A 55,905-nucleotide genomic window follows, 5' to 3' on the forward strand; every position below is an offset into this window, starting at 1 on the left:
GCGATCAACGCGCTGAACCCGCTCTCTGCGCTGGCTTAATGCGCCCGGCCGAAGTCGGGCTTGGCGTCGTCCTGACCCTGTTCGATGATCGACCGGCGGATGGCGCGGGTATGGGTGAACAGGTTGAACAGCGTGTCGCCGTCATTCCAGCGGATCGCCCGTTGCAGTGCTGACAGATCCTCCGAAAAGCGCTGGAGCATTTCCAGCACCGCGTCCTTGTTGGCCAGGAACACGTCGCGCCACATGGTCGGGTCCGACGCGGCGATCCGGGTGAAATCGCGAAAGCCGCCAGCGGAATATTTGATGACTTCCGACTGGGTGACATTTTCCAGATCGCTGGCCGTGCCGACGATGGTGTAGGCGATCAGATGCGGCAAATGGCTGGTCACCGCCAGCACCAGATCATGATGCGCCGGGTCCATCGTCTCGACGTCCGCGCCGACCCGCCGCCACAGTTCGGCGACGCGCTCGACCGCCACGGGGTCAGCGTCAGCGGGCGGGGTGACGATGCACCAGCGCCCCTTGAACAGGGTGGCGAAACCCGCTTCCGGTCCGCTATTTTCGGTGCCTGCGACGGGATGCGCCGGAATGATCGTCCGCCCCGGCAGGGCGGCGACCAGCTGCGCCAGCACGTCCGCCTTGCACGATCCCACATCGCTTATGATCGCGTCGGCGGGCAGATCGTCGGCCAGCTCCGCCGCCGCCGCGCCCATGGCGCGGACCGGCACGCACAGCACCACCAGATCCGCGTCGGTGACCGAAGCCCCCGCCGTGTCGGTGATGTCGTCGCACAGGTCTATCCGCCGTGCGGTTTCGCGCACTGCCGGATCGGCATCATGGCCAGTGACGCGCGCCGTGGGCATCTCCGCCCGGATGGCGCGGGCAAGCGATGAGCCGATCAGGCCAAGGCCGATGATGGTGATCCGGGCGAAAGGCAGCATCGCGTCAGGCCGATTCCGCCATGGCGCGCAATGTGTCGGCCACGACGCGGACCTGCGCTTCGGTGCCGATGGTGATGCGCAGGCCGTTGGGCAGATCCTGGCCCGGCAGCCAGCGGGTGGCGTAACCGGCCTCCCACAATCCCTTCATCGCGGCCTCGGCGGTCAGCTTGCCATCGAACAGGATCAGCAGGAAATTGGTCTTGCTGGGTACGACGCGCAGGCCGTGATTGGACAGCGCGCCGATTTCGTTGCTCAGCCATTCGCGCCAGCGCGCATTATGGGCGCGGCTCGATTCGATCCAGGCACTGTCGTTGATCGCGGCGATGGCCGCGGCCTGGCCCGCGGTCGTGACATTGAACGGCGCGCGGATGCGGTGGAGAATCTCGATCACCTCCGCACTGGCATAGCCCCAGCCGATCCGTTCGGCCGCCAGCCCGTGAATCTTGGAGAAGGTGCGGGTGACGAAAATATTGCCGGCGGTCCTGGCCAGTTCCAGGCCGCCATCATCCTCGCCTTCGTCCAGATATTCGGCATAGGCCTGATCCAGCACGAACAAGATGTCGGGGCGCAGGCCCGCATGCAGCCGGGCAATCTCTTCGCGGCTGGTCATCGTGCCCGTCGGGTTGTTGGGGTTGGCCAGGAACACGACCTTCGTCTTCTCGGTCACGGCTGCCAGCAGCGCGTCGACGTCGGTGGCATAATCCTTGTCCGGCGCGATCACCGGGGTCGCGCCGACGCGGCGGGCGGCGATGTCATAGACCGCAAAGCCATAGCGCACATACAGCACTTCATCGCCCGGCCCGGCATAGGCGCTGGCGGCGATGTGGAGCAGTTCGTCCGACCCGGTGCCATAGATGATCCGCGCCGGGTCCAGCCCATGCACCGCGCCGATCGCTTCACGCAGCTTCGTCGCGCTCGGATCGGGATAGGTGGCAAGATCGGCGGTGGCGGCCACCAGCGCGGCGCGCGCGGCGTCGCCCGTCCCCAGCGGGTTTTCATTGGCCGACAGCTTGATCAGCGGGCGGCCATCATCGGCCGCTGCCTTGCCCGGCACATAGGGCGAAATGCCAAGAATCCAGTCCTTGGGCGATGGCTTTGTCAGGGTGTTTGCAAGTGTCTCTGTCATGGCGACGGGCTTTAGCGGCTTCCGCGCCAAAGGCAAAGCGCCCGTCCAGATTGACAGCGCTCCGCCGTGGTCCTAGCCCGGCGCGACCATGGCCAGCCTTTCAATGACAGATGATAGTCGTTTCGGCCTGCGCCGACAGGTTCGGCTTGCCGGGCCATTGTCGCTGGACAGCGGCGCGGCGCTGGGGCCGGTCGACATCGCCTATGAAACCTACGGCACGCTGAACCCGGACCGATCCAATGCGATCCTGATCTGCCATGCCCTGACCGGCGACCAATATGTCGCGTCCGATCATCCCGTGACGGGCAAGCCCGGCTGGTGGTGGCGGCTGGTGGGAGAGGGGAAGCCGGTCGATCCGGCACGCCATTTCATCATCTGCGCCAATGTCGTCGGCAGTTGCATGGGGTCGAGCGGCCCGGCCAGCCTGGATGTGGCTACCGGCCTGCCCTTCGCCATGCGCTTTCCCGTTCTGACCATTGCCGACATGGTGCGGGCGCAGGCGATGCTGCTCGACCATCTGGGCGTCGACCGGCTCTATGCCGTGATCGGCGGGTCGATGGGCGGCATGCAGGCGCTGACCTGGCCGACCTTGTTCGCCGACCGGGTGGAACGCTGCATCGTCATCGCCTCGACCGCGCGGCACAGCGCGCAGAATATCGCCTTTCATGAAGTCGGGCGGCAGGCGATCATGGCCGATCCCAACTGGCGCGGGGGCGATTATTATGCCGACGGGCAGGTGCCGAGCGCGGGTCTGGCCGTTGCGCGGATGGCGGCGCATATCACCTATCTGTCCGAAGCGGGGCTGACCGAGAAGTTCGGACGGCGCCTTCAGGGCCGCGATGCCAAGACCTTCGGCTTCGATGCGGATTTTCAGGTGGAAAGCTATTTGCGCCATCAGGGGCTGAGCTTTGTCGAGCGGTTCGACGCCAACTCCTATCTCTACATCACCCGCGCCATGGACTATTATGACATTGCAGAGGATCATGGCGGGTCGCTGGCCATGGCCTTCACGGCCAGCAAGGCGCGTTTCTGCCTTGTCAGTTTCGATACCGACTGGCTCTATCCTACGGCGGAATCGCGGATCATTGTCCATGCGCTGAACGCAGGCGGGGCGCAGGCCAGTTTCGTCGAACTGTCCAGCCCGTTCGGGCATGACGCCTTTCTTCTGGAATGTCCCGAACTCAACCGGGTGGTAGATGGCTTCCTGAAGGGCGGCCGGGCGTGAGCGATCAGTTGCGCCCCGATCTGGCGCTGATCGCGCGCACCGTGCGGCAGGGCGCGCGGGTGCTCGACGTCGGCTGTGGCGACGGCGCGCTGATGGCGGCGCTGCGCGACAATGCCGGGGTCGACGCGCGCGGGCTGGAGCTTGACGGGTCGAACGTCGCCGATGCGGTCGGGCGCGGCCTGTCGGTGGTGCAGGGGGATGCCGACACGGACTTGCGCTATTATCCCGACGCCAGTTTCGACTATGCGATATTGAGCCAGACGCTCCAGACGACCCGGCGGCCCGATCTGGTGGTGGAGGAATTGCTGCGGATCGCTGCCCAGGCTTTCGTATCCTTCCCCAATTTCGCCCATTGGCGCGGGCGGATTTCGCTGCTGTGGGGCGGGCGGATGCCGGTGACGCGGCTATTGCCCGACACATGGTATGACACGCTCAACATCCATCATGTGACCGTGGACGATTTCCGCGCGCTGGTGAAGGATCGCGGCTGGACCATCGACGGGCAATGGTTTCTGAAGGGCGACAGGGAAACCACCCATGCCAACGCCAATCTGTTTGCCGAACATGCGGTGTTTCTGCTGCGGAAATAGGCCGGGTTAGATATTGCCCTGTTCCTCGATCGGCACATCGTCCTGGGGCCGGTAATAGAGGCTGGCGCAAAGCTGCGCCTCGCATCCCCCTTCCAGCACAAGATCGTCGCGCCACGCGTCGCGTACGAAATCCATCGTGTCGAGATGGCGGTCCTCGAAATACATGCGATGCACATCGTCCCGGCCCGCGCCGTAAACGATCCGGCCAACCTTCGCCCAGATCGACGCCATGGTGCACATGCCGCATGGCTGGAGCGTGGAATAAAGCGTGGCGCCGCGCAGGTCCATGTCGCCATGAACTGGCCCTGCGGCGCGGATCGCCATGATCTCCGCATGCGCGGTGGCGTCCTTATGCTCCTCCGTCTGGTTGACCTGTTCCGCCAGGACGCGGCCGTCGATCACGATGATCGCGGCGATCGGCGTGTCGGCAGGGGTACTGCCCTTGCTGCGTGCCAAGGCAATGGCGCGCTGCATCCACTGGCGGTCGGTCGGTGTGATCATGGCGGCAATGCTCCGGTGGGTGAACCGCCACAAAGCGCCAGCGCCGGTTTTGCTCCGCTTATTGCGGGCGGCCAATGCCCTTTTCGATCAGCGCATTGGCGATGGCGGCAATCTCCTCCGCTGGGCGGCTGTCGTCCCAGACGCCGTAGCGCAGCCCCAGAAAGACATTCATGCCCATGATCGCCCAGGCATGCACCTCCTCCACGTCCGGGCGCACGTCGCCGCGCTCTGCTGCCCTGGCCAGTCGTGTCGCCATGCGGGCCGCGGTATTTTCATAATGGGCGCGATAGGCGGCGGCATCGACAAATTCCGATTCGTCGATGATGCGATAGAGTTCCTTGTGCGACCGGGCGAACTCCAGAAAGCTGAGCAGCCCGATTCGTTCGGCGTCGATGCCGTCGCGCGCCTGCGCGATCCGGGGTGACACATAGTCACGCACCTGCCCCGACATATCGGCCACCAGCGCGCGGAAAATATCGTCCTTGCTGTCGAAATAGGTGTAGAAACTGCCCAGCGCACAGCCCGCGCGGCGGGTGATTCCGCTGATTGATCCTTCGTGAAATCCCTTTTCGCCAAATTCCTGCGCGGCGGCCGCCAGCAGGCCGCGGCGGGTGCGTTCCCCGCGCGCCGTGCGGGGCGTCTTGTCGTCCCTGCCTGGCCCCTGGTCGGTCATAGTCTCTCCCCCGTCGCTGTGTTCTTTTTAGCGCAATCTGGTCGCATCGATAGCCTGCTCCATATTTGAAGTTGAAAGCTGGTTCAACTTTCATTATCGAATCGGTCAAGACACATGGCGACCCGCCAAACGGGCGCATCATTCAGGAGAGGTTCCGCTCATGAAGGCTCATCACAGCATCCGCGCTCTCGCCCTTGCCTCCGCCGCCTGGACCGGGGCGCTGGCCCTGCCCGCGCTCGCGCAGGACGCGCCGCAGGCCGCCGTGGACGACAGCGAAGGCGCGATCGTCGTCACCGCCCGCCGCCGCGAGGAAACGCTGGTCAGCGTGCCGATCGCGGTCAGCGCCTTTTCCGGGGAGAAGCTGGAAAGCCAGGGCGCGATCGACATTACCGATCTCGCCAACTTCACGCCCAACACCACGCTGGAAGCATCGCGCGGCACCAATTCGACGCTGACCGCCTTCATCCGCGGCGTGGGTCAGCAGGACCCCGTGTCCGGCTTTGAACAGGGCGTCGGCATCTATCTGGACGATGTCTACCTGAACCGGCCGCAGGGCGCGATCCTCGACATTTATGATGTCGATCGGATCGAGGTGCTGCGCGGGCCGCAGGGGACGCTCTATGGCCGCAACACGATCGGCGGCGCGGTCAAATATGTGACCAAGATGCTGCCGCAGGACTTCGCGCTCAAGATCAAGGGCAGCTACGGCACCTATGATCAGGCCGATGGCATCATCAGCGTGTCGGCCCCGGTCGGCGACATGATCCGGGTCGGCGGTGCACTCGCCCGCCTGTCGCGCGGCGGCTTTGGCAAGAATCTGACCACCGGCGAAGATAATTACAACAAGGATGTCTGGGCCGCGCGCGGCACGTTCGAAATGGGCGGCTATGGCCAGCCCGTGCTGATGCGGATCACCGGCGACTATACCAAGGATAACAGCAATGCGCGCGGCGGCCACCGCCTGATTCCCGGCCAGCTGTCGGGCGCGCCGGTACTGGACGACGTGTTCGACACGCGCGGCGGCCTTGCCGACCCCAAGCAATATGTGAAGTCCTACGGGCTATCGATGAACATCACGGCTGAACTGTCCGACGCGGTGACGCTGCGGTCGATCAGCGCGTGGCGCAAGGATGACAGCGCATCGCCGATCGATTTCGACGCGCTGCCCGCCGTCGATGTCGACGTACCGGCCTTCTACTTCAACGAGCAGCTGAGCCAGGAATTCCAGCTTCTTTATGACAGCGGCCCGCTGCATGGCATGCTTGGCTTCTACTATCTGGATGCCAAGGCCGATACCGCGTTCGACGTGCGGCTGTTCACGACCGTTGCTGGCCTGACCGCCTTTACCCAGGCCGATGTCGACACGGAAACCTATGCCGTGTTCGGCGACTTCACCTTCGACATTTCGCAGCAGCTGAGCATTTCGGCGGGCGGTCGCTATACCTGGGACAAGCGCCGCGCCGACATTTTGCGGCAAAACTATCTGGGTGGCGGATCGCCCGTCTTTGGCGGCGCAGGCGTGGCGTTCGGCGCGCCCAGCACCGATTTCAACGGCCAGCGCGAATATAAGAAGTTCACGCCCCGTGTCTCGATCAGCTACAAGCCGACGCCCGATCACAATATCTATGCCAGCTATGCGCAGGGCTTCAAGGGCGGCGGCTTCGATCCGCGCGGGGTGGGCACCAATGCGCCCGACCTCAACGGCAACGGCATTCGCGAAGATAGCGAGATCGCGTCCTTCCTGAGCTTCCGTCCCGAAAGCGTCAAAAGCTATGAAGTGGGCTATAAGGGCAACTTCATGAACGGCGCGCTCTATGTCGCGGTCGCGGGCTTCTATGCCGACTATAACGACGTGCAGATCCCCGGCTCGGTCGCCTGCACCGTCAGCGTCGGCGGCGTACCGACGCCGTCCTTCTGCGGTGTCGTGTCCAACGCGGGCAAGGCGCGGTTCAAGGGTCTGGAATTTGAAAGCAACGCGCGGCTGGCGCAGGATTTCCTGACGGGTGGTGACCGTTTGAGCCTGTCCACGGCGGTCGGCTATATCGACGCCGAATATCGCGAATATGTGACCAATATCGGCGGGGTACCGACCGATGTGGCCGCGTTCCGCAAGGTGCAGAATACCCCCAAATGGACGGCCAGCGGCACGCTCGGCTACACCACGCCGGTCGGCGACGGCAGCCTCTATGCGGGCAGCACCCTTTCATGGCGCAGCAAGACCTATCAGTTTGAAATCCCCAACCCCTATATCGACCAGAAGGGCTATGCCCTGTGGGATGCCAGCATCGTCTACACCGCGCCGGACGACCGCTGGACGCTGGGGCTGCATGGCAAGAACCTGCTGGACAAGGAATATAAGACGTCGGGCTATACCTTCGTCGCGGCCAATGCGACGACCGGCGCGATCATCAACAATGCCGCTGGCTTCCCGACCCCTTCACTGGGCCGCGAAGGCACGCTGACCGCGTTCTACGGCAATCCGCGGCAGGTGTTCGTGACCGGAACGGTGAAGTTCTAGGTTCGGTATTCCCGCGCAGACGGGAATCCGGTTCCAGGGACGGGACCGGGTTCCCGCCTGCGCGGGAACACGCTTTTGCTGTGCGGCAAGGGGCGTAAGGAGCATATATGACAGACCGAACGGTTCCCTCCGCCTCTCCCCCCGTTTCCCCCGCCTATCGCGGTGTCGTGCTGGCGATGCTGCTGCTCGTCTACACTTTCAACTTCCTCGACCGGCAGATTCTGGGCATCCTCGCCGGGCCGATCAAGGCGGAACTGGGCCTCACCGACGGGCAATTGGGCGCGCTGGGCGGGATCGCCTTTGCGCTGCTCTATTCGACGCTGGCGATTCCGCTGGCATTGCTGGCCGACCGGACCAGCCGGACCTGGGTGATCACCGTCAGCCTTGCGGTATGGAGCGGCTTTACCGCGCTGTGCGGCATGGCGGGCAGCTTCTGGCAGATGTTCGCTTTTCGCGTCGGCGTGGGTGTGGGGGAGGCAGGCGGCGTCGCGCCATCCTATGCCGTGATCTCCGACTATTTCCCGACGCACCAGCGCGCGCGGGCGCTGTCCATCTATTCGCTGGGCATCCCCCTGGGATCGGCGGGTGGCGTGCTGCTGGGCGGTTATATCGCGCAGGCGGTCGAGTGGCGCACCGCTTTCATCGCGGTCGGCGTGGCTGGCCTGCTGATCGCGCCCCTGTTCCGGCTGGTGGTGCGCGAACCAGCACGGCCGGTACTGGCGAACGATGCGGTGCCGGTCAGCGCCGTGTTCGGCATATTGGCGGCCAAGCGCAGCTTCTGGCTGCTGGCGCTGGGCGCGGCGTGCAGTTCGATGTGCGGCTATGGTGTCGCCTTCTGGCTGCCCAGCCTGCTGATGCGCAGCTTTGGCCTGGACCTGTTGGGCGCGGGGCAGTTTCTGGGGGCGCTGCTGCTGATCGGCGGCGTGGCGGGCGTGCTGCTGGGCGGCTGGCTGGGCGATGCCATGGGTAACAGGGACAAGGCCTATTATGCCTGGGTACCCGCGATCAGCTATGTCGTGGGAATGCCCCTGTTCGTGGTCGGCGTGCTGTCCGACAATGTGGGCTTTGCCTTTGCGCTGTTCCTGATCCCGCAGGCCTTGGTCTATGTCTGGCTCGGCCCGGTGCTGACCGCCGTGCAGCATCTCGTTCCCGCCCATATGCGCGCCAGCGCGGCGGCGAGTTTCCTGCTGATCAACAATCTGGTCGGGCTGGGACTGGGCAGCTGGAGCGTGGGGGCATTGTCGGATGCGCTGACGCCTGCTTATGGCGTGGAGGCGCTGCGCTATGCCATCGTCGCGGCGCTGGGCTTCTATCTATTGGCCGGTCTGTTCATGGCATTGGCGGGCCGGGCGCTGCGCAAGGATTGGGTTGCAGCGTAGCATGCACCCCGTTCGCTTCGAGCGAAGTCGAGAAGCAGCAAGCGCTGTGCCAGCGTTTCTCGACTTCGCTCGAAACGAACGGAGGAGGGGGTTACCGCTCCTTGGTCGCGCTGAACTTCAGTTTGGGGTGGCGTTCCTGCTGATAGCCGATGTCCCATGCGCTGCGCGCCATGAATACCAGCGCGCCGTCGCGGTCCTTGGCCATGTTGGCCGCGTTGAAGCCGACGAAATCCTTGATCGCACCCTCATCGCCACTGATCCAGCGGGCTGTATCGAAGGGTGAAGGCTCCAGCGCGGCGGCGACCTTATATTCCGCGTCCAGCCGGGAAATCAGCACTTCCAGCTGCAATTGCCCCACCACGCCGACGACCCAATTGCTGCCGATTTCCGGGTAGAATACCTGGATCACGCCCTCTTCGGACAGATCATCGAGCGCCTTGCGCAGCTGCTTGGTCTTGGTCGGGTCTTTCAACTGGACCCGGCGCAATATTTCCGGCGCGAAATTGGGCAGGCCGGTAAAGCGCAGCCCCGGTTTTTCGCTCAGCGTATCGCCCACGCGCAGCGCGCCATGGTTGGGAATGCCGATAATGTCGCCGGGATAGGCCTCATCCGCCAGTTCGCGGTCCTGCGCGAAGAACAGGATCGGCGAATGGACCGCCAGCGCCTTGCCCGACCCGCTGGGCGTCAGCTTCATGCCGCGCCGGAACTTGCCCGACACCAGCCGCATGAAGGCGATGCGGTCGCGGTGCATCGGGTCCATATTGGCCTGCACCTTGAAGATGAAGCCGGTGACTTCGCTGCCCTCCGGTTCGACGGCGGCGGGTTCTGCGGGCTGCGCGCGCGGCGGCGGGGCGTGGGCCGCCAGCGCGTCGATCAACTCGGTAACGCCGAACAATTTGAGCGCGGAGCCGAAATAAACCGGCGTCAGGTCTCCCTGACGATAGCGGGCAAGGTCGAATTCGGCATAGCCGCCCTGCGACAATTCGGCCTCCTCGCGCAATTTCTCCAGCCCGTCGGGCGACAGGAAATCGGCGAGTTTCGGATCGTCCAGCCCGGTAAACTGGTGCCGGGTGCCGTCAAATTCGCGGCTTGGCCCGCTGGGCTGCATCAGCCGGTTGGTGGCGAAGTCATATATGCCCTCAAACTCGCCGCCCATGCCGACCGGCCAGCTCATCGGGCAGACGTCCAGCTGCAACTGGTCCGCCACCTCGTCGAGCAGGCCGAACGTCTCGCGGCCTTCGCGGTCCACCTTGTTGACGAAGGTGATGATGGGCAGGTTGCGCAGGCGGCACACCTCGAACAGCTTGCGCGTCTGCGGCTCGATACCCTTGGCCGCGTCGATCACCATCACGGCGGAATCGACGGCAGTCAGGGTGCGGTAGGTGTCCTCGCTGAAATCTTCGTGACCCGGCGTATCGAGCAGGTTGAACGTGATCGTCTCGCCATCGCGCGTCCGCTCGAACGTCATGACCGATGATGTTACGGAAATGCCGCGCTGCTGCTCGATCTTCATCCAGTCCGACCGCGCACGCCGGTTCGCGCCACGTGCCTTGACCTCACCGGCGAGGTGGATCGCGCCACCCTCCAGCAGCAGCTTCTCGGTCAGCGTGGTCTTGCCCGCGTCAGGATGGGAAATAATCGCGAAGGTGCGGCGGGATGGAATGGTCATGATGATTTTCTGGGTCGGGAGTAATAAAGCCGTTCGCTCAGCCCGAACGGAATCTAGGTTGCGCCGTTACACGTCCACAAGGCTGACGTCCATGCGGAAGGCGCGGCTCTCGCCCGGTGGCAGCGCGATGATGCCCTGCTTTGCCCACACATCCCCTTCGAACCCGACCAGATCGGCCATCCCCGCCCAGGGTTCGACGCACAGATAATGGGCGCCCGGCTTCTGCCAGAGGCCCAGCCATGGCGTATCGGGAAAGTCGATCTTCAGGCGCGGCTGGCCCGGCACGCCCCAGAGCAAGGAGCGGCTGGCGAGATCGTCCCAGATGAGCGCATCCCCTTCGAACATGGCATGGCTGGGGACCAGCGTGTCGCCATCGACCGGGGACGCCACCGCTTCCCGCGCGATCAGGCCGGGTTCCGCGCCCACCTTGCGGATCGGCGCGGGTTCGGGCTGTTCAAAGACGACGCGGTGATCCTCCAGCGCGCCGCCATAGGGCAGGGGCCAGGCGAAGGCGGGGTGATAGCCAAAGGAAAAGGGCATGACAGCCTCCCCCCGGTTGGTCACGGTCGCGGTCATGCACAGGCGCGCGCCCTCGATCGCGAAACCCATGTCGAGCCGGAAGGCGAAGGGATAGACAAGCAGGCTCGCCGCATCCGCTTCCAGCCGGAAGGTCGCGGCGCTGTCGCTGCGCTCGACCAGCGCAAAAGTGCTGCGGCGGGCAAAGCCGTGCTGGGGCATGGCATAATCGCGCCCGTTCAGCCGATAGGCGTCGCCACGCGACCGCCCGACAAAGGGGAAGAGCAAGGGGGCATGGCCCGTCCACCAGCGCGGGTCGGCGTCGGTCATCAACTCGCGCCCCTGCGCATCGCGCAGCGACCAGAGTTCCGCGCCCTGGGCGGATATGGTGGCGCCAAGCTGGTCCGAAGCGATGCCGATCGGTGCGTCTGTCACGTCCTGCTGTCCTCCTGTTGAAGCGGGCCTGCCTTAACGCCGATGCCGTCGCCTGTCTCGCCCCGACACGCGCTCGTTTCGCAAGGGAACCGAAAGATTGCGTCGCTGGTTTTGTCGGGCGGGAGACATGATCATGAAACTATACGCAATGGCCGCGCTACTATTCTGGTCGACATCGGCGCTGGCGCAGGAAGCGGAAAAGCCAAAGGATGAGACGTTCAAGAAGGCGGGCAATATCGCCAGCCAGCCGGTGCGCGACATTGGCCTGGACAAGGACGAAATACCGCCGGTGCTGGCGAAGGCAGTGGAAAATCCCTATGCGCCGCCTCCATCGCGCAGCTGCAAGGGGCTGAAAGCATCGCTGGGTGAACTGAACGCGGTGCTGGGGGAGGATTTCACCGTCGGTGCCAAGGCGAACGAGAATCGCGCAGGCAAGATTGCCGAGGCGGTCGGCAAGACGATCGTCAATTCGCTCATCCCGTTCCGCGGGCTGGTGCGGGAAATCAGCGGCGCCGCGCCGCAGGAACGGCGTTTGCAGGCGGCGATCACGGCGGGGATCGCCAGGCGCGGCTATCTGCGCGGCATGGCGACGAGCAAGGGCTGCAAGATCACAAGCTGAGCATATTCCTCGCCATAACCCCGTGGGGGTATGCGGGCATCCCACCGGCTGCATAGAGACGATGGAAGGTGGTCTGACTGCCTGCCGATGGCTGGATCATTTGCGACCCATGGTCTGGTCATCGGCCCTTGGTTCGCAAGGGTCAGGCCGGTGCGGCAACCGGAATGGCTCTTTCGCGCATTTCAAGACAGACGCTCGTCAGTCACGTCCCGCCTTCGCTTCACCATGCTTTCATGCTAGGTCGCCGTCCATATAGTGGCGAGACCCATGATGAACGACCTGACCCAGACTCCTGAAATGCTGATCGCGACGATGGGCGCGCGCGCGCGTCGCGCGGCGCACATCCTCGCGCAGGCAAGCGACGAGCAAAAGGCCGATGCGCTGCGCCGCGCGGCACAGGCGTTGCGGGACCAGGCACCGGCGATCATCGCCGCCAATGCGCGCGACATGGACAATGCCGCCGCCAATGGCCTGTCGCCCGCCATGCTCGACCGGCTCAAGCTGGATGCGGGCCGGGTCGCCGCCACCGCCGACGGCGTGGAACAGGTCGCGGGCCTGCCCAATCCGCTGGGCAGCGTGATCGACAGGAGCGTGCGCCCCAACGGGCTGGAACTCAGCCGCGTGCGCGTGCCGCTGGGCGTGATCGGCATCATCTATGAAAGCCGCCCCAATGTGACGGCGGATGCCGCGGCGCTCTGCCTGCGCGCGGGCAATGCCGTCATCCTGCGCGGCGGCAGCGAAGCCAAGGAAAGCAACCGCGCGATCCTGAGCGCGATGGCAGAGGGGATCGTGGCCGCTGGCCTGCCCGCCGATGTCGTGCAACTCATTCCCACGACCGACCGCGCCGTCGTGGGCGCGCTGCTGCGGGCCAGCGAATTTATCGATCTGATCGTGCCGCGCGGGGGCAAGAGCCTGGTCGCACGGGTGCAGGAAGAAGCGCGGGTGCCGGTGCTGGCCCATCTGGACGGCATCAACCACAGCTATGTCGACGGCGCGGCCAACCCGGCGATGGCACGGCAGCTGGTCGTGAATGCCAAGATGCGCCGGACGGGCGTGTGCGGCGCGACCGAAACGGTGCTGATCGACCGCGCCTATGGCGACGCGCCCGCGCTGGTGAAGGCGCTGCTAGACGCCAGATGCGAAGTGCGCGGCGACGAAGCGGTCCAGGCGATGGACGCGCGCGTCATCGCGGCGAGCGAGCAGGATTGGGACACCGAATATCTCGAAGCGATCGTGTCGATCCGGCTGGTCGATGGCGTCGACGGCGCGATCGACCATATCGCCGCCCACGCCAGCCATCATACCGATGCGATCATCACCGAAGATGCCGAAACCGCGGCGCGCTTCCTGAACGCGGTCGACAGCGCGATCGTGATGTGGAACGCCTCCACCCAATTTGCCGATGGCGGCGAATTCGGGCTGGGTGCGGAAATCGGCATCTCCACCGGCCGCCTCCACGCCCGCGGCCCGGTCGCGCTGGAGGGACTGACGACCTACAAATGGATCGTGCGCGGGACGGGACAGGTTCGACCGTAAAGGGTGGGTAGGGGAATGTCGGCTTTACGGGAGCAAGCATCGTAAAGGAGACATGAATCTCACCGTCACCCCAGCGAAGGCTGGGGTCTCAGGCGTAGATGCGCTACAGTCCGCTCTGGCGCGGGGCGGCTACACCTATGTGATGACCAATAAGTCAAGGGCGTTCTCTATATCGGCCGCACAGCCGACATCGCTGCGGGCACTGAAAAAAATCGAAACGACACTGGCTCCAGCATGTGGAAGAAGCCAATCCAGATTGGTGGGATATGTCAGACGTTATCTTCTGACGCCTGAGACCCCAGCCTTCGCTGGGGTGACGATGAAGAAAATGGCCGATTCCAAGTCAGGGTGCAGCATATTCCAGTGGCAATTTCTTGATCGTTCATTGCCCCTCCCTTTTCGTCATGCCGGGCTTGACCCGGCATCCCGCTTTTCTTCGCGCAGATAGCGGGGCCACATAAGCCTTTCCTGCCCCCGCCCAACGGTCCGGGCCGACGGTCAGGCTTACCCCTTCACCACTGCATCGATCGCCTTTAGCTTCGCCAGCATCGGCGCGACCCAGTCGAGCGGGAGCATGACCGGCCCGTCGGACGGGGCATTGTCCGGGTCCTGATGCGCTTCGGCGAAGATCGCGGCGACGCCCGCCGCCACCGCGCTGCGCGCCAGCACCGGCGCGAACTCGCGCTGGCCGCCCGATGCTGAACCCAGGCCGCCGGGCTGCTGGACCGAATGGGTGGCGTCGAATATCACCGGATAGCCGGTCTCACCCATCACCGGCAGCGCACGCATGTCGCTGACCAGCGTGTTGTAGCCGAAACTCGCGCCGCGTTCGGTCAGCAGGATGCGGTCATTGCCGGTCGAGGCGACCTTTTGCGCCACCGCCGCCATGTCCCATGGGGCCATGAACTGCCCCTTCTTGACGTTGATCACCGCGCCGGTGTGGCCGGCGGCGAGCAGCAGGTCGGTCTGGCGGCACAGGAATGCGGGGATCTGGAGGATGTCGACCGCCTGCGCAGCGGCCTCGACCTGTCCCGCATCATGCACGTCGGTCAGCACCGGGCAGCCCAGCGTCGCCTTCACCTCCGTCAATATCGCCAGCCCCGCGTCGATGCCGACGCCGCGCTGGCCCGACACCGATGTCCGGTTCGCCTTGTCGAACGAGGATTTGAAGATGAACGGTACGCCCGCCTGCCCCGCGATCCGCGCCAGCGCATCGGCCATGAACAGCGCATGGTCGCGGCTTTCGATCTGGCAGGGGCCGGAAATGAGGACGAAGGGCAGGTCGTTGCCGATGGTGATCGGGCCGACCTTCACATGGTGGGGAACAGTCATGCCGGTCACTTGGGCGCTTTGGCAAAGCGCCGCAAGAGCTGGCCGCGCCACAGCCCCTTGCCCGGATGATAATTCCAGCAGAACCAGCCGAAGCACAGGCAGGCGATCAGCGAAGGCAGCGCCATCGGATCGCCATTGGCCTTCATATGGCGGTAAAAGGCCATGTCCGCGCGCCACCGGTCCCGCTCGCTGCCGCCCCCGTTGATGCCATAGACATTGTCATGCTTCCTACAGCCGATGTTTCGGTTGTATTTACGGTGGTCTATGAAATAGCAGTAGTCGCGTTCGGGTGTGCTCATGACCCGATTAGGGCCGGGGCAGTGCAAAAATTCAAGCGTAAAGTCTTTTATCTTGGCGGTTTTGATCCGCGCGGCGTGCGTTTTTACCACCAGCTCTATCGCGACCAGGCCGGTCGGTATGACCGGCTGACGGGCGAGGGCGTGACCGTGGGCGGACGCCGCGCCGGGCCTGCGGGATCAGTCGTCTCGACAATCTGGTCGGTCGACAATGAACAGGCCGGGGTCGAGACCGACTATGAATTTCTCCGCTGGGAGGATCTGGTCGGCAAGGTGTGGATTCGCAACCCGCTCACGCTCGCCTTCCGCTCCATCGCCACCTATGTCGGCCATGGCCGTTTCATGCAGTTCAAGCGGATGAAGGCGCTGCGCCCCGGTCCGGTGCTGACCATCTGTTATCCACCCTTTCTGGCAGTGATGATCCCGCTGCTGTTCGCGCTGCTCCCCGCTTTGTTGCTGTGGAGCGTGCTGCCATTCTGGGCGGCGGCGCTGGCGGGGATCGGCATCAGCGCCATGGCGTCGGGCAAATGGCTCAACAAGCTGGTCGTGCCATGGCTGCTGCGCTTTACCTATTATCACCACACGCTCGCCGCTGGCGGACCGGGCGACGCGCTGGACGCGCGGCTCGATGCCTTTGCCCGGCGCATGGCCGAGGAACTGGATGAACCGTGGGACGAGGTGCTGTTCCTCACCCATAGCGCGGGTACGATCCTGGGCATGTCGGTGATGCGGCGCCTGTTCGACCTGCGCGGCATAGCGCTGCCGGATCATTTCGCGATGGTGGGCATGGGGCAGGTGGTGCCGGTCGTGGCGTTGCGGACGGACGCCCGCTGGTATCACGCTGATTTGCGCGCGCTGGCGGACAAGCATTTCCGCTATGTGGATCTCAGCTTCCCGCCCGACGGCGCGGCCTATTTCAACGTCAATCCGCTGCTGCTGGAAAGCGACACGCATGCCGCGCGGGTCGACATGCTCTCGCCGCGCTTCCACCTGTTCTACGATCCTGAAAATTATCATGGCGGCTGGTCGAACAAATATGAGGCGCATTTCGACTATCTGCGGGTAGGCGATCGCCTGTCGCCGGTCGATTTTCTCAGCCTCACCGCGGGCCGCCGCACCCTGGACGATGCCATCGCCGCTTTCCGGACGATTCCATGACAGAACCGCTCTTCACCCCGCCTTTTCCGCAGCCCACGCGCAACAAGCGCACGATGCTGCGGCGCTTCTTCATCGGCTGGCACAGCTGGATTCATGTGCTGTTCGAAAAAAGCTATACGATGAAGATGGGCGAGGTGCGCGGGCGCGGGCAGCTCATGTATATCGCCAACGAATTGCCGCTGGTGAACCGTATCCTGAAGGGCGGGACCGAATTTCCCAAACATGCCGAACTGGTCAAGGGGCTGTCGCCGCTGATCGGCAACAGCGTCTTTTCCGCCAATGGCGTGGACTGGGAAAATCAGCGGGCGATGATCAATCCCGCCTTCGCCCATACCGCGATGAACAAGACGATGCCGCTGATGGTGGAGGCGGTCGCAGCGTTCCTGGCGCGGATCGACGGGATGGACCGCCGCAAGGCGATCAACATCGACGCGATGATGACCCATGTGGCCGCCGACATCATCTTTCGCACGCTCTTTTCCCAGACGCTGGATACCAGGCGCTCCTTCATCATCCATCAGGCGTTCGGGCGGTTCCAGCGCTATTCCCATTCCGCGTCCATGCTGGGCCTATACGGCTTCCCAAACCGCTGGTTCGAACGCTGGTCGGAACGGCCCGCCAACGCCATTCGCGGCGTGTTCGCGCCGATCGTGGCGGAACGGTTCAACGCCTTCCATGCCGGACAGCCCGCGCCGCACAAGGACATACTCCAGTCGCTGATCGAGGCGCGGCATCCGCAGACGGGCGCGCATTTCACCTTGAAGGAGGTGATGGATCAGGTTGCGACCATCTTCCTGGCGGGCCATGAAACCTCCGCCAGCACCATGACCTGGGCGCTCTACCTCCTGTCGGAATGCGCCCATGTTCAGGAACGCGCACGGGCCGAAGTGATGGCGGTGGCGGGCGACGCGCCACTGACCCCGGCAATGCTCAAGGACATGGGCGTGGTGCGCAACGTGTTCAGGGAAACGCTGCGCCTCTATCCCCCGCTCGCCTTCTTTCCGCGCGAAGTGCCCTGCCCGATGCAGATGCGCGACAAGAATCTCGTCCCCGGCGCGATGCTGGTCGTCGCCCCCTGGCTGACCCAGCGCAACAAGGATAACTGGGCCTGCCCGCACAGTTTCAATCCCGATCGGTTCGACGATCCGGCCAATGCCGACATGATCAAGCAGGCCTGGCTACCTTTCAGCCGCGGCCCGCGCGTGTGCGTGGGGGCCGGCTTTGCCCAGCAGGAGGTGATGACCGTGATCGCCGACGTGCTGCGCCATTATCGCCTGTCGGTGCGGCCCGGCTACAAGCCCGAACCGATTAGCCGCCTGACCGTGCGCCCGCGCAAGGGGATGATGCTGATGTTCGAGAAGATTGGCGTTTGACCCCACCCCCGTTGGTCGTCACGCCATCTCTTCCTCCGGCACGACATCGACCATCGCCTGGATGCTCTGCCCCCCGCCGCCCACGAACAGGCCGTCCATCGGCGCAACATCGGCATAGTCGCGGCCCATCGCGACGAAAATATGGCCGTTGCCGGTGATGCAGCCATTGGTGGGATCAAAGCCAATCCAGCCGCGCGTCGGCCCGCACCACAGCATGACCCAGGCATGCATCGCGTCCGCGCCGATCAGCCGCGGGCGGCCGGGCGGCGGATCGGTGCGCAGATAGCCGCTGACATAGGCGGCGGGCAGCCCCGCCAGCCGCAGCGCGACCACCATGACATGGGCGAAATCCTGGCACACGCCATGGCGCGCGGCAAAGGCGTCGGCGACCGGCGTGCTGGCGTCGGTCGCGCCGGGATCATAGGCGAACTCCGCCCGGATGCGCAGCGCCAGCGCCAGCGCGGCGGCGACCACTGGCCGGTCCGGGTCCAGCCCGTCGCCGACCCAGTCGCCAATGTCCGCCAGCAACGGCGCGCGGGTGGAGGCGTAGAGATAGAGGGCCGGGGCCGACGCGCTCATGTCGCGATCGGCCAGCGCGGCGTTCGCTACCGCGCCGATGGCGGGGTCATCGGGCTGGGGTTCGGGCGGGGCGCTGTCAGCCACGCCGACGCGAAAACGGCTCTCGATCGTCAACTGGCGGATCGGGCTTTCGATCACCAGCCGGGCGACATGAACCGGCCAGGCGCCGGGCCGCGATTCGATGGTGGAGGGGGCGGGATCGACCGTCAGCGCATAGTCGGACGTCCATTGCCCGGCCCAGGGCGCGGGGCGCAGGCGCAGGTTGAACCGGGCCAGCCGCATCGGCGCGGCATAGCGCAATATGGTCTGGTGGCGGACATGGTAGATCATGACAGCAGGTCCGCTCCATCGGCCTTTTCCGCCTTGCGCACTTGCAGGAAATAGCGCTGGCCGATGGCGTCGGACAGGGCCAGCAGGCGGTTTTCGACGTCGTTGATGTCGGCGATGGTCAGCATGTCGCCGGTCAGCGGGCTGAGCCGGGCGACCAGTGCATCGGCCAGGCGTCTGGGTTCCTCCGGCATCCCGTCCGCGCGCAGCGTCGGCAGGGCGGCGACATGATCGGCCAGACGCTGCGCCTGATAGACGACGGCGCGCGGATTATAAGGCTCCAGCGCGACAAGATCGCGCACCGGCGGCAGCGCCGGGCCGGTCAGATAGCGGGTGCGATAGCTGATCTGGCTATCATTAAGGTCCAGCAGGACGGTCAGGTCGTCCGCGCTCGCGCCTTCGCCGCCGAACAGGCCAAGCAGGCGGCAGCCATTGATCGCCCGCTCCATCCGTCGGCCCATATCGTGAAAGCGCCAGCCATCGCTCCGGCCCATATTCTCCGCCGCCAGCCCCGACAGCGCCGAAATCCGCTCGATCATGCGCGACGATGCGTCGAGCAGGGTTTCGGTCACCGCGCCGTCAAATGTCGGCAGCGGCAGGCGCACCAGCCGCCAGAAGTCGCTTGCCAGCCGGTCGCGCAGCCCTTCGCCGATATTGCCGACGCTGGCCATCAGCGCCCGGACGCTACCCGATTGGCGCGCATCGCCCAGCGCGGTCGCACAGATCGGGCCGATGGGGCCGCCGCCATCGCGGGCGATCGCGCCCCACAGCACCAGTTGCCCGACCAGCCGGTTCATCGTCGGCGATGCGACCGACGGGCCAAGGTCGGCCTCTATCGATCCGCCGACGATGGCGCGGATCAGCCGCAGCGTCATTTCCGTCCGCTCGATATAGCGGCCCAGCCAATAGAGATTGTCCGCCGCCTTGGCCGGCAACATCCCGCCGATCCGCCGGATCGCGGGCGCGCCGGCGCCCAACAGGGTGTCGGGCGGCACGGCCACGCTATCGACCACGCACATGTCGGCGGACATGTCGCCCTTGCCCATCAGCGCGGCGCGGATGTCGCCATGGCCCGCCAGCCGCGCAAAGGCGCCGGGCATCACCCGCCACTGGCCCTGCGCGTCGCGCGCCACGAACACGCGCAGGGTGAAGGGCAGGGGGGTGAGGCGCCCGTCGACCACCGCCGGGGTGGTCGACAGCTTCACCAGTTCCTGTCCCACATAATCCATCGGCCGTCGCGCCATCGCTTCGGCCAGCATGGCGCGTTGCTTCGCGTCTAGCGCCGATCCGGGGGTAAAGCGCGCATCGGGCAGGCCCGCCACATCCTGATCGAAGGCCGATCCGACGACCAGTTGATCCAGCCGGTCGCGCACATAGGTGCGCTCCCCGCTCTGCCCGCACCACCAGGTTGCGATATTGGGCAGGATCAGGTCCGCGCCCAGCAGCGCCTTGCTCAGTTGCGGCAGGAAGGCGGCGAAGGCGCGCGATTCGATCACGCCCGCGCCCGGCCAGTTGCTCAGCACCAATCCGCCGCGCGCGCAGGCGTCGAACAGGTCTGGCAAGCCGATGCGCGACTTGCTGTCGAAGGCCAGCGGGTCCATGAAGCGGCTGTCCATCCAGCGCCACAAACCGTCGATGCGCTTCAACCCCTGAATGGTGCGGACGAACAACTGCCCGTCCGTGACGATCAGATCGTCGCCTTCGACCAATAACAGGCCCAGATACCGGGCCAGATGCGCCTGTTCGGCATAGCTCTGGTTGAAACGACCCGGCGTCAGCAGGCCGATGCGCGGGTCCGATCGTTCGCAATCGGCGGCCAGTCCTCGGCGCAGATCGTCGAAAAAGGGGGCCAGCCGCCGCGTGTTCATCGCGCCCAGCAGGTCGCCGGTCGCGCGCGACCAGGCCAGGCGGTTTTCCAGCGCATAGCCAACGCCCACCGGCGTCCGTACCCGGTCGGCCAGCACGCGCCATTCGCCCGCCGGGCCGCGCCCGATGTCAGCGGCATAGAAATGCAGATGATGGCCGCGCGGGGGCGGGGTGCTGTTCATCACCCGCCAATAATGCGGGCTGCCGGTGATCACGCTGGCGGGCAGCTTGCCATCGCGCACCAGCGACTGGCTCCCATAAATATCGCCGATCACCTGTTCCAGCAATTCGGCGCGCTGGGCCAGGCCCCGCTCGATATGCGCCCACTCCGCCGCATCGATCAGCATCGGGATCGGCCCCAAGGGCCAGGATCGTTCCTGTTCGTCCCCGGTCAGGCGGAACGCCATGCCCAGGTCGATCGCCTGCCGCGCGACATTGTCCGCCAGCATGGCCGGGTCGCCCTGCGCCTGCGCCGACAGCCGGTCCAGCATCGTGCGCCAGCGTGTCTGCATGGCGGGCGATGCACCGGCGAACAGGTCGCCCGCCGGTGCATTGGCCAGATAGGCGTCGGCCCAGTTCGCATATATGGCGGTTTCCACCCGGTCGCCCTTACGCGCCCGGATGCCTGAAGCGCAGGTCCAGCGTCATCGGAAATTCACCGGCCGGTTCGGCGGCGGGCATATCGACCGGGCCGGGGGTGTGGCCATGGTCCTGAAAACGCGCCTTGCGCCGCGCTTCGGCTTCATAGCCGTTGATCGGCAGCGTGTCGTAATTGCGTCCGCCCGGATGCGCGACATGATAGACGCAGCCGCCCAGCGACCGGCCGCTCCAACTGTCCAGCACGTCAAAGGTCAGCGGCGCGTTGACGGGCAGGTTGGGGTGCATGCAATTGGCGGGTGCCCATGCCTTGTAGCGGACACCGCCAACCCCTTCGCCCGGCACCGACGTCGCCGTCATCGGCACCTGCCGCCCGTTGCACGCGACGATATGCCGCCCCGCGACCAGGCCGGTGGCGCGGACCTGCAACCGTTCGGTCGAACTGTCGACATAGCGCACGGTGCCGCCGATCGCCCCGGTTTCGCCCAGCACGTTCCACGGTTCGAGCGCATGGCTGATTTCCAGCCCCACGCCGCCCGCGTCGACACTGCCGTGGATGGGGAAGCGGAACTGCCGCTGCGCCTCGAACCAGTTGGGATCGAAATCATAACCCGCCGCCCGCAGGTCGGACAGGATTTCCAGAAAATCGGCCCAGACGAAATGGGGCAGCATGAAACGGTCGTGCAGCGTCGTGCCCCAGCGCACCAGATTGCCCTGCTGCGGCTGCCGCCAGAACCACGCCGCCAGCGCCCGGATCAGCAATTGCTGCGCCAGGCTCATCCGCGCTTCGGGCGGCATCTCAAAACCGCGAAACTCCAGCAGTCCCAATCGCCCGGTCGGCCCATCGGGCGAGAACATCTTGTCAATGCAGATTTCGGTGCGGTGGGTGTTGCCCGTCACATCGACCAGCAGGTTGCGGAACAGCCGATCGACCAGCCATGGAGGGGGAGATGCGCCCTCGCCCGCGAACGGGTTGGGCACCTGCGCCAGCGCGATCTCCAGTTCATACAGGCCATCATGCCGCGCCTCGTCGATGCGCGGCGCCTGGCTCGTCGGCCCGATGCACAGGCCCGAAAACAGGTAGGAAAGCGAAGGGTGCCGCTGCCAGTAGAGGACGAAGCTCTTGAGCAGGTCGGGCCGCCGGATGAATGGCGAATCGTTGAGCGTCGGCCCGCCCAGCACGATATGATTGCCCCCGCCGGTGCCGACCGACCGGCCATCCACCATGAACTTGTCGGCGGTCAGGTCGCATTCGCGGGCATAGGCATATAGCTGTTCGGTGATCGCGACCGTTTCGTCCCAACTGGATGCGGGATGGACATTCACCTCGATCACGCCGGGGTCGGGCGTGGCTTTCAGCACCGCGATGCGCGGATCGGGCGGGGGCGAATAGCCCTCGATCCGCACCGGAATCCGCAGCGCTTCGGCTGCCGCCTCGACCTCCGCGATCAGTTCCAGATAATCTTCCAGCGCCTGCACCGGCGGCAGGAATACCGACAGATAATGGCCGCGCGGCTCCACCGTCACGGCGGTACGGACCGCCCCTTCGATAATGACCTGTTCCACCCGGTCCTGCGCAGCGGCGCCGCCCTCCGGCCCGGCGACCCGCTGCGATTGCTGCGCGCGCACGTCCTCGACATCGGCCTGCTGCATCACCTGCGCCCGGAAATCGGGCAGCGGCTCGCGCGGCTCGCTGGTGTCGCGGGGGTGGATATAGGGATAGTCCGACGGCGGCACATAAGGCAGGGAGCCGAGCGGCAGGCGATACCCCAGCGCCGAATCCCCCGGCACCGCGAACAGCTTGCCGCGCCGCAATTGCCAGATTTCGCTCTGCCAGCGCGGCGTGCTTGCCTGCGACTGCCAGCGTTGCACCGGCAGGACATAGCCGACCGGCTGGTCCAGGCCACGCTCGAACGTCTTGACCATCCGCGCGCGCGCTTCGGGATCGCTGATCTTGGGATCGTCGGTGGTGGCGTTGATCGGCAGTTCCGATTCCTTGATCGACCAGACCGCCGGATCTTCAAAGACCGCATGGGTATAGTCGTCGGAAAAGCCCATATGGGCCGCCATATGGCTCAGGAAAGCGCGGGCGTCGTCGGGCGTCACGCTGCGCGCGCCGTCGGGCGCATCATCGGGCGCGATCAGGCTTTCATCGTGCCAGATCGGCGTGCCGTCCGTCCGCCAATAGACGGCATAGGCCCAACGCGGCAGGCTTTCGCCCGGATACCATTTGCCCTGTCCATGATGCAGCAGGCCGCCCGGCGCGAACTGGCCGCGCAGCTTGCGGATCAGTCGGTCGGCATAGGCCGCCTTGGTCGGGCCGACCGCATCGCCATTCCATTCGCCCGCATCGCCGCCATCCACCGCCACGAAGGTCGGCTCGCCACCGATCGTCAGCCGCATGTCCTGCGCCTGCAAATCCGCGTCGACCTTCGCCCCCAGCGCCATCACCGCGTCCCATCGCTTGTCGGTGAAAGGCTTGGTGATCCGCACCGCTTCGGCAATGCGGCTGACGGTCATCGCGAAATCGAAATTGACCTCCGCCGGTTCGGCCATGCCGCTGATCGGCGCGGCGGACTTGTAGTGCGGCGTCGCGCAGAGCGGGATATGCCCTTCGCCCGCAAACATGCCGCTGGTCGCGTCCAGCGCCACCCAGCCAGCGCCCGGCACATAGGCTTCCGCCCAGGCGTGCAGGTCGACGACATCCTGGCTGACCCCCTTTGGCCCCTCGATCGGCTCGACGTCCGCGACCAGCTGGATCGAGTATCCCGACACGAACCGCGCGGCAAAGCCCAGTCGGCGCAGCAATTGCACCAGCAGCCAGGCGGAATCGCGGCATGACCCGGTGCCGATTTCCAGCGTCTCCTCCGGCGTCTGGACGCCCGCTTCCATGCGGATGACATAGCCGACCTGCTGTTGCAGGCGGCGGTTCACCTCGACCAGGAAATCGACGGTGCGGCTTTCATGCCCGGCATATTGGTCCACCATCTTTTCGAACAGCGGCCCTTGCGGCTCGACATCGAAATAGGCGGCCAGATCGGTTTTCAGCTGCTCGTCATAGGCGAACGGATAATTTTCCGCGTACGGCTCCACGAAGAAATCGAACGGGTTGATGATGTCCAGATCGGCCAGCAGGTCGACCTCTATCGTGAAATGATCGACTGGCTCTGGAAAGACGATGCGCGCCAGCCAGTTGCCGTGCGGGTCCTGCTGCCAGTTCAGGAAATGCCCCGCCGGTTCGATTTTCAGCGCATAATTGGGCACTTTGGTCCGGCTGTGCGGCGCGGGGCGCAGGCGGATGACCTGAGGACCAAGCCGGATCGGGCGGCTGTAGCGATAGGCAGTGCGGTGGTGGAGCGCGGCTTTGAGCATGGCGGGATCAAACGCTACCCCCTGTTGCAATGCAATATGCAAATGGTTCGGGGGGCAAAGAATCTGCGCGGCTCCGGCCCGCCCCGGCGATGCAGCGACAAGTCACTGGACCCCGCCCGCCAAACCCATTACCCTTGCCGCCATCCCCGGGGGACCGTCCGCAGACGGTTGAGAGGCGGCTTTGTGGCCGCGACCCGCTGAACCTGATCCGGCTAACACCGGCGTAGGGAGGGTCAAGCGCGCACTCACACCGCCCGCATTCTCTCTCTTTCGCTGCAAGGAGAGTGACTTATGGCAGACGTCCCCGCCCGTACAGAGATGCCCGAACCCGAAGGCTTCATCCGCCGGCAGGCGGCAATGAACGTTACCACTGGCGCTATCCGTGGATCGAAGAAAATCCATGTCGGCCCGCTCAAGGTCGCGATGCGCGAAATCACGCTGGAACCGGGCAGCGGCGAGCCGCCGGTGCGGGTCTATGACACGTCCGGCCCCTATACCGATCCCAATGCGCAGATCGACATCATGGCAGGCCTGCCGCAATTGCGCCGCGACTGGATCATGGCGCGCGGCGATGTGGAGGATTATGACCCGCGCGCGGTAAAGCCCGAAGATAACGGCCTCAAAGGCCCGGATCGGTCGGGCGGCGTCGCCCAATTCCCCGGCCAGGATCGTCGCCCCCTGCGCGCGCGGCCCGGCATGAATGTCAGCCAGATGCATTATGCCCGTCGCGGCATCATCACCCCGGAAATGGAATATGTCGCGGAACGCGAAAATCTGGGCCGCGCGCGCCTCGCCGAATATATCCGCGACGGGCAGGATTGGGGCGCGGCCATCCCCGATTATGTGACGCCCGAATTCGTCCGTGACGAAGTGGCGCGCGGCCGGGCGATTATCCCCAGCAACATCAACCACCCCGAATCCGAACCGATGGCGATCGGCCGCAATTTCCTGGTCAAGATCAACGCCAATATCGGCAACTCGGCCGTCGCCAGCGACGTCGCGTCCGAAGTCGACAAGCTGGTCTGGTCGATCCGCTGGGGCGCTGACACGGTGATGGACCTGTCCACGGGTCGCAACATCCATGACACGCGCGAATGGATCATCCGCAACTCGCCCGTGCCGATCGGCACCGTCCCCATCTATCAGGCGCTCGAAAAGGTTGGCGGCGTGGCCGAGGAACTGACCTGGGACATTTTCCGCGACACGCTGATCGAGCAGGCCGAACAGGGGGTCGATTATTTCACCATCCATGCGGGCGTCCGCCTCGCCTATATCCCGATGACGGCGAAGCGCGTCACCGGCATCGTCTCGCGCGGCGGCTCGATCATGGCGAAATGGTGCCTCAGCCATCACAAGGAAAGCTTCCTCTACGAACATTTCGACGAGATCACCGAAATCTGCAAAGCCTATGACATTGCCTACAGCCTGGGCGACGGCCTGCGCCCCGGCTCGATCGCCGACGCCAATGACGAAGCGCAGTTTTCCGAACTCTACACGCTGGGCGAACTCACCAAACGCGCCTGGGCGCAGGATGTGCAGGTGATGATCGAGGGGCCGGGCCATGTCCCCATGCACAAGATCAAGCAGAATATGGACAAGCAGCTCGAAGCCTGCGGCGAAGCCCCCTTCTACACGCTGGGGCCGCTCACCACCGACATCGCGCCGGGATACGATCATATCACCAGCGGCATCGGCGCGGCCATGATTGGCTGGTACGGCACGGCGATGCTCTGTTATGTCACGCCCAAGGAGCATCTGGGCCTGCCAGACCGCGACGATGTGAAGGTCGGCGTCGTCACCTACAAACTGGCCGCCCACGCTGCCGACCTCGCCAAGGGCCACCCGGCGGCCAAGGTCCGCGACGACGCACTGAGCCGCGCCCGCTTCGAATTCCGCTGGCGCGACCAGTTCAACTTGAGCCTCGATCCCGACACGGCGGAACAATATCACGACCAGACGCTCCCCGCCGAAGGCGCGAAGTCAGCCCATTTCTGCTCGATGTGCGGCCCCAAATTCTGCTCGATGAAAATCACGCAGGAGGTCCGCGATTTCGCCGCCAAGCAAAATCAGAACGCCGACACCTTCATCGCCGCCAATCCTCCCCGGCACGGGGAGGGGGACCGTTCGGCGCAGCCGAACGGTGGAGGGCGCGCACCGCTGGACGCCGCCACTGCCGAACAGGGCATGGCGGAAATGAGCCGGGTGTTCAGGGAAACCGGCAGCGAGCTATATATGGGCGCTGGGGATAGGGAGCGGGATTGAGGGGTAGGATGATCCGGTATTGGCTGAACGATTTTTGGGACGATCGGCCCGGCAACCGTTGGCTGTAGCTAATCACTCTCCGTTGCCGCCGCATCCAGCCAATGTGCCGGGCACATTCTATGTTGAGGATGGTTGCTGCATATCCTGTGGCGTTTGGGAAGATGTGGCCCCCGATCTGCTGGCTTGGGTACCCGATGGAGAAACGCCACATTGCTATGTTTCCCATCAACCAGAAACCGAGGATGAGTTTGGTCGGATGATGGACGCAATGCACGTTGGTGAAGTGGATTGTATCAGAGCGCGGAATTGCCGCCCCGATTGGGCGGAGCGTTTAAGAAGGGCAGGACTGGGCGATCAGATCGATTCCGACTAAATTGGCAATCGCGACATATTGCGTTATAACTCCCGTATGAACGCGCCCCTCAAAATCACGAAGATCGGTAACAGCGCCGGGGTCATCCTGCCCAAGGAGTTGCTGGCCCATCTGCACGCCAGTGCCGGAGACAGCCTCTCGGTCGTACTTACCCCGCGCGGGATCGAACTGTCTGCCGCCGAACCGGATTTCGATGCGCAGATGGCGGCGGCGCGCGATGTCATGGCGCGGCGCAAGCGGGCGCTGCGTGAACTCGCCAAATAATGGCGGGCCGGGACTGGGTGTGGGTCACGCCTGCCGTGGCGGAGGCGGCCCATGCCGAACAGATTGCCGAACATGGCGGCGGGGGCGACGGGCTGCGGGATCGCGGCCTGTTTGAAAGCGCCATGGCGCGCCCGCACAATCAGGTGCTCTATGGCGATCCTGACGCGGCGGCGCTGGCGGCGGCCTATGCCTATGGTCTCGCGCGCAATCATGCCTTTATCGACGGCAACAAGCGGATCGCGGCGGTGGTCAGCGAAACCTTCCTGCTGCTCAACGACTATCGACTGACCGCGACCGACGCCGAACTGGTCGTTGCCTTCCTTGAACTCGCCGCCGGTAATCTCACCGAAACCGATCTGGCCGACTGGTTCCGCCAGCATATCGCCGCCGCCTGAAGCCCGCGCCTGAAGCCTGCTTCTGTCCTACGGCGCTGGTTGCTGCTAATCTGCGCCCCGGCTCCTTCCCACCGTCTGCCTTCCCTGCCCCGACAGCGCACCCTCGCGTTGTTCGCCTGCTGACTTTGGGCAAAATTTCCATGCGCGACATGGGCGAAGTTTGCGAACTTCCGCGCCGATTACATCTTGCGACAATTCCCGCTGGCCATTGCCAATATTTTGCGACAACTGCCCGCTAGAGGAGAGGCAAGAGATATTGTCCGGGGGTAAATGCGTGCGCCGATCCACTTCGTTCGTCCTGTTGTCGCTGATGCTGGGGGTCGCGCCCGGCGCGCTGAGGGCGCAAGGCGCGCCGCAGGCCGATCCGCAAATGGACGATGGCGAGGAAATTGTCGTCACCGGCCAGCCGCAGCGCGGCGCGGTACCGGGCAAGATCGAGCCGGAGCAACAGCTTAGCGGCGCGGATGTGCGGGCGCTGGGCGTGACCTCCATTTCCGAACTGCTCACCGAATTGTCGCCCCAGACCAATGGATCGCCCGTCATTCTGCTTAACGGCAAGCGGATTTCCAGCTTTTCGGAAATTTCCGACCTGCCCTCCGAAGCGGTCGCGCGGGTCGACATATTGCCCGAACAGGTCGCGCTCTCATACGGCTATGCCGCGACGCAAAAGGTCGTCAATATCGTCCTGCGTCAGCGTTTTCGCGCCGAAACCGTCGATCTGCGCGGCGGCACCACCACCGATGGCGGGCGCGACAATGGCCAGGCGGAGGGCGGCTTCCTGCGCATCCGGGGCGATAATCGCTTCACCCTGAACGTCAAATATCGCCGCGCCGCGCAATTGCTGGAAAGCGAGCGCGACATTCTCAACACCGGCGCGTCCCGCCTCACCGCGATCACGCGCGGCGCGGAAATCGACCCGGCGCTCTCTGCGCTGGCAGGCGCGATCGTCACCCAGACCGGCGTCCCCGCCAGCGCCGCTACGGACCTGCCGACGCTGGCCAGTTTCGTGCCGGGCGCAACGACAAGCGACGCGGTCGACCTCACCCCCTATCGCACGCTCAGCCCCGCGACCGAAAATTTCAGCGCCAATGCGACCCTGGCCCGCGCCTGGGCGGCGTGTCGGCGACGATCAACGGGCGGCTGGAACTGTTCGACAGCGATTCGCTGCAAGGCCTGTCGCGGGCCGCGCTGACCCTGCCTGCGGCCAGTCCCTTCTCCCCCTTTGCCAATGACGTCGCGCTCTCCCGCTATCTGGTTCGACCCGGCGCGCTGGGGCAGCAGGTGCGCGGCACGACGGCGCATGTCGGCGTCACGCTGAACGGGCGGCTGGCGGGCAGCTGGCAATGGTCCTTCACCGGCAATGGCGACCTGTCGATCACCCGCACCCGCACCGACAGGGGCGTGGCGACCGGCGCGATCCAGGCGGCGCTCGATGCAGGGGATGCCAGCGTCAATCCCTATGCCAGCTTCGCGCCGGACCTGCTCGCCACCCGCCTGACCGACCGCGCACGGGCGAAGTCGCAGGCGGTGCAGGGCGATCTGCTGCTTAGCGGAACATTGTTCGATCTGCCCGCCGGGCAGGCGATGACGTCCGTACGTATCGGTGCATCGGCCAACGGCTTTGAAAGCCGCTCCACCCGCGCCGGAATAGAAAGCCGGTCCGACTATAACCGTGAAATCGGCAGCGGGCAGGTCAGCATCGACCTGCCGCTCACCAGCCGGTCTAGGCATGTGCTGGGCGGCATCGGCGATATTGGCGTGAACCTCAACCTCGCCGCGCAGCAGGTTTCCGACTTCGGCACCCTTTCGACGCTCGGCTATGGTCTGCGCTGGCAGCCGGTCAAGGCGGTGCAGCTTTTGATGTCCGCCAATCAGGATCGCGCCGCACCGACCGGCACGCAGATCACCGACCCGCTGGTCGCGACCCCCAATGTCACGGTGTTCGACTATGCGACCGGGCAAAGCGTGTTCGTCACCCAATTGTCGGGCGGCAATGCGAACCTGCGCGAAAGCGTGCGAGACCAGTTCCGCCTCAGCGCCAATATCAAGCCGTTCGACAAGCCCAATCTGACGCTGACCGCCACCTATCTCAACAGCCGGACCAGCAATCCGATCGCAGCCTTCCCTTCGCCCACCCCGGCGATCGAGGCGGCCTTCCCCCAGCGCTTCCTGCGTGACGCGGACGGCAATCTGCTTCAGATCGACACCCGCCCGACCAACTTCCTGGCGGCGCAAAGCGAGCAATTGCGTTGGGGTTTCGATCTGTCGATCCCGATCAAGTCGCATATCCAGAAGGTCGTCGAAGCCTGGCGCGCGGCAGGCGCCAAGCCGGAAGACCGTCCGCCCGAATTGCAGGGCCTGTTTGGCAATCGCCAACCCCGGCCCGAAGGCGCCCGCCCGCCGGGCGAAGGCGGCGACCGGCCACGCGGCGAGGGTGGCACGGGTGCAGGCGCTGGACGTTCCGGCGGCCGCGGTTCTGGTGGCTTTGGCGGTTCGCGTGGCCCCGGCGGCGGCAGCGGGCGGCTGAGCTTCAGCCTCTATCACACCTGGCATCTGACCGAGAGCATCACCATTGCGCCCGGCGTGCCGCAACTCAACCTGCTGGATGGCGACGCGACCGGATCGTCAGGCGGCCAGCCGCGTCATGAGTTGGAAGGGCGGATCGGTTATATGAATAACGGCATCGGCGCGCGGCTGGGCCTGGACTGGGAAAGCGGCACCCATGTCGATGGCGCGCTTGGCGGCAGCTCGCGGCTCGATTTTGGCAGTCTGGCGACGGTCAATCTGCGTCTGTTCGCCAATCTGGGCCAGATGCCGCAACTGGTGAAATCCGTGCCGTTCCTGCGCGGCGCGCGATTGTCGATCGGTATCGACAATATCTTCAACCAGCGTCGCGAGGTCACCGACGCGAGCGGAATGACGCCGCTGCGCTACCAGCAGGATTATCTGGATCCGCTGGGCCGCGCGGTCACCATCAGCTTCCGCAAGCTCTTCTTCCCCAATTTTGCCGCCAATAATGGACCACGTAGTTAAATGGGTGTTAGCCACGTCTAAAGCATGGTCCGCCCCGGTCGTTATGATGCTCATAAACGGTTCGGGGAGACGGCAGATGAAGCCTATTAGAATTGTGGTGGTCGACGATTCGCTCACCATCCGCGCGATGATCGAAACGCTGCTCGAACGCGACCGCCGGGTTGAGGTGGTCGGCATCGCGCGCGACGGGGTGGAAGCGATAGAGATGATCCGGGCCGAAAAGCCCGATGTGGTGACGCTGGACATCGCCATGCCAGGCAAGGACGGCATGACGATATTGGACGAGATCATGGACATGGAACCATGCCCGGTGATCATGCTGTCCAGCCTGATGCGCGACGGCGCGCCGATCGTCGCCGAAGCGATGGACCGGGGCGCTGCGGCCTGCTTCAACAAGGCGATGATCGTGCGGGAAGCCACCCGCTTCGTGACCCTGATCAAGAGCGTGGCGCGCGGCCTGATCGAGGCGGAAGCGGAACCGGTCGCGATCGCCGCCTGACCAGATATGGACAAGAAAAAGGGGGGCAGAAGCATATCGCTTCCGCCCCCCTTTTCCTGTGCCCATCAGTCTGGGCTGGATGAATTGGAACTGGCCAACGCCATTGCCTGCGCCGTCCCGCTGGCGGGTTTTATAGTCGTGTGATTGTTGGACAGGATATAGGCGCTCAGCGTCGCAATGCCTAAAAACAGTGCCGCGCCAATAACCGCCAGGCCGTTATGCCCGCTGCTGCTGGTCCGCTTCTGTCCATCACGATCATCCCTATAACGCATCGGCAGTCTCCATTGAGTTGGTGTGCCGATGATAATCTCCGCTCAGATGTGCAGTTCCAGCCTGATTTCGTGATATTTTATTGCTGAAACCGACAGTTGCGACGCCGTCAGGATGCCAATGCCTTGGGCGCGTTGCGCAGCGCTCCAAGGTCCACCGCTCCGGCAAACTCTACGCCCATGCGGTCGTCCTTCGACCAGCGGGCTGTGGCGTTGACGAACTGGCCTTCGCTCAGTTCGATCGCGAACAATGTGCCCAGCGGCACGTTCCACAACCCTTCGATCAGGGCGCCGGTTGACGATATGTTGCGGACCCGTCCGGTATAGACATGGCCGTCATGATGCACGGCTATCGTGCGCAACATGGTCTTGCGCGCGGGACGACTGGACTGGAAGCCGTCCGCCGCCGCCGCCGAACCATTGACGCGCTGACTTGCCAGAACGTCGGCGGCGGGCATCGGGCGGCCATAGATATAGCCCTGAATATGGCTGCACCCCAATTGCCGGATCAACGCCAGTTCATCCTGCGTCTCCGCGCCTTCGGCCGTCGTATCCATGCCCAGCGCTTCGGCCAGGCTGACGATAGCCTTGATGATCGCGCTGTTGCGGCTGCCCTTGGTCGCGGCTCCGCGCACGAAGCTCTGGTCGATCTTGATCTTGTCGAAGGGCGCCTTTTTGAGATAGCCGAGCGAGGAGTAGCCGGTGCCAAAATCATCGAGTGCCAGCCGCACGCCCAACGCCTTGAGCCGCGCAAACATGGCGTCAGTGCCGTCATCGTCGTTCAGGAATACGCTTTCGGTGATCTCCAGCTCCAGCCGTTCCGGCGCCAATTGCGCGCTGGCCAGGGCATTCATGACGGTGGACGGAAAACCGGGATTGGCAAATTGTGTCGGCGACACATTCACCGCAACGCGGATGTCATCGAGCCACTGGACGGCGTCTCGGCAGGCGGTGCGCAGCACCCATTCGCCGATTTGCGCGATCAGGCCGGTATCCTCCGCGATCGGGATGAACAGGGCGGGGGAAATCGGCCCCCGCACCGGATGTTCCCAGCGCAGCAACGCTTCATAGCCGGCAATCTGCTCCGTCTTGGACGACACCACCGGCTGGTAGACCAGATGTAGCCCGTCGGCGGCCAGCGCGTGGCGCAGATCCTCCTCCAGCTGGCGGCGATCTTCGGCATCGGCATGCATGTCCGACGAATAGAAACGGTGGACGCCGCGGCCATTGCCCTTGGCCGCATAGAGCGCCAGGTCGGCGTTGCGGATCAGCGCATCGGCTGTCACCCCGTCCTGCGGACAAGATGAAATGCCGATCGACACGCCGATGACGACCGCCGTTCCCTCGATCGAATAGGGTTGCGACACGGTGGCGATGATGTTCTGCGCCAGTTGCGCCAGTTGCGCCTGATCCTGGCGACCCGGCAGCAGTATCTTGAATTCATCACCGCCCTGACGCCCGACCAGTCCCCGGTCGCCGACGACCCGCTGCAATCGCTGGCTCACCTGCCGCAGCAGCGCGTCACCTGCCGGATGGCCCAGCGTATCGTTGACGCTCTTGAACCGGTCCAGGTCCAGCATCATCAGCGTGCAATCGCCCGCCTTGCCATGCCGGTCGGCCACAGCCTGCTCCAACGAACGCAGCATCTGGATGCGGTTGGCGAGGCCGGTCAGCGAATCGAACTGGGCCAGCCGCGTGACTTCCGCCTGGCTGCGACGCATTTCGGTCAGGTCGGTGCCTGATCCGCGAAAACCGTGGAACTGGCCATATTCATTGAATACCGGCTGGCCGGAAATCGACCACCAGCGCTCCTCCTTCGCCATGGCGGCGCGGACGGAAATGTCGGAAAAGCCAGTGCGCGCCGACAGGTGAAAACCCAGCGTGCGCTCCCCATCGCCCTGCTGCTTGTCGCCGGGACGGATCATTTCAGTGATCGGCCGGCCGATCAGCCCGCCCTTGGGCGCGTCCAATGTGCGCACGAGCGTATCGGAAATATAAGTTAGGCAACCCTGCCGGTCGGTTTCCCAGAACCAGCCGCGCCCGGTGCGCTCATGCTCCTGCAAAAGCCGGTCAGATCGCTGCGCACGCAAGTCCTGCCGCTGGCGTTCGATGGCCCGCTCGCGGTCCGCCGTCGCCTGTCGCAGCGTGGCGACAGCCATGACGATGATACAACTCACCAGCAGGCCGATCTGCGCCGGGCCCGCCTTTGCCGCCACCGACACAAGCAGCGCACCCAGAAAATAGCTGATCCCCAACAAACGGCGGTCGCCCACGATGCATACCGCCAGCAGCGCGACCGCCAGTTCGGGCACAGCGGCCAGGAACAGCGAGTCCGACACCGTTTTCGGATCATGCTTTAACCACAGGCTGAAGCTGAGGCCGGACAGGAACAGCATTGGCAGCATCAGCCAATTCTGGACGTGGGGCATCCGCTCCTGAAACACGGGCCAGCGCGGCACCAGCATCAACGCGCCGTCCACCAGCAGCATCACGAGCAGGACGCCGAATTGCTGCGCATCATCGGGACGGAAGAGTGGAATGCCCAGCAGGCTTATCACGCACAGCTTGGACAGCAGGATCAGCGGCCATAGCCGGGCGATCTGGACGAAAGCGCCTGAAATCCAGGACGCGGCCACCTCGGTCCCGCTCTCTGCCAGCCCCAGCGCGACCATGAGGGACATGGAGCGGGAGGGAGTATCGGACAGGGACGCGCGCAATCGAGACATGCGCGTTGTTTAACGCCCGTTCCTTTACATAGAATTACTTCAAATAAGGGGACTTTTGCATGTTTAACGACACTAAACGCGCTCGTTAGACATGGCTTTGGTCACACCCGCATCGGCATCAATACATAGAGCGCCGGGCTGCGGTCATTCTCGCGGATCAGCGTAGGTGCGGCGGCATCGGCCAGATGCAGTTCCACTGTTTCGCTGTCGATCTGCCCCAATATGTCGAGCAGGTAGCGCGCGTTGAAGCCGATGTCGAAACCCTCGCCCTGAAACACACCGGACACTTCTTCGGCGGCGGTGCCATTTTCGGGGCTGGTGACCGACAGGGTGATCTTGTCGCGGTCCAGGCTCATCTTGACCGCGCGGGTCTTTTCGGTCGCGATGGTCGCAACGCGATCAACCCCTTCCTCGAAGCTGCGCGGGTCGATCTTGAGCAGCTTGTCGTTGGCGGTCGGGATGACGCGGCTATAGTCGGGGAAGGTGCCGTCGATCAGCTTGCTGGTCAGGATCGCGCTGCCCAGGCCAAAGCGGATCTTGCTGGCGGACAGCGAAATCTGCACCGACCCTTCGACCTCGTCGAGCAATTTGCGCAGTTCGCCGATACATTTGCGCGGGACGATGATACCGGGCATCCCGTCCGCGCCATCGGGACGAGGCACGGTGACGCGTGCCAGGCGATGTCCGTCGGTCGCCGCGGCTTTCAGCACTGGCTGGCCATCATCGGACACATGGAAATAAATCCCGTTCAGATAATAGCGCGTTTCTTCGGTCGAAATGGCAAAGCGCGTCTTGTCGATGATCTGCTTCAATGTTTCGGCGGGCAGTTCGAAGCTGGTCGGCAGGTCGCCCTCGGCGATCACCGGGAAATCGTCGCGGGGCAGGGTGGACAGGTTGAAGCGCGCGCGCCCCGCCTGAATCAGCATCTTGCCATCGGCCGCCGCCAGCGACACCTGGCTACCTTCGGGCAGCTTGCGCGCAATGTCGAACAAAGTGTGGGCGGATATGGTGGTCGCGCCAGCCTGCTCCACCTGCGCCGAAATACTTTCGACCACCTGCAGGTCCAGATCGGTCGCCATCAGCTTGATAGCGCCATCCGCCGACGCTTCGATCAGCACGTTGGACAGGATCGGAATCGTGTTGCGCCGCTCGACCACCGACTGGACGTGGCTCAGGCTCTTCAACAGCGTCGCGCGTTCGATGGTGGCCTTCATGTCCCTGTTCTGTCCGTTTCTTTTTCTGCAAGTGCCCGGATGCAGTCGAATCCGGGTGACTATGATGGATGGTTCTTCATAACCGCTGTTGCGGCATGGGCAAGCACTCGCTCGCGCTTTCGCGCAGCAGCACCCTTGCAAAACGGGACAGGGTGCGCTCTGCCTTGGCAGATGAGCCGCATCGCCGCCTGTCTGATGATCTTGCTGCTGGTCGCATCGCCTGCGTTCGCGCGCGATTCGCTGGGCATGTTCGAAACCTGGGGGGCGTTCCGGGATCCCGCCACGCCGCGCTGCTATGCCATTGCCCGCCCCGTCAAGCGCGCCGGGCGGGTCAGTCCGGGCTTCGCAGCGGTCGGCACCTGGCCACGGCAGAGGGTGCGCGGCCAGGTCCATTTCCGCCTGAGCCGCAACCGTGCGGACAAGGCGCCAGTGACGCTGACCGTCGGCGAACGCCGCTTCACCCTGGTCGCGGGGCGCAGCGACGCCTGGGCCGCCGACGCCCGCGGCGACGCCACGATCATCGCCGCCATGCGATCCGCCAGCAGCATGAGCATACAGACCAAAGACGCGCAGGGCCGCGCCTTTGCCGACGCCTACGCCTTGCGCGGCGCTGCGACCGCGATCGACGCGGCCGCGCTGGGGTGCGCGCGGCTGCGGTAAAGCGGCAACGCTTTAATCGTCGGCGAAAATCGACTATGGGCGCGATCATGCAATCAGCCGCCAACCCCATCATGCCGATTCCCGGCCTTGTAGACCCTGTGCCCGTGCCGCGCGCCGTGACGCCGCGCGCCGATGGCCGCACCGACCTGCTCGGCCTGTCGCGCCCGCAGATCAAGTCCGTGCTGGAGGAAGCGGGGCTGGACGCAAAAGCCGCCAAGCTGCGCTCCAAACAGCTGTTCCACTGGCTCTATCATCGCGGCGAGACGGACTTTGAAGCGATGACCGACCTTGCCAAGCCGATGCGCGGCTGGATGGCCGAGCGCTTTGTCGTCGGTCGCCCGCAGGTGGTGGAGGCGCAGGTTTCGAACGATGGCACGCGCAAATGGCTGCTCCGGTCGGACGACGGGCAGGATTATGAAATGGTGTTCATCCCCGATGCCGATCGCGGCACGCTGTGCGTGTCGAGCCAGGTGGGCTGCACCCTCAACTGCCGCTTCTGCCACACCGGCACGATGCGACTGGTCCGCAACCTGACGCCCGGCGAAATCGTGGGTCAGGTCATGCTGGCGCGCGATGCGCTGGGCGAATGGCCCAAGGGGAATATGGGCAGCGCCGCCGCGGTGCCGGACGATGAGGATGAGGACGCCCCCCAATATTCGCCCGACGGGCGGATGCTGACCAATATCGTCATGATGGGCATGGGCGAACCGCTTTATAATTTCGAGCATGTCCGCGATGCGTTGAAAGTCGTCATGGACGGCGATGGCCTTGCCCTCTCGCGCCGCCGCATCACCCTGTCGACCAGCGGCGTCATTCCGATGATGGCGCGCGCCAGCGAGGAAATCGGCGTCAATCTGGCCGTCTCGCTGCATGCCGTGACCAAGGAAGTGCGCGACGAACTGGTCCCGATCAACAGGAAATATGGGATAGAGGAACTGCTCCAGGCCTGCGCTGACTATCCCAAGGCCAGCAATGCGCGCCGCATCACCTTTGAATATGTGATGATCAAGGACAAGAATGACAGCGATGAGGATGCGCGGGAACTGGTCCGCCTGATCCGTAAGTATAAGTTGCCGGCCAAGGTCAACCTGATCCCGTTCAACCCCTGGCCCGGCACGGACTATGAATGTTCGACGCCCGACCGGATTCGCGCGTTCAGCAGCATCGTGTTCGAAGGCGGCATTTCGGCCCCGGTCCGCACCCCCCGCGGGCGCGACATCATGGCGGCCTGCGGACAACTCAAATCGGCCAGCGAAAAGAAAAGTCGCGCCGAACTCGACCGGCTGGCCGAGGAAAAGCAGGCGGCGCTCGGCTGACCGTCGCCCCACGGCGACAGGATGCAGCAAGCCCCGCCCGCAACGGCGGGGCTTTTCATTGTGGGGGACTGATGATGACCGATGAAGAGATTGAGTGGCTGGTGACAGGCTTTTGCGCCTGCACCCTGCCCAAGGCGGCCTGGACCCACGGCGCGCATTTTGCGACCGCCCTTTGGCTGATCCTCCAACGTCCCGACATTGTCCCGGAACGCGATATGCCCGACATGATCCGCCGCTATAATGAGAGTGTGGGCGGGGTGAACAGCGACATGGGCGGCTATCATGAAACCATCACCCAGGCATCGTTGCACATGACCCGCATGACACTCGCCGCCCTGCCGCCGGACTCAACGCCCGCCAGCGCCTTCGCTGCGCTGATGGCGTCGCCGCTGGGGAACAAGGACTGGCTGTTCGCTTACTGGTCGCGCGCGACGCTGATGTCGGTTGCGGCGCGCAGGGGCTGGGTCGCACCGGACCTTCGGCCCTTGCCTGCATAGAAAAAGGGCGGCCCAACGGACCGCCCTTTCCCTTATTCCAAACTGATCGACAAGGATCAGAAACGGAAGCCGACGCCAACCATCGCGGCGTCACGACCGCCGATATTCTGCTCATATTCGGTGCGCTGATATTCAGCCGAGATATAAGTGTTGGGGGTCGCGGCAAATTCCAGACCGCCGCCGAAACGGACGCCCTCGAACGCCGCGCCAACGCCCAGCGTTTCGATGCGGGTGGTGGCATAGCCGACCTTGCCGAACGCCAGGACGCGCGGGGTGGCCGCGAAGCCGAGGCGCAGCGACGCGGCGAGATCACGGCTGATTTCCACGCCGGAATCGCCGACAGTGGTGTCGCCCAGGCTGACTTCGACGCCGCCGGTGATGCGCGGTGCGAGCGCCAGGTCATAGCCGGCGGTCACGCCATAGGCAAAGCCGTCCTCGTCACCCGCATTGTCATAGCCCAGCGTCACGCCCGCGCGCGGCCCGGTGAAGGGCGCAGCATCCTGAGCGAAAGCAGGGGCCGAAACACAGGCAGCAGCGATCGCTGCGAAAATCACAGTTTTCATAAAGTCCTCAATATATATTCATGGCCGAATGGCTAATTCATCCGGCGTTCAGGTTCGATGCAAAGAAATAGCGATAAAAATAACATGGTTCCTCTTGCCCATATATCCACCTTGTCAGTGGCTTATATGGTGGCGATCGGCATCGGCGTCGCGCAGTCGCCATCTAGGTTGGCTCTTTTCGTTTGCAAAGGGGCAAGGTCTTTATTTCAAATGATTTCAACTGTCTGTTGCAAAAGTGTAACAACATGATGGAATGGCAGGCGGCGCGCCATTGCGAACAGCCGTGGACTGGGCCGCGCGATCGGTTAGGATAGGGACCATGGACAGCCAGACCCCCAAGAAGGCAACCGGCACAGTCAAGCGGCACCGCCTGTCGACGCGGCTGTGGCACTGGCTGAACGCAGCCCTGCTCTACACGCTGTTCACCAGCGGGCTGGGCATCTTCAACGCCCATCCTCGTCTCTATTGGGGGCAATATGGTGCGAATTTCGATGCCGCCTGGCTCGAACTGGATCGCTTCCCCGGATGGCTTACGCTGCCTGCGCTTTATAATCTGGCCATGTCGCGCCACTGGCACCTGACCGCCGCGCCGATCTTTGCTTTTGCGCTGCTCTTCTACATGCTCTGGAGCCTCGCCAACCGGCACATCGTGCGCGATCTCGCCTTCCGTCGCGATGATCTCGCCCCGCGTCACATCTGGCAGGACATCAAGGACCACGCGCGGCTGCGCTTTCCCACCGGCGACGCGGCATTGCGCTACAATGTGCTGCAAAAGGCCAGCTATATCGGCGTCATCTTCATTCTGTTGCCGCTGATCATCCTGACCGGGCTGACCATGGCGCCGGGCATGAATGCGGCGTGGCCATGGCTGGTCGATCTGTTCGGCGGACGGCAATCGGCGCGCTCGCTCCACTTTATCGCCGCCTTCGCGCTGGTCGCCTTTTTCCTCGTCCATATCCTGATGGTGCTTCTTGCCGGGCCGGTGAACGAGGTGCGATCGATGATCACGGGCCGCTATCTCGTGCCGGAGGAACGCCCATGATTCTCACCCGCCGCCATTTGCTGTTGGGCGCCACAGCGACGCTGGCGGGATGCGACCGGCTTGGCCGTAACGAGGCCGTGCGGGAGGCCCTTTTCTCGGCCGAAAATTTCCATCGCTGGGCGCAGCGCAGCCTGATGGCGCGCGACGCGCTGGCGCAGGAATTCCGGCCCGATCAGATCTCGCCTATCTTCCGCGCCAACGGTACGGCCAATCCCAATACGCCCGCCTATAAGGCATTATGGCGCAGCGGCTTTGCCGATTGGCGGCTGCCTGTGACCGGACTGGTGGCGCGCCCGCTGTCGCTGTCTTTGGCCCAGTTGCAGGCGATGCCTCACCGCACCCAGATCACCCGCCATGATTGCGTCGAAGGCTGGAGCGCGATCGGCAAATGGCGCGGCGTTCCGCTCAAATCGATATTGGAGGCTGCGGGACTGAGTGACCGCGCGCGTTATCTCGTCTTTCGCTGTGCCGACGATATGGGCGGGGGGCGGTCTTATTATGAAAGTATCGATCGGCTCGATGCCTTTCATCCCCAGACGATCCTTGCCTATGCGCTTAACGATCGCCCGCTGACGGTCGCCAACGGCGCCCCGCTCCGGCTGCGCGTCGAGCGGCAATTGGGGTATAAGCAGGCCAAATATCTGATGGGGATCGAGGCCGTCGCGACCCTGGACGGCATCGGCAAGGGCAAGGGCGGCTTTTGGGAGGATTATGCCGGTTATGATTGGTATGCGGGGATTTGATCTGCGTTCCTGTGAGTGACAAGGTATCGTCATGACACTGTTCGAGCGAATATTGCGACGGTTGGTCACCCGTGGCCAATTGACCATTTTTACCCCAGATGGCGCGCATTTCACCGTCGGAAAAGCCGATCCGGCCTTTCCCGATCTGGCGTTGCGGTTGCAGGATAAAAGGGTCGTCTTCGACATTGTGCGCGATCCGCGACTGGGCATGGCCGAAGCCTATATCGACGGGCGGGTGACGATCGAGGGTGGCGGCATCATGGAGTTCCTCTCCATGGTCCGCGCCAATAATCCATGGGAAAGCGGCCGTTCCATCGACGCAAAGAATGTGCTGGCGCGCGGCCTTGGCACCGTCCGGCAAAAATTGTGGCGCGCCAATCACAAGGCGCGGGCAAAGGCCAATGTCGCCCATCATTATGACCTGTCCGCCGCGCTCTACGCCCTCTTCCTCGACCGCGACCGTCAATATAGCTGCGCCTATTGGCCCGACGCGGACAATGAAGCGGGCATCAGCCTGGATCAGGCACAGGAGGACAAGAAGGCCCATATCGCCGCCAAGCTGCTGCTCAAACCGGGGATGCGGGTGCTGGATATCGGCTGTGGCTGGGGCGGTATGGCGCTCTACCTGCACCGCACCTGCGGCGTCGATGTGACGGGCATCACCCTGTCGGAAGAACAGCTCAAGATCGCACGGCAGCGGGCGGCCGACGCGGGGGTTTCAGACCATGTCCGCTTCGAACTGATCGACTATCGCGACATGACCGGCCCGTTCGACCGAATCGTGTCGGTCGGCATGTTCGAACATGTCGGCACGGCCCATTACCGCACCTTCTTCAACACATGCCATGATCTGCTGACACCGGACGGGGTGATGCTGGTCCACACGATCGGCCGCATGGGCGGGCCGGGCACCACCGACGCCTTCACCCAGAAATATATCTTCCCCGGCGGCTACATCCCGGCCCTGTCGGAAATGGTGGCCGGCAGCGAGGGTACGCGGCTGATGGTTACGGATGTGGAGGTGCTGCGCATCCATTATGGCCTGACCATCCGCCAATGGTACAAGCGAGCGATGGCCCGCCGGGCGGATATCATCGCGCTGTACGACGAACGGTTTTTTCGCCTCTGGACCTTCTATCTGGCGGGCGCGGCGACGGTGTTCGAACATGGCGGCATGGTCAATTACCAGGTTCAATATGCCCGCAACCGGCGCACTCTGCCGATCACCCGCGATTATATGCAGGAAACGGAAGCCGCGCTTCAGGGCCGCTGACTGGCTGAACCGCCGCTAAATGGCGCGTTCGCGGACGGTTCAGTCGGCTTGAGCCATTGTCCCCTCATGGTCCTGCCTCTGGAGCGGCGGGGCAGTGAGGAGAGCAGGATATGAACATCATCTGGAAAGGTGCCGCGGCGCTTGGCCTGACCGTGGCGGGGCTGAGCATGGCAGTCCCGGCGCAGGCACAATATCATGGCGGCTATCGTGACGGCTGGCGCGGCGACCGTGGGCACCACTGGAACAATGGCCGGTGGGACAATCGCCGCCACTGGCGCGGCCATCGGCGCGACTGGCGCGACAATCGCCGCTATTATCGTGGCTATCGCCAGCGCTGCTGGACCGAATGGCGCTACGACTATTATCGCCGCCGCGACGTGCGCGTGCGCATCTGCCGCTAATGGCATGACCAGCCAGCAACCCGTCGCCAACCGGAGGCGGGTTGCAGCATCGCGGGCAAACGGCTAGGCGCGGGCGCAACATTGCAGGAAGCATATGACCATGAGCGATACGCCCCCCGATCATCTTTCCACCAACCCGCGCAGCCCGCATTTTGACATGGACGTCCTTCAGCGCGGGATCGGCATTCGCTTCAAGGGACGCGAACGCAATGATGTCGAGGAATATTCGATTTCCGAAGGCTGGATTCGCGTCGCCGCCGGCAAGACTCGCGACCGCCACGGCAATCCGCTGACGATCAAGCTGAGCGGCCCGGTCGAAGCCTGGTTCCAGAACCCAGCGGAACCGTCCGAAGAGAAATCCGCCGACGCCGAGTGACCGGCATCGGCGCATTAGCGTCGGTCAGTTCAGCCTCGTTTCCCGCTTCACATCGGCGATGATCGCGCTCAGCGTCCGTTGCGATGGGGTGCTGTCGGCATATTCGACGATGAAGGGGTCGGTCTCCAATTTCGGCGCGGCCTTGCGCGCCGTCGCCTTGGCCTGTGCCATTTTCGGCGCCGCTGGCTGACCGCGCGTATAAGTTGGCGTACTGCGCGACGGCGTCACTCCGGCAGGCAGGCGTACATCGTCCCACTGGTCGCGATCGACACGGGCAAAGCGGATGCTGCTGCCCAACGCCGGGTCGGGCGTAAATTCGTGCAGCTTCGCCTTGGCCGGGTAGATGAAGCCGAATGTCGGATTGGTGCGCGCACCCATCTGCGCGGTCGGGCTATGCCACACCCGCACCTGGCTCCAGTCGCCCGCATCCGACACGTCGATCGCCAGCACATCCTCCTCAATCGCGCCCGGCGCTGACCAGTTGGCATGGCGGATCAGCACGCGCCGGTCGTCCAGCACGCGGCTGACCACGGCGACATGCCCCAATGTCATCGGCCCGACTGGCCGAAAGGCCAGCACAGCACCCTTTTTCGGCTCATGCCCGCGCTGATACTGCGCCGCTGCCTGGTCCCACCAGGTCAGCGCGTCGCCGCGAATTTCCACCCCTGACACAATGCGCGCGTAAGGCACGCATTGCAATGCGCTCGCACCCAACAGGGGCGCCGCGCTCAGACCAGACAGCAGGCACATTGCCGCCCAGCGTAACTGTCGAACCATATGCGATTCCGAAACCTAAAGAATCGCCCCACCGGGATCGATCCTAGATCGGACCCTTTATGAAGAGGTTAAGCCGTTCAGAAAGCCGAACGGGCAGCGCCGGTGACACTCGTATCGGTGACGGCGTCAGCCATGGCGACCTGCACCGGCTGTTCGATGTCCTTGGGCTGGTCGGCATAGATGAAGCCGTTTGCCGGATTGGAGCGCAGCCCCAGATTGCCGATCGGGCCATACCATACGCGGACATCCGACCAGTCATTGTTGGCGGACACGTCCACGGCGCGGACATCGCGTTCGATACCGCCGCGATAGGACCAGTTGGCATGGGTCAGCAGCACTTCGCGCGGGCTGACCACCTTGCTCACCATCGCGACATGACCGACCGGCATGGCGCGGCTGGAGGCGAAGGACAGGACAGCGCCGACACGCGGTTCATGACCGCGATCATAACGGCCCCGCGCCTGGTCCCACCAGGTATTTGCATTGCCGTGGAGCTGGATGCCCGACACCTGACGAGCAAACGGAACGCATTGCAGAACACCAGCGGTCGCAGGCGTAACGATCAGGAAAGAGAGCGCAAGCATAGCAGCGGCGATAAGCCGTTGAAAACTAACGATCATGCGAATGCGACCCCGACTTTTGATTCAGGCTTTTGCCCCGTTGAGATGCTTTAGGGCAGAGCCAGGGCGCGTTGAAAAGTGCCGGGCGACGAGTCGTTGCGGTGGCGGGTTATATTGCGGAACGAAAAACATGACCCGCCGTTACTGTCAGCCGGGTTGCAGATGATAATTCGTTGAAAAGGCTAGATTCCGTGCCTGTCATCCATACCTGCCCGCCCGTATGTTCCAATCGGTCGAACAAGGCGGCCCGTCGCGACGGGTCGAGATGCGCGGCCACTTCATCGAGCAACAGCACGGGCGGTTGGCCGCGATGCGCGGCGACCAGCGTGGCATGAGCCAGCAGGATCGACAGCAGCAAAGCCTTTTGCTCACCGGTCGAACACAGGGCGGCTGGCTGGCCCTTGGCGATGTGGAGCACTGACAGGTCGTGCCGGTGTGGCCCGGACAAGGTGCGACCCGCCGCCGCATCGCGCCGCCTTTCCCGCGCCAGCCGTTCGGCCAGGGGCAGGTCGCTGCCATCCTCCTCGCTTTCTATCGCGATCATCGGACGGGCAAAGGGTGCGTCGGGCTGCCCCGCCAGGGCCAGGTTCAGCCGCGCGACCAGATCGCTGCGCGCTGCCGCCAGCGCCGCGCCATGCTCGCCCATCTGTGCCTCCAGTGCGCTCAGCCAGGCCGGATCGGCCCGGCGCTGGTCGGCGAGCAGTCGGTTGCGCGCCCGCATCGCTGCATCATAACGCGCGCTGTGGGTGGCATGGGCTGGATGCAGCGCCAGCGTCAATCGGTCCAGAAAACGCCGCCGCCCGCCGGGACTGTCCAGAAACAGCCGGTCCATCGCCGGGGTCAGCCATACGATCGACAGATGGTCGGCCAGTGCATTGGCCGATGATGCTACCCCGCCAATCCGCACCTGCCGCCGGTCGGGCGTCGCAGCGACCACGCCGGTGCCCAGCACGACCCCATCCACCTCTGCCGCGATGCCAAATCCGCCCGGCCCGTCCTGCCGCGCCATGGCCCGCAACGCCGCGCCGCGCAGCCCGCGTCCGGGCGCCAGCATCGACACCGCCTCCAATATATTGGTCTTGCCCGCGCCATTGTCGCCGGTCAGCAGGATGAAGCCATGATCGGGCACGATCAGCGCGTCCGCATGATTGCGGAAATCGCTCAGGGTCAGGCGGCCGATCATCGTCCGGCTGTAGCCCGGTCCATCGCCATGGGAAAGCGTTTAGCAGCGCTTGCGCGTCACCGCCGCTCCGTCATTGACGATCGTCAGCGTCGCACCGTCCGCCGCCGGTTGCAGCGTCAACGTGCGGGTCCAGCTTTGACCTTCGCCAGTGAATGCCGCCTTGACCGCGACTTCGCCTTTCGCGCCGGGCGTTACCGCTTCGACCGTGCCGACGCTTTCATGAAAAACCAGCTGGTCGGGCAGGATGTTCAGTTCCAGATCGGCCGCCCTGTCCCCGCACTGATTGCTCACCCCGGTCCAGCGACCCTGTAGATCGATCGGAATCTTCCCCGATGTCGCCTGGTCGGGCGATGGTGTTGGCGCCGTGACGTTGGCTGGCGGCGGCGCTTCCGGCGCAGGCTCGATCGGAGCATTGATATTGGCCACGACGCCGGGTTGCGATGTCTGCTTGTCGGCAGGCTTGTCGCAGGCAGCAAGGGCGATCACCGGCAGCAGGGCAAGGGCAGGGCGCATCATGCAAGAACCGGCGAAACGCCCGGCGGTTCCTGTCTCCTGCCGTGACGGACCTTTGCGGCCATGCTATCCTCCGGCCCGATCATGAAGGAAGGAAAGCATGGCATGCCGGTGCTGGGAATGGGCGGACTATTTTTTCGCGCGCATGATCCGGATGCGCTCAACGCCTGGTATCGCACGCATCTGGGCGTGGGTGCGGGCTGCGTGTCCGATCCCGACGCCCAGCCTGACGAATGGACCTGGCGAACATTGGGCGGACCGATGGTGTTTGCCGCGTTCAAGGCCGACAGCGATTATTTTGCCGCGGACAAGGCGTTCATGATCAATCTGCGCGTGTCCGATCTCGATTCCCTTCTGACCGGCTTGCGGGATGCGGGTATTGCCGTCATCACCAATGCGGAATGGGATCATCCCGATGTCGGGCGTTTTGCCCGCATTCATGATCCCGAAGGCAATGCCATCGAATTGTGGGAGCCGCCCGCGCCCGCCGCCTGACCGTCCGTTTAAGGAGCCTGATGATGAAGCGTCTAACCTTGTTGCTTGCCGCCGCCGCGACCCTGCTGGGATCGAGCGGGGCCATGGCTGCCCTTGCCGTCGGGGCCAAGGCACCCGATTTCACCACGCGCGGTGCGCAGGCGGGCAAGACTTTTACCCTGACCCTGTCGCATCAGTTGAAGCGCGGCCCTGTCGTCCTCTATTTCTTCCCAAAGGCGTTCACGCCGGGCTGTTCGGCCGAAGCGCGCGAATTTGCCGAGAATATCGACAAGTTCAAGGCAGCCGGCGCGACCGTCATCGGCATGTCGGCAGACCCCGTTGATGATCTGGTGGCGTTTTCGACCAAGGAATGCGCGGGCAAGTTCGCCGTTGCTTCGGCCGGGCCGGGGATCGTGTCGGGCTATGACGTCGCGCTCAAGATGCGGCCGGGCATGACCGACCGTACCTCCTATGTCATCGCCCCGTCTGGCCGGATCGCTTTCGTCCATTCGGAAATGAACTATGCCGAACATGTCAAATCCACGCTGGCGGCGGTGCAGGCGATGAAGCAGAAATAGGCGGACCCTGCTGACACCCGTTCGCGCGCGCCTGCCAAAAGACAGTCCTTTCCTTCGCGAAGGGGATAAGGCGTCGACCAGCGCAGGGCGAACGGGTGCCGGACTATCCGGCCAGAAAATCCCCACTCGCAATCCGCTCCAGCCCGGTCACGTCGCGCGTGTAAATATAGGTCCAGGCCTCGATAGGGCCATCGGGGGTCTGCACCGTCACCTTCTCCCGCCGATATTCATGCGGTTCGGGGAAATGCACGGTACATTGCTCATATTCGTCCAGTCGGGCGAGTAGCGCTGCCGTGTCGGGCAGGGCGAACAGATGACCTATCACCTCGCCTGCATCATCGGGGACGAATCCGGGATAGGTTTCCACCCGATATAGCGAGCCGCGCGCCGTGGCCAAACCGACGGCGGGGGCCATGCTGCGCAGCCAACGCGCCATCGGCCCGTCGAAGCCGGGGCGCAACGTGCCATAGACGAAAAGCAAGGGGCTGCTCATGCCGCTCCTGTGAAAATTATACCGATAAACGGGAAATTTCCCCAACTGATGGAAATGAACGCGGACGAACCTGCCGGCATGGCGCCTGAAAATCGCGAATTTCCGGGGAAAAGTGAAACTGGCACGGCTCCTGCAATCCTGTTTGGCATCAAGGCCGGATCATCCGACCAGCCAAAAATCAGGGAGTTTCTACCATGTCCATCGCCAAGGTCCACAACGCCGCCGTCGCTCTTGTCGGCGCTTTCCTCGTCGCCAGCCTGTTCGTCAGCGCTGCCGTGCCGGTCCTGCCGATCGCCTAATCGACCCGTATTTTCAACTGCATTACCAGAAGGCCAGATTCATGAACAACAGCTTCACCCTCGACCGTCGCCACGGCAAGATCATGGGCGTGTGCGCGGGCTTGTGCAACCGCACGGGAATTGACGTCACGCTGATCCGCGTCGCCACTGTGTTGCTGACGCTCTGCGCACTCGGCCCGGTCGGTGTTGTGGCTTATCTGCTGGCTGGCTGGCTTGCTGAAGGCTGAGCCAACGCCAAGTTGGATCACAGTCGTTCCATAATAAAAGAGCCGCCCCGGCATTGGCCCTGGGCGGCTTTTTAATATCCCGACGAGTCGGGGTAGAGATGAGCGCGGATAGCGCTCAGGCGTAAAGCACCGAATAGAAGGTCAGCATCTGCACGCCAACCGCAACCACCAGCGCAGCGCCCTGAAAAGCCTGTCGCATATTTAACTCCAATATGATCGTTCATTGCCGCCCCATATGGGCGGACCGGGCCTATGCGCCCGTCATGATTTTGTAACAATCGCAAAGCACGGCATTTCGATTGCAACAAATGCAACAGACTGTGACTATATGGCCGCACTCAGCGCCAGCGCCGCCGCGGGATTGCGCACCTTCGCGCCACTGATGAAGAAGGCAAAGGCATCGCCTGCCGCGGCCTGCGTCCGCAACCGTTCCGCCCAGTCCGTCAGCGCCGCCGCGCTATAGCCCGTGCTTTCGTCCTCCAATGTCTGCATCAGCCGCGTGTAGGAAAAGCCGACATCGGCACCCCGGATCGCCGGATAGGTCTCATGATCCGCCAGCACGATCGCCGCTCCCGCGTCCCGCGCCATTGCCAGAAAGGCCGGATCGTCAAAACTGGCGTGCCGCACTTCCAGCGCGTGGCGCAGCGGCACGCCATCGACGCTGGCGGGAAGTAGCTTCAGGAACGCGCCGAAATCGTCGGGATCGAACGCCTTGGTCGGCATGAACTGCCACAAGATCGGACCCAGCCGGTCGCCCAGTTCGGCGATGCCTTGCCCGACAAACTTGCCGACCGATTCGCCCGCTTCCGCCAGCACCCGCCTGTTGGTGCAGTAGCGCGAAGCCTTGACCGCGAACTGGAAGCCGTCCGGGACCGCCTTCGCCCAACCCGCGAACGTCGCCGGTTTCTGCGTGCTGTAATAGGTCGCGTTAATCTCGGTCGCCGTCAGATGTTGCCCGACATAGGCCAGTTCATCCTTCTGCCGCAGCCCGGCGGGATAGAAAGTCCCGCGCCACGGCTCGAACACCCAGCCGCCAATGCCGATCCTGATCCGTCCCGCCATCCCGGCCTCCCGCGCAACATTGCGCTACCTATGTCTATCTCACTGTCGGCCTTTTCAACCCGATCAGCCACGGCTTAACCCCGCGCGTCGGTTTCGGCTTCCCGTCGATCCGCCGCGCTCGCAGGATTTTTACGGGCTTTATGATCATCTGCCCCCGCATCGGTCCGGTTCCGCAACAGGTCGGCACCGCCAATATCTTTTTGACCACGTCCATCCCGCCGACGACATGGCCGAACGCGGCATAGCCGATAGATCCTTCGCGCGCATCCATCGTTGGGGTCGCGCCGATGGTGATGAAGAAATTGCCCATCGCCGAATTGGTCCGATTGGGCCGCGCCATGGACAAGGTGGCGTCCAGGTGGCGAATCCCGGTCTGGCTGGTCGGCTCATGCACCACCGGCGGCAGCGATCGCCGCACGTCCATATCGATCCCGCCCTGGATCAGTCCTTGTTTCGGATCGCTCTTGCGCCGCGCCGCACGATAGAAGGTCACGCCATCGAACCGTCCGTCATCCACATAGGTCAGGAAGTTGGCCGACGTCCGCGGCGCGCGCTTCGTATCGAGTGCCACGGTGATCGTCCCCACCGACGTCTCGATCGCCACCCGGATATAGCCGGGCGTCGCTCGGGTTGCGGGCGCCGCACTGGCAAAGCTGGACGAAAGCAGGACCGACAAAATAGCAAGACAACGGGCAAACAGACGCATCGACGGACAAGCACTCGCGGCAGGAGGGGGGCAAGCCCAAGGCTAAAGCCGCCGCATGGTCAGCGCAATCGCCCACTGCCATATCGGCCGCGGTTGGCGTGATGAAGATGAGGAAAAAATGGTGCCCGGAGACGGATTCGAACCGCCGACACAGCGATTTTCAATCGCTTGCTCTACCAACTGAGCTATCCAGGCACGGCCAACTGCGGATGGCTCCGCCCGATGGAAGCGTGCCTATAGTCGTCAATCTGCGTCGCTGTCTAGCCCATAATCGCTGCTTTTTTGCATCCCTTCGTCTGCCGCTGGCCCGGGCACGCGATAGCCTTCGCCCAGCCATTGCAGCAGGTCGCGGTCGCGGCAGGCGGGGCTGCAAAAAGGGCGGGTTTCGGGCTTTACGGGCTGGCGGCAGACCGGGCAGGCGGCGGCTTTAGGCGACATGACCCGCCCCCAACGCCAGCGTCGCGTCCGCCGTCAGGGTGATCGCACCGCCGCGCCGCTTGGCCAATTGCTCGATCCAGTCACTCTTGCGATGGAGCAGGTCGATGATCGCAGGAGCAGCGGTCAGTGTCACCGCGCCGCCATTGCCGTGCCGCTCCGCCCGGCGCAGCAGCGCCAGTGCCGCCGTCTCGACCGGATCGGCGCGCAGCAGTTCGATAAGATTGGCCCGCTCGCGCTTGCGGATGATCTGGAGGAAGCCAAATCCGTTAACCGCCGTGCGCTCGAACGGTAGCGGCAGATATTTGTCGATCTGCGCCGCGGCGATCATCCGCTCATCCTTGTTGTTCATGGTTGGCAGGTCGATGCCGATCGACCCGGAAAGTCCCATGCGGCGAATCGTCTGCGCCGCGATCTTGGCGCCCTTGGGACCAAGCTGGGCAGGTGGCAGCGACCCGTCAACGTCGATCAGCAGCATGGCTGGCGTAACGTAAAGACGCAGCGCGGCGGCTTCCGTGCCGACATCTCCACTGATCGCCTCTTCCATCAATTCGGTCCAGCCAACCGCTTCCAGCCGGTCCTCCTCATGCGCGGGGCAGGGGACGACGGGGACGCCGGTGGCGCGCAGCCGTTGCAGCAGGCTTGGCCCGGCATGCGGCTTGCTGCCTGGTTGCGCGATCCGGCCCTTGGCGCGCTTGGGACGGCCTTCTTCAGGGATAGCCTCGCGCAATATTTCGACCAGCACGGTCGACCCTTCCGACGTGCGCGGCGGCATTGGTTCGATCAGCACCTCTTCCTGGCTTGTCAGCCGGACAATGCCGCGCTTCTTGGGGATGAGCGTCTGGGTCAGGCGCCCTTGCGCTACCGCGCCTGCGCGCACGCCACCAGTTTCCCGCTCGATCAGCGCCTCGACCAGGCGACCATTTTCCACGAGCGCGGCACGGGATTCGCCAATGCCTTCTTCATAAAGCCATTCGGCCATGTCTATTCCTAATCGAGAGCATAGCCCGCCGCCTTCAACAGCGTACGGGTTTCGTAAAGCGGCAGGCCCATGATCGCGCTGTGGCTGCCCTGAATTGCGCGGATCAGGCCAGCAGCGCGACCCTGTATGGCATAGCCGCCCGCCTTGCCCCGCCATTCTTCGCTGGCAATATAGCGGTCGATCTCGCTGCGTTCCAGCGGCTTGAAGGTAACGATATTGGTCGACAGGCGATGCCGTGCGTGCCCCGTTGCGTCGATCAGCGTGATCGCGCTCAGCACGCGATGTCGCCGCCCGGACAGCAAGGTGAGGCAGGCGCGCGCCTCCTCTGCCGTTTCCGCCTTGGGCAATATGCGCCGACCGGCGGCAACGACCGTGTCGCCTGACAGGATCAACGCGCCCGGATGCCGCGCCGCGACAATCGCTGCCTTGTCCGCGGCAACCCGCGCGGCATAGACTGACGGCAATTCCGCCTTGCGCGGCGTTTCGTCGCAATCGGCGGGGTCTACCTCATCGGGCGCAACGCCGATCTGCCCCAGCAGCGCCAGGCGCCGTGGGGAAGCGGAAGCAAGAATGAGCCGCATCGGGCCTGACACCCGTTGGCTTATTTGAAGCGGTAGGTGATCCGACCCTTGGTCAGGTCGTAGGGCGTGAGTTCGACCAGCACCTCGTCCCCCACGAGGACGCGGATGCGGTTCTTGCGCATTTTACCAGCGGTATGGCCGAGGATCTCATGATCATTCTCAAGCCGGACGCGGAACATGGCGTTGGGGAGAAGCTCCACAACCTGTCCGCGCATTTCAAGCAGTTCTTCTTTGGCCATAATATCCCGAATTCAAAAAATCGCGTCGCCATAGCGCCAATTCATGCAAAATGAAAGGCGGCTTCATGCGCTGAAATGATCGCCTGCTGCGACGAGTGCGGCAAAGATGCGATCCAGCTGCTGTTCGTCGACACAATAGGGCGGCATCAGATAGATGGTGTTGCCCAATGGCCGCAGCAAGAGGCCATGTTGCAGGAAGAAGGCGCGAAGCCGTGGCGCGAGGTCGGACAGATAGCCCGCATCCGGTGTGACGATGTCGATCGCCGCGATCGTACCCAGCTGGCGCGGATTGGCGAAGGCGGGATGCTGCGCCAAGGAAGCGAGCCGCGTCGTGATGCCATCGGCCAGCGCAGCGAGTCGCCCACGCACATCCTCTTCGCGCCAGATGGCGAGATTTGCCACGGCAGCGGCGCAGGCGATGGCGTTGGCGGTGTAGCTGGACGAATGGTAGAAGAGCCGGGCGCGGTCGGTCGATCTGTGTGCCTTAAAAATGCGGGCTGTCGCCAGTGTCGCGGCGAGCGGGATCGCGCCGCCGGTTATGCCCTTCGCCACCGCCATAATGTCCGGCACTACTCCCGCCTGTTCGCAGGCGAACAGCGTGCCGGTGCGGCCCCAGCCGGTCATGACTTCGTCAGCGATGAACAGCACGTCGTGGCGACGACAGATGGCGGCCATGTCGCGCAGCACATGCGGCGGATAGAGCAGCATTCCGCCCGCACCCAGGATCAGCGGCTCGACGATGAAGGCCGCTGGCTTGTCGCGGCAGGCCGCTTCCAGCGCGTCGAGGCTGGCCTGCTCCTTGCTAGGCGCAGGGAAGGGAATGGTGCCGACATCGAACAACAATGGCGTCCAGGCGGCATTATAGACACCGCGTTCGCCCACCGACATCGTGCCGATCGTGTCGCCATGATAGCCATGTTCCAGCACCAGGATGCGGCTGCGCGCCTGCGCCTGTCCATCGAGCGCCAGATTGTGCCAATAGCCCAGCGCCATCTTGAGCGCGACTTCGACCGCCGTTGAGCCGCTGTCGGAAAAAAAGACGTAAGCCAGCGGGTCGCTATCGGGCGATCGTGGCGCGATCTCTATCAATTCGCGGGCGACTGTTTCGGCCGGTTCATGGGTGTAACCGGCAAAAATCAGCTGATCGAGTTGCCCGGCCTGCTGTGCGATGGCGGTGGCGATGCGCGGATGGCAATGGCCATGGGTCGTCACCCACCAGCTCGAAATCGCGTCGATCAGACTGCTGCCATCGGCCAGATGCAGCAACGCCCCTTCGGCGCGCACGACATGGGGGATCGGCTCGTTCAGGCCATGCTGGGTGAAGGGGTGCCAGACGGGGGAGGTCATATGGCGCGGCTTTAGGCCAAGCCCTTGCCCATGACCATCCCCCGTGCGGCCCTTACCAGATCTTCACCCGATCTTCCGGCTTCAGGCTCAGCTTGCCGTCGGGTGCAGGCTTGAAGGCGTCATACCAGGCGTCGAAATTGCGCACGATGTCGGCGCGATACTGTGACGGGGCGTGGGGATCGGTAACCAGTCGCTGGCGCAGGTTCGCCTCCCGATAGTTGCGCCGCCATACCTGCGCCCAGCCCAGAAAGAAGCGCTGGTCGCCGGTCATGCCGTCAATCACCGGGGCCGGCTTGCCGCCCAGCGAAGCATGATAGGCGTCGAGTGCGACCGCGAGGCCACCCAGATCGCCGATATTCTCGCCCAGCGTGAAAGCACCCTTCACATGCACGCCGGGGAAGGGTTCATAGGCGTCATATTGCTTGACCAACTTGTCGGTCAGCCCCTTGAACTTGGCGACATCGGCTTCGGTCCACCACTGGTTGAGCTTGCCGGTCTCGTCATATTTCGCGCCCTGATCGTCGAAATGATGGCTCAATTCATGGCCGATCACCGCGCCGATGCCGCCATAATTGACTGCCGGGTCGGCATGGGGATCAAAGAAGGGCGGTTGCAGGATGGCGGCGGGGAAGACGATCTCGACCATGCCGAAATTGGCGTAGGCGTTGATCTCCATCGGGGTCATGCCCCATTCCCAGCGATAGATGGGCTTGCCCAGCTTGCCGATATTATAGTCGAAATCAAACTGGTTGGCGCGCATCGCATTGCCCAGCAGATCGTCACGCTGGATGGTCAGGCCCGTATAATCGCGCCACTTGTCGGGATAGCCGATCTTGGGGGTGAAGGCGGCCAGCTTCTTGTGCGCGCGCGCCTTGGCGGTGTCGCTCATCCATGGCAGGCCGTCGATGCGGCGGCCCATGGCGGCGAGCACATTTTTGACCAGGACGTCCATCGCCGCCTTGGTTTCCGGCGGGAAATATTGCGCGACATAGACTTTGCCGACTTCTTCGCCGAGCGAATCCTTGAGGAAATCGACGCCCCGCTTCCAGCGCGCCTCACGTTCCGGCGTGCCGGACAGGGTCGTGCCGTAAAAGGCGAAGTCGGCGTTGGCGATGCTGTCGGGCAGCTTGTCGGCATAGGCGTGCAGGCTGCGCAGCAACAACGCGTCCTTCAAAACGCCGATCGGCGCCTTGGCGATCAGCGCGGCCTCGCCAGTAATGGCGGACGGCTGGGCGACGAGCAGTTCTGTCGGGGTCAGGCCGTTGGCCTTGAAATAGGCGGCAAAGTCGAAGCCGGGTGCGGCCTTTTGCAGCGCGGCCAGCGTCAGCTTGTTATAGGTCTTGTCCGCGTCGCGGCTGTCGATCTGGGTCCAGTGAACCTTGGCGATCTCCGTTTCGAACGCCATCAGCGCGGCGGCGCGCGCCTTGGCGTCGCTTTCGCCCGCCAGTGTCAGCATATTCTCCAGATGCGCGACATAGGCGGCGCGGATCTTGGCCATTTCCGGCTTTTCATCCAGATAAAAGTCGCGGTCGGGAAGGCCGAGGCCGCCCTGGCTCATGGAGAGGATATAGGTTTCGGGGTCTTTATCGTCCTGCCCGACATAGAAGCGGAACGGGCCGCTGATCCCCGCGCGGGCGGCCTTGGCGGCGACAAGGGCGTAGCCGGCCTTGTCCTTCACGCCCTTGATTTCGCCCAGCCAGGGCTTGATCGGGGCCAGCCCCTTGGCCTCTACCGCGGCGGTGTCCAGATAGCTGGCATAGGCCGCGCCGATCTTGCTGTCGGGATCGTCCTTGGCCGTTTCCAGGATCGCGCGGGTGCGGGCGCGCGACAGTTCGTCCAGTGTGTTGAACGCGCCATAGTTGGATTTGTCGGCGGGAATGGGGGTGTTCTTCGCCCATGTGCCGTTGGCGTGGAGGTAGAAATCATCGCCGGGCTTGACCGACGGGTCCATGCCTGCGGCGTCGAAGCCGTAGCTGCCATAAGTCGGCTTGGCGGTGGCGGTGGCGGGGGTCGCGGTCGAGGGGGCAGGCTGTTGCGCGTGCGCGATAGCGGCGGTCAGCGCCAGCGCGGAGGCGGCGGCGCGCAGGAAAAGGTGTTTCATCAAAGCATCCCTTGCTTGGCAGTAGGCGCAACGTAGCGCGCCCGGCATGACGGGACGTTGAACGCCTGTCCAACAGTCCTGTCCATGTCGTTGGTCGAATATTATCGGCCGTTGAAAGGATCGGAAAGCCGGATGTGGCTGGCGAACGCGGCGGCCAGCGTGGCGGGGTTCAGCGGATCGAGCAAGGGCAGGCGGCCAAGGCTGCGGACATTGGCCAGCTGCGGGATGATCCGTTCATTTTCCTTATGCGGTTCGCCGATGAAGGCGATGCCCGCGATCGGCACGTTGCGGGCGCGAAGCGCTTCGATGCTGAGCAGGCTGTGGTTGATCGTGCCGAGTGCGGTGCGGGCGCACAGGATGACGGGCTGACCCCAATGGGCGAACAGATCGGCCATCAGCAGTTGTTCGTTGACCGGCACCAGCAGGCCGCCAGCGCCCTCTATGACCAGCGGTCCATCGACCTGCGGCAGGGCGAGTCGGTCGAGCGAGATTTCAACCCCGTCGATCCGGGCGGCGAGATGGGGGGAGGCGGGGGTATTGAGGCGATAGGCTTCGGGCAGGATGTGGCTGGCGGGCAGGCCGGACAGGCGGGCAACCTCCTCCTTGTCGCCGTCGGGTTCCACGCCGGCCTGGATCGGTTTCCAGTAATGTGCGCCCAGCGCCGCCGCCAGGCCAGCGGCGAACACGGTCTTGCCAATGCCGGTGTCGGTGCCGGTGACGACATGGATGCTCATCGCACGATCCTTTGCAATTC

The 55,905-nt window shown here is 64.1% G+C and carries 55 protein-coding genes, 1 tRNA gene, 1 pseudogene and 1 riboswitch (2 of these 58 cut by a window edge); of the genes and pseudogenes, 26 read left to right on the forward strand and 31 right to left on the reverse strand.

Annotated features, from left to right (window positions below):
• A protein-coding gene (locus SX1_RS05045; protein ID WP_019052184.1) for a lysophospholipid acyltransferase family protein crosses the window boundary here: on the forward strand, positions 1–39 show its final stretch. The gene continues 666 nt to the left of window position 1, outside the view; 39 of the gene's 705 nt are visible here — the last part of the coding sequence; the start codon falls outside the window, past its left edge; it ends in the stop codon at positions 37–39.
• Here SX1_RS05045 and SX1_RS05050 read toward each other — a convergent pair.
• Together SX1_RS05050 and hisC are read right to left on the reverse strand one after the other, a co-directional pair.
• Positions 36–941: a prephenate/arogenate dehydrogenase family protein gene (locus SX1_RS05050; RefSeq protein ID WP_019052185.1), complete on the reverse strand. Its 906-nt coding sequence runs from the start codon at positions 939–941 to the stop codon at positions 36–38. The two genes, SX1_RS05045 and SX1_RS05050, sit on opposite strands and share 4 nt — an antisense overlap.
• Positions 942–945: 4 nt before the next feature.
• Positions 946–2,067 carry a histidinol-phosphate transaminase gene (gene hisC / locus SX1_RS05055; RefSeq protein WP_019052186.1) on the reverse strand — a complete coding sequence of 374 codons (1,122 nt, stop codon included), beginning with the start codon at positions 2,065–2,067 and terminating at the stop codon, positions 946–948.
• An 88-nt stretch (positions 2,068–2,155) separates the two neighbouring features.
• On the opposite strand from hisC, the gene metX reads away from it, so the two are divergent.
• Entirely contained in the window at positions 2,156–3,292 is a 1,137-nt protein-coding gene (metX, locus tag SX1_RS05060) for a homoserine O-acetyltransferase MetX (RefSeq protein WP_026149520.1), read from the forward strand.
• On the forward strand, positions 3,289–3,882 hold the full coding sequence (gene metW / locus SX1_RS05065) for a methionine biosynthesis protein MetW (RefSeq protein ID WP_017181166.1): 594 nt from the start codon (positions 3,289–3,291) through the stop codon (positions 3,880–3,882). The genes metX and metW overlap by 4 nt, the downstream gene beginning before the upstream one ends.
• A 6-nt stretch (positions 3,883–3,888) precedes the next feature.
• Here the strand turns inward: metW and SX1_RS05070 are convergent, their stop codons facing one another.
• Both SX1_RS05070 and SX1_RS05075 read right to left on the reverse strand, forming a co-directional pair.
• Positions 3,889–4,383, reverse strand: coding sequence for a nucleoside deaminase (locus tag SX1_RS05070; RefSeq protein ID WP_026149521.1), 495 nt, complete (start codon positions 4,381–4,383; stop codon positions 3,889–3,891).
• Between the two features lie 58 nt (positions 4,384–4,441).
• Positions 4,442–5,056, reverse strand: coding sequence for a TetR/AcrR family transcriptional regulator (locus SX1_RS05075; RefSeq protein WP_019052189.1), 615 nt, complete (start codon positions 5,054–5,056; stop codon positions 4,442–4,444).
• A gap of 160 nt (positions 5,057–5,216) precedes the next feature.
• On the opposite strand from SX1_RS05075, the gene SX1_RS05080 reads away from it, so the two are divergent.
• On the forward strand, positions 5,217–7,574 hold the full coding sequence (locus tag SX1_RS05080; protein WP_019052190.1) for a TonB-dependent receptor: 2,358 nt from the start codon (positions 5,217–5,219) through the stop codon (positions 7,572–7,574).
• A gap of 107 nt (positions 7,575–7,681) precedes the next feature.
• Positions 7,682–8,953 carry a spinster family MFS transporter gene (locus tag SX1_RS05085; protein WP_026149522.1) on the forward strand — a complete coding sequence of 424 codons (1,272 nt, stop codon included), beginning with the start codon at positions 7,682–7,684 and terminating at the stop codon, positions 8,951–8,953.
• Positions 8,954–9,044: 91 nt separating this feature from the next.
• Here SX1_RS05085 and SX1_RS05090 read toward each other — a convergent pair whose 3' ends face one another.
• Positions 9,045–10,622, reverse strand: a complete 1,578-nt coding sequence (locus tag SX1_RS05090) for a peptide chain release factor 3 (RefSeq protein ID WP_017181161.1) — start codon at positions 10,620–10,622, stop codon at positions 9,045–9,047.
• A gap of 66 nt (positions 10,623–10,688) precedes the next feature.
• Entirely contained in the window at positions 10,689–11,573 is an 885-nt protein-coding gene (locus SX1_RS05095; RefSeq protein ID WP_019052192.1) for an aldose 1-epimerase family protein, read from the reverse strand.
• 133 nt (positions 11,574–11,706) lie between these two features.
• On the opposite strand from SX1_RS05095, the gene SX1_RS05100 reads away from it, so the two are divergent.
• The 3 genes from SX1_RS05100 to SX1_RS24755 all read left to right on the forward strand — a co-directional run bounded on the left by SX1_RS05100 (position 11,707) and on the right by SX1_RS24755 (position 14,176).
• Entirely contained in the window at positions 11,707–12,192 is a 486-nt protein-coding gene (locus tag SX1_RS05100) for a hypothetical protein (protein ID WP_026149523.1), read from the forward strand.
• Between the two features lie 270 nt (positions 12,193–12,462).
• On the forward strand, positions 12,463–13,728 hold the full coding sequence (locus SX1_RS05105) for a glutamate-5-semialdehyde dehydrogenase (RefSeq protein ID WP_026149524.1): 1,266 nt from the start codon (positions 12,463–12,465) through the stop codon (positions 13,726–13,728).
• A 52-nt stretch (positions 13,729–13,780) separates the two neighbouring features.
• Positions 13,781–14,176, forward strand: coding sequence for a hypothetical protein (locus SX1_RS24755; protein ID WP_255209703.1), 396 nt, complete (start codon positions 13,781–13,783; stop codon positions 14,174–14,176).
• A gap of 56 nt (positions 14,177–14,232) precedes the next feature.
• Here SX1_RS24755 and kdsA read toward each other — a convergent pair whose 3' ends face one another.
• Together kdsA and SX1_RS05115 are read right to left on the reverse strand one after the other, a co-directional pair.
• Positions 14,233–15,060, reverse strand: coding sequence for a 3-deoxy-8-phosphooctulonate synthase (kdsA, locus tag SX1_RS05110; protein WP_019052195.1), 828 nt, complete (start codon positions 15,058–15,060; stop codon positions 14,233–14,235).
• A gap of 5 nt (positions 15,061–15,065) precedes the next feature.
• Positions 15,066–15,359 carry a hypothetical protein gene (locus tag SX1_RS05115; RefSeq protein WP_017181156.1) on the reverse strand — a complete coding sequence of 98 codons (294 nt, stop codon included), beginning with the start codon at positions 15,357–15,359 and terminating at the stop codon, positions 15,066–15,068.
• 21 nt (positions 15,360–15,380) lie between these two features.
• On the opposite strand from SX1_RS05115, the gene SX1_RS05120 reads away from it, so the two are divergent.
• Both SX1_RS05120 and SX1_RS05125 read left to right on the forward strand, forming a co-directional pair.
• On the forward strand, positions 15,381–16,514 hold the full coding sequence (locus SX1_RS05120) for a hypothetical protein (RefSeq protein ID WP_019052196.1): 1,134 nt from the start codon (positions 15,381–15,383) through the stop codon (positions 16,512–16,514).
• Positions 16,511–17,887: a cytochrome P450 gene (locus tag SX1_RS05125; protein WP_019052197.1), complete on the forward strand. Its 1,377-nt coding sequence runs from the start codon at positions 16,511–16,513 to the stop codon at positions 17,885–17,887. The genes SX1_RS05120 and SX1_RS05125 overlap by 4 nt, the downstream gene beginning before the upstream one ends.
• An 18-nt stretch (positions 17,888–17,905) precedes the next feature.
• Here SX1_RS05125 and SX1_RS05130 read toward each other — a convergent pair whose 3' ends face one another.
• From SX1_RS05130 to SX1_RS05140, 3 genes are read right to left on the reverse strand one after another with little or no spacing between them, the layout of a single operon-like run.
• The gene (locus SX1_RS05130; RefSeq protein ID WP_019052198.1) at positions 17,906–18,796 is read right to left on the reverse strand and encodes a transglutaminase family protein; all 891 of its coding nucleotides are present in this window, start codon (positions 18,794–18,796) and stop codon (positions 17,906–17,908) included.
• Entirely contained in the window at positions 18,793–21,258 is a 2,466-nt protein-coding gene (locus SX1_RS05135; RefSeq protein WP_019052199.1) for a circularly permuted type 2 ATP-grasp protein, read from the reverse strand. Before SX1_RS05135 ends, SX1_RS05130 begins: the two co-directional genes overlap by 4 nt.
• A 10-nt stretch (positions 21,259–21,268) precedes the next feature.
• Positions 21,269–24,628: a transglutaminase family protein gene (locus SX1_RS05140; protein WP_019052200.1), complete on the reverse strand. Its 3,360-nt coding sequence runs from the start codon at positions 24,626–24,628 to the stop codon at positions 21,269–21,271.
• 137 nt (positions 24,629–24,765) lie between these two features.
• Positions 24,766–24,875, forward strand: a riboswitch (TPP riboswitch).
• 44 nt (positions 24,876–24,919) lie between these two features.
• On the opposite strand from SX1_RS05140, the gene thiC reads away from it, so the two are divergent.
• From thiC to SX1_RS05165, 5 genes and pseudogenes are all read left to right on the forward strand, one after another.
• Entirely contained in the window at positions 24,920–26,890 is a 1,971-nt protein-coding gene (thiC, locus tag SX1_RS05145; protein WP_026149525.1) for a phosphomethylpyrimidine synthase ThiC, read from the forward strand.
• 409 nt (positions 26,891–27,299) lie between these two features.
• Positions 27,300–27,527 carry an AbrB/MazE/SpoVT family DNA-binding domain-containing protein gene (locus SX1_RS05150; RefSeq protein ID WP_017181149.1) on the forward strand — a complete coding sequence of 76 codons (228 nt, stop codon included), beginning with the start codon at positions 27,300–27,302 and terminating at the stop codon, positions 27,525–27,527.
• Positions 27,527–27,922, forward strand: a complete 396-nt coding sequence (locus SX1_RS05155; RefSeq protein ID WP_019052203.1) for a type II toxin-antitoxin system death-on-curing family toxin — start codon at positions 27,527–27,529, stop codon at positions 27,920–27,922. The genes SX1_RS05150 and SX1_RS05155 overlap by 1 nt, the downstream gene beginning before the upstream one ends.
• 274 nt (positions 27,923–28,196) lie before the next feature.
• A pseudogene (locus SX1_RS22405) lies at positions 28,197–30,955 on the forward strand (TonB-dependent receptor).
• A gap of 76 nt (positions 30,956–31,031) precedes the next feature.
• Positions 31,032–31,454 (forward strand): response regulator, encoded by a 423-nt coding sequence (locus SX1_RS05165; protein WP_026002061.1) that lies wholly within the window; start codon positions 31,032–31,034, stop codon positions 31,452–31,454.
• Between the two features lie 65 nt (positions 31,455–31,519).
• Here the strand turns inward: SX1_RS05165 and SX1_RS05170 are convergent, their stop codons facing one another.
• The 3 genes from SX1_RS05170 to dnaN form a co-directional block, all read right to left on the reverse strand.
• On the reverse strand, positions 31,520–31,726 hold the full coding sequence (locus SX1_RS05170) for a hypothetical protein (protein WP_019052205.1): 207 nt from the start codon (positions 31,724–31,726) through the stop codon (positions 31,520–31,522).
• Between the two features lie 107 nt (positions 31,727–31,833).
• Positions 31,834–34,449 carry an EAL domain-containing protein gene (locus SX1_RS05175; RefSeq protein ID WP_026149526.1) on the reverse strand — a complete coding sequence of 872 codons (2,616 nt, stop codon included), beginning with the start codon at positions 34,447–34,449 and terminating at the stop codon, positions 31,834–31,836.
• Positions 34,450–34,550: 101 nt separating this feature from the next.
• Positions 34,551–35,663 carry a DNA polymerase III subunit beta gene (dnaN, locus tag SX1_RS05180; protein ID WP_017181143.1) on the reverse strand — a complete coding sequence of 371 codons (1,113 nt, stop codon included), beginning with the start codon at positions 35,661–35,663 and terminating at the stop codon, positions 34,551–34,553.
• A gap of 171 nt (positions 35,664–35,834) precedes the next feature.
• On the opposite strand from dnaN, the gene SX1_RS05185 reads away from it, so the two are divergent.
• The 3 genes from SX1_RS05185 (at position 35,835) to SX1_RS05195 (ending at position 38,136) form a co-directional block, all read left to right on the forward strand.
• Positions 35,835–36,323: a hypothetical protein gene (locus SX1_RS05185; protein ID WP_019052207.1), complete on the forward strand. Its 489-nt coding sequence runs from the start codon at positions 35,835–35,837 to the stop codon at positions 36,321–36,323.
• Between the two features lie 47 nt (positions 36,324–36,370).
• Positions 36,371–37,639: a dual-specificity RNA methyltransferase RlmN gene (rlmN, locus tag SX1_RS05190; protein WP_026002059.1), complete on the forward strand. Its 1,269-nt coding sequence runs from the start codon at positions 36,371–36,373 to the stop codon at positions 37,637–37,639.
• A gap of 74 nt (positions 37,640–37,713) precedes the next feature.
• Positions 37,714–38,136, forward strand: a complete 423-nt coding sequence (locus tag SX1_RS05195; RefSeq protein WP_026149527.1) for a hypothetical protein — start codon at positions 37,714–37,716, stop codon at positions 38,134–38,136.
• Positions 38,137–38,192: 56 nt separating this feature from the next.
• On the opposite strand, the gene SX1_RS05200 is transcribed toward SX1_RS05195, so the two are convergent.
• Positions 38,193–38,699 carry an outer membrane beta-barrel protein gene (locus SX1_RS05200; protein WP_019052209.1) on the reverse strand — a complete coding sequence of 169 codons (507 nt, stop codon included), beginning with the start codon at positions 38,697–38,699 and terminating at the stop codon, positions 38,193–38,195.
• Between the two features lie 319 nt (positions 38,700–39,018).
• On the opposite strand from SX1_RS05200, the gene SX1_RS05205 reads away from it, so the two are divergent.
• The 5 genes from SX1_RS05205 (at position 39,019) to SX1_RS05225 (ending at position 42,534) form a co-directional block, all read left to right on the forward strand.
• On the forward strand, positions 39,019–39,741 hold the full coding sequence (locus SX1_RS05205) for a cytochrome b/b6 domain-containing protein (RefSeq protein ID WP_019052210.1): 723 nt from the start codon (positions 39,019–39,021) through the stop codon (positions 39,739–39,741).
• Positions 39,738–40,484, forward strand: a complete 747-nt coding sequence (locus tag SX1_RS05210) for a molybdopterin-binding protein (protein WP_019052211.1) — start codon at positions 39,738–39,740, stop codon at positions 40,482–40,484. Before SX1_RS05205 ends, SX1_RS05210 begins: the two co-directional genes overlap by 4 nt.
• 31 nt (positions 40,485–40,515) lie before the next feature.
• On the forward strand, positions 40,516–41,757 hold the full coding sequence (locus SX1_RS05215) for an SAM-dependent methyltransferase (protein ID WP_019052212.1): 1,242 nt from the start codon (positions 40,516–40,518) through the stop codon (positions 41,755–41,757).
• A 110-nt stretch (positions 41,758–41,867) separates the two neighbouring features.
• The gene (locus tag SX1_RS05220) at positions 41,868–42,158 is read left to right on the forward strand and encodes a hypothetical protein (RefSeq protein ID WP_017181135.1); all 291 of its coding nucleotides are present in this window, start codon (positions 41,868–41,870) and stop codon (positions 42,156–42,158) included.
• 100 nt (positions 42,159–42,258) lie between these two features.
• A complete protein-coding gene (locus SX1_RS05225; RefSeq protein WP_017181134.1) occupies positions 42,259–42,534 on the forward strand; it encodes a DUF3297 family protein in 276 nt (91 codons plus the stop codon).
• 24 nt (positions 42,535–42,558) lie between these two features.
• On the opposite strand, the gene SX1_RS05230 is transcribed toward SX1_RS05225, so the two are convergent.
• The 4 genes from SX1_RS05230 to SX1_RS05245 all read right to left on the reverse strand — a co-directional run bounded on the left by SX1_RS05230 (position 42,559) and on the right by SX1_RS05245 (position 45,630).
• Positions 42,559–43,311: a CHAP domain-containing protein gene (locus tag SX1_RS05230; protein ID WP_026149528.1), complete on the reverse strand. Its 753-nt coding sequence runs from the start codon at positions 43,309–43,311 to the stop codon at positions 42,559–42,561.
• 77 nt (positions 43,312–43,388) lie between these two features.
• Positions 43,389–43,931 carry a CHAP domain-containing protein gene (locus SX1_RS05235; RefSeq protein ID WP_026149529.1) on the reverse strand — a complete coding sequence of 181 codons (543 nt, stop codon included), beginning with the start codon at positions 43,929–43,931 and terminating at the stop codon, positions 43,389–43,391.
• 109 nt (positions 43,932–44,040) lie between these two features.
• Entirely contained in the window at positions 44,041–45,114 is a 1,074-nt protein-coding gene (recF, locus tag SX1_RS05240) for a DNA replication/repair protein RecF (protein WP_019052216.1), read from the reverse strand.
• A gap of 39 nt (positions 45,115–45,153) precedes the next feature.
• A complete protein-coding gene (locus tag SX1_RS05245; protein WP_019052217.1) occupies positions 45,154–45,630 on the reverse strand; it encodes a hypothetical protein in 477 nt (158 codons plus the stop codon).
• A gap of 102 nt (positions 45,631–45,732) precedes the next feature.
• Here SX1_RS05245 and SX1_RS05250 point away from each other — a divergent pair, with 102 nt between their 5' ends.
• Entirely contained in the window at positions 45,733–46,122 is a 390-nt protein-coding gene (locus tag SX1_RS05250) for a VOC family protein (protein ID WP_026002055.1), read from the forward strand.
• Between the two features lie 23 nt (positions 46,123–46,145).
• The gene (locus tag SX1_RS05255) at positions 46,146–46,679 is read left to right on the forward strand and encodes a peroxiredoxin (protein ID WP_017181128.1); all 534 of its coding nucleotides are present in this window, start codon (positions 46,146–46,148) and stop codon (positions 46,677–46,679) included.
• 103 nt (positions 46,680–46,782) lie between these two features.
• On the opposite strand, the gene SX1_RS05260 is transcribed toward SX1_RS05255, so the two are convergent.
• Positions 46,783–47,172, reverse strand: a complete 390-nt coding sequence (locus SX1_RS05260; RefSeq protein WP_019052220.1) for a gamma-glutamylcyclotransferase family protein — start codon at positions 47,170–47,172, stop codon at positions 46,783–46,785.
• 340 nt (positions 47,173–47,512) lie between these two features.
• On the opposite strand from SX1_RS05260, the gene SX1_RS05270 reads away from it, so the two are divergent.
• Complete coding sequence (locus SX1_RS05270; protein WP_019052222.1) at positions 47,513–47,698, forward strand: PspC domain-containing protein; 186 nt, start codon at positions 47,513–47,515, stop codon at positions 47,696–47,698.
• Positions 47,699–48,022: 324 nt separating this feature from the next.
• Here the strand turns inward: SX1_RS05270 and SX1_RS05280 are convergent, their stop codons facing one another.
• From SX1_RS05280 to SX1_RS05330, 11 genes are all read right to left on the reverse strand, one after another.
• The gene (locus tag SX1_RS05280) at positions 48,023–48,760 is read right to left on the reverse strand and encodes a DUF72 domain-containing protein (protein ID WP_019052223.1); all 738 of its coding nucleotides are present in this window, start codon (positions 48,758–48,760) and stop codon (positions 48,023–48,025) included.
• 34 nt (positions 48,761–48,794) lie between these two features.
• A complete protein-coding gene (locus tag SX1_RS05285) occupies positions 48,795–49,466 on the reverse strand; it encodes a peptidylprolyl isomerase (RefSeq protein ID WP_019052224.1) in 672 nt (223 codons plus the stop codon).
• A gap of 119 nt (positions 49,467–49,585) precedes the next feature.
• Positions 49,586–49,661, reverse strand: a tRNA-Phe gene (locus tag SX1_RS05290).
• Positions 49,662–49,709: 48 nt separating this feature from the next.
• On the reverse strand, positions 49,710–49,904 hold the full coding sequence (locus SX1_RS05295; protein WP_019052225.1) for a DNA gyrase inhibitor YacG: 195 nt from the start codon (positions 49,902–49,904) through the stop codon (positions 49,710–49,712).
• Positions 49,894–50,883 carry a hypothetical protein gene (locus tag SX1_RS05300; protein ID WP_019052226.1) on the reverse strand — a complete coding sequence of 330 codons (990 nt, stop codon included), beginning with the start codon at positions 50,881–50,883 and terminating at the stop codon, positions 49,894–49,896. The genes SX1_RS05295 and SX1_RS05300 overlap by 11 nt, the downstream gene beginning before the upstream one ends.
• An 8-nt stretch (positions 50,884–50,891) precedes the next feature.
• Positions 50,892–51,464 carry a Maf family protein gene (locus SX1_RS05305; protein WP_019052227.1) on the reverse strand — a complete coding sequence of 191 codons (573 nt, stop codon included), beginning with the start codon at positions 51,462–51,464 and terminating at the stop codon, positions 50,892–50,894.
• A gap of 20 nt (positions 51,465–51,484) precedes the next feature.
• Positions 51,485–51,703 (reverse strand): translation initiation factor IF-1, encoded by a 219-nt coding sequence (gene infA, locus SX1_RS05310; RefSeq protein WP_003049127.1) that lies wholly within the window; start codon positions 51,701–51,703, stop codon positions 51,485–51,487.
• Between the two features lie 63 nt (positions 51,704–51,766).
• The gene (locus SX1_RS05315; protein WP_019052228.1) at positions 51,767–53,050 is read right to left on the reverse strand and encodes an adenosylmethionine--8-amino-7-oxononanoate transaminase; all 1,284 of its coding nucleotides are present in this window, start codon (positions 53,048–53,050) and stop codon (positions 51,767–51,769) included.
• 52 nt (positions 53,051–53,102) lie between these two features.
• Positions 53,103–55,151 (reverse strand): M13 family metallopeptidase, encoded by a 2,049-nt coding sequence (locus SX1_RS05320; protein WP_019052229.1) that lies wholly within the window; start codon positions 55,149–55,151, stop codon positions 53,103–53,105.
• A gap of 101 nt (positions 55,152–55,252) precedes the next feature.
• Positions 55,253–55,885, reverse strand: coding sequence for a dethiobiotin synthase (gene bioD / locus SX1_RS05325; RefSeq protein WP_019052230.1), 633 nt, complete (start codon positions 55,883–55,885; stop codon positions 55,253–55,255).
• Positions 55,882–55,905, reverse strand: partial view of an 8-amino-7-oxononanoate synthase gene (locus SX1_RS05330; RefSeq protein WP_017181116.1) — the 3' portion only. Its footprint extends 1,101 nt past the window's final position; only the last 24 of its 1,125 coding nucleotides appear in the window; its start codon lies off the right edge, out of view — the gene reads right to left on this strand; it ends in the stop codon at positions 55,882–55,884. Before SX1_RS05330 ends, bioD begins: the two co-directional genes overlap by 4 nt.

Source organism: Sphingobium xenophagum NBRC 107872 (assembly GCF_000367345.1).
Classification (GTDB): Bacteria; Pseudomonadota; Alphaproteobacteria; order Sphingomonadales; family Sphingomonadaceae; genus Sphingobium; species Sphingobium xenophagum.

Excerpts from the sequence above, each read along its gene's own strand:
- SX1_RS05050 (WP_019052185.1), bottom strand. The coding sequence starts at position 941 with ATGCTGCCTTTCGCCCGGATCACCATCATCGGCCTTGGCCTGATCGGC.
- bioD (WP_019052230.1), bottom strand. The coding sequence starts at position 55,885 with ATGAGCATCCATGTCGTCACCGGCACCGACACCGGCATTGGCAAGACC.
- SX1_RS05210 (WP_019052211.1), top strand. The coding sequence starts at position 39,738 with ATGATTCTCACCCGCCGCCATTTGCTGTTGGGCGCCACAGCGACGCTG.
- SX1_RS05270 (WP_019052222.1), top strand. The coding sequence starts at position 47,513 with ATGAACAACAGCTTCACCCTCGACCGTCGCCACGGCAAGATCATGGGC.
- SX1_RS05085 (WP_026149522.1), top strand. The coding sequence starts at position 7,682 with ATGACAGACCGAACGGTTCCCTCCGCCTCTCCCCCCGTTTCCCCCGCC.
- SX1_RS05150 (WP_017181149.1), top strand. The coding sequence starts at position 27,300 with ATGAACGCGCCCCTCAAAATCACGAAGATCGGTAACAGCGCCGGGGTC.
- SX1_RS05220 (WP_017181135.1), top strand. The coding sequence starts at position 41,868 with ATGAACATCATCTGGAAAGGTGCCGCGGCGCTTGGCCTGACCGTGGCG.
- SX1_RS05165 (WP_026002061.1), top strand. The coding sequence starts at position 31,032 with ATGAAGCCTATTAGAATTGTGGTGGTCGACGATTCGCTCACCATCCGC.
- SX1_RS05300 (WP_019052226.1), bottom strand. The coding sequence starts at position 50,883 with ATGGCCGAATGGCTTTATGAAGAAGGCATTGGCGAATCCCGTGCCGCG.
- SX1_RS24755 (WP_255209703.1), top strand. The coding sequence starts at position 13,781 with ATGAATCTCACCGTCACCCCAGCGAAGGCTGGGGTCTCAGGCGTAGAT.
- SX1_RS05170 (WP_019052205.1), bottom strand. The coding sequence starts at position 31,726 with ATGCGTTATAGGGATGATCGTGATGGACAGAAGCGGACCAGCAGCAGC.
- SX1_RS05075 (WP_019052189.1), bottom strand. The coding sequence starts at position 5,056 with ATGACCGACCAGGGGCCAGGCAGGGACGACAAGACGCCCCGCACGGCG.
- SX1_RS05295 (WP_019052225.1), bottom strand. The coding sequence starts at position 49,904 with ATGTCGCCTAAAGCCGCCGCCTGCCCGGTCTGCCGCCAGCCCGTAAAG.
- kdsA (WP_019052195.1), bottom strand. The coding sequence starts at position 15,060 with ATGACTGTTCCCCACCATGTGAAGGTCGGCCCGATCACCATCGGCAAC.
- SX1_RS05070 (WP_026149521.1), bottom strand. The coding sequence starts at position 4,383 with ATGATCACACCGACCGACCGCCAGTGGATGCAGCGCGCCATTGCCTTG.
- SX1_RS05315 (WP_019052228.1), bottom strand. The coding sequence starts at position 53,050 with ATGACCTCCCCCGTCTGGCACCCCTTCACCCAGCATGGCCTGAACGAG.
- SX1_RS05245 (WP_019052217.1), bottom strand. The coding sequence starts at position 45,630 with ATGATGCGCCCTGCCCTTGCCCTGCTGCCGGTGATCGCCCTTGCTGCC.
- SX1_RS05215 (WP_019052212.1), top strand. The coding sequence starts at position 40,516 with ATGACACTGTTCGAGCGAATATTGCGACGGTTGGTCACCCGTGGCCAA.
- dnaN (WP_017181143.1), bottom strand. The coding sequence starts at position 35,663 with ATGAAGGCCACCATCGAACGCGCGACGCTGTTGAAGAGCCTGAGCCAC.
- SX1_RS05320 (WP_019052229.1), bottom strand. The coding sequence starts at position 55,151 with ATGAAACACCTTTTCCTGCGCGCCGCCGCCTCCGCGCTGGCGCTGACC.
- SX1_RS05185 (WP_019052207.1), top strand. The coding sequence starts at position 35,835 with ATGAGCCGCATCGCCGCCTGTCTGATGATCTTGCTGCTGGTCGCATCG.
- hisC (WP_019052186.1), bottom strand. The coding sequence starts at position 2,067 with ATGACAGAGACACTTGCAAACACCCTGACAAAGCCATCGCCCAAGGAC.
- recF (WP_019052216.1), bottom strand. The coding sequence starts at position 45,114 with ATGATCGGCCGCCTGACCCTGAGCGATTTCCGCAATCATGCGGACGCG.
- thiC (WP_026149525.1), top strand. The coding sequence starts at position 24,920 with ATGGCAGACGTCCCCGCCCGTACAGAGATGCCCGAACCCGAAGGCTTC.
- SX1_RS05195 (WP_026149527.1), top strand. The coding sequence starts at position 37,714 with ATGACCGATGAAGAGATTGAGTGGCTGGTGACAGGCTTTTGCGCCTGC.
- SX1_RS05140 (WP_019052200.1), bottom strand. The coding sequence starts at position 24,628 with ATGCTCAAAGCCGCGCTCCACCACCGCACTGCCTATCGCTACAGCCGC.
- metX (WP_026149520.1), top strand. The coding sequence starts at position 2,156 with ATGGCCAGCCTTTCAATGACAGATGATAGTCGTTTCGGCCTGCGCCGA.
- SX1_RS05090 (WP_017181161.1), bottom strand. The coding sequence starts at position 10,622 with ATGACCATTCCATCCCGCCGCACCTTCGCGATTATTTCCCATCCTGAC.
- SX1_RS05280 (WP_019052223.1), bottom strand. The coding sequence starts at position 48,760 with ATGGCGGGACGGATCAGGATCGGCATTGGCGGCTGGGTGTTCGAGCCG.
- SX1_RS05230 (WP_026149528.1), bottom strand. The coding sequence starts at position 43,311 with ATGGTTCGACAGTTACGCTGGGCGGCAATGTGCCTGCTGTCTGGTCTG.
- SX1_RS05205 (WP_019052210.1), top strand. The coding sequence starts at position 39,019 with ATGGACAGCCAGACCCCCAAGAAGGCAACCGGCACAGTCAAGCGGCAC.
- SX1_RS05175 (WP_026149526.1), bottom strand. The coding sequence starts at position 34,449 with ATGTCTCGATTGCGCGCGTCCCTGTCCGATACTCCCTCCCGCTCCATG.
- infA (WP_003049127.1), bottom strand. The coding sequence starts at position 51,703 with ATGGCCAAAGAAGAACTGCTTGAAATGCGCGGACAGGTTGTGGAGCTT.
- SX1_RS05250 (WP_026002055.1), top strand. The coding sequence starts at position 45,733 with ATGCCGGTGCTGGGAATGGGCGGACTATTTTTTCGCGCGCATGATCCG.
- SX1_RS05080 (WP_019052190.1), top strand. The coding sequence starts at position 5,217 with ATGAAGGCTCATCACAGCATCCGCGCTCTCGCCCTTGCCTCCGCCGCC.
- SX1_RS05100 (WP_026149523.1), top strand. The coding sequence starts at position 11,707 with ATGAAACTATACGCAATGGCCGCGCTACTATTCTGGTCGACATCGGCG.
- SX1_RS05115 (WP_017181156.1), bottom strand. The coding sequence starts at position 15,359 with ATGAGCACACCCGAACGCGACTACTGCTATTTCATAGACCACCGTAAA.
- SX1_RS05200 (WP_019052209.1), bottom strand. The coding sequence starts at position 38,699 with ATGAAAACTGTGATTTTCGCAGCGATCGCTGCTGCCTGTGTTTCGGCC.
- rlmN (WP_026002059.1), top strand. The coding sequence starts at position 36,371 with ATGCAATCAGCCGCCAACCCCATCATGCCGATTCCCGGCCTTGTAGAC.
- SX1_RS05305 (WP_019052227.1), bottom strand. The coding sequence starts at position 51,464 with ATGCGGCTCATTCTTGCTTCCGCTTCCCCACGGCGCCTGGCGCTGCTG.
- SX1_RS05225 (WP_017181134.1), top strand. The coding sequence starts at position 42,259 with ATGAGCGATACGCCCCCCGATCATCTTTCCACCAACCCGCGCAGCCCG.
- SX1_RS05130 (WP_019052198.1), bottom strand. The coding sequence starts at position 18,796 with ATGATCTACCATGTCCGCCACCAGACCATATTGCGCTATGCCGCGCCG.
- SX1_RS05255 (WP_017181128.1), top strand. The coding sequence starts at position 46,146 with ATGAAGCGTCTAACCTTGTTGCTTGCCGCCGCCGCGACCCTGCTGGGA.
- SX1_RS05285 (WP_019052224.1), bottom strand. The coding sequence starts at position 49,466 with ATGCGTCTGTTTGCCCGTTGTCTTGCTATTTTGTCGGTCCTGCTTTCG.
- SX1_RS05155 (WP_019052203.1), top strand. The coding sequence starts at position 27,527 with ATGGCGGGCCGGGACTGGGTGTGGGTCACGCCTGCCGTGGCGGAGGCG.
- SX1_RS05235 (WP_026149529.1), bottom strand. The coding sequence starts at position 43,931 with ATGATCGTTAGTTTTCAACGGCTTATCGCCGCTGCTATGCTTGCGCTC.
- SX1_RS05125 (WP_019052197.1), top strand. The coding sequence starts at position 16,511 with ATGACAGAACCGCTCTTCACCCCGCCTTTTCCGCAGCCCACGCGCAAC.
- SX1_RS05260 (WP_019052220.1), bottom strand. The coding sequence starts at position 47,172 with ATGAGCAGCCCCTTGCTTTTCGTCTATGGCACGTTGCGCCCCGGCTTC.
- SX1_RS05105 (WP_026149524.1), top strand. The coding sequence starts at position 12,463 with ATGAACGACCTGACCCAGACTCCTGAAATGCTGATCGCGACGATGGGC.